The sequence below is a fragment of the Rhodopila sp. genome, from assembly GCF_965277165.1.
Taxonomy (GTDB): domain Bacteria; phylum Pseudomonadota; class Alphaproteobacteria; order Acetobacterales; family Acetobacteraceae; genus Rhodopila.
In genome coordinates, this window is record NZ_CBDICE010000005.1 from 784,145 (window position 1) to 838,712 (window position 54,568).

The 54,568-nt window shown below is 66.2% G+C and carries 55 protein-coding genes and 1 other RNA gene (2 of these 56 cut by a window edge); 29 read left to right on the forward strand and 27 right to left on the reverse strand.

The genetic code is table 11. The annotated features are described in order from the left end of the window. From murD to ACQY4Y_RS04335, 14 genes are all read right to left on the reverse strand, one after another. Window positions 1–552, reverse strand: the 5' end (the start) of a protein-coding gene (gene murD / locus ACQY4Y_RS04270; protein ID WP_428489317.1) for a UDP-N-acetylmuramoyl-L-alanine--D-glutamate ligase. 840 nt of this gene lie to the left of the window's left edge; only the first 552 of its 1,392 coding nucleotides appear in the window; it begins with the start codon at window positions 550–552; its stop codon lies off the left edge, out of view. Next, on the reverse strand, window positions 549–1,640 hold the full coding sequence (gene mraY / locus ACQY4Y_RS04275) for a phospho-N-acetylmuramoyl-pentapeptide-transferase (RefSeq protein ID WP_428490730.1): 1,092 nt from the start codon (window positions 1,638–1,640) through the stop codon (window positions 549–551). Before mraY ends, murD begins: the two co-directional genes overlap by 4 nt. After that, window positions 1,637–3,037, reverse strand: a complete 1,401-nt coding sequence (locus tag ACQY4Y_RS04280; RefSeq protein ID WP_428489318.1) for a UDP-N-acetylmuramoyl-tripeptide--D-alanyl-D-alanine ligase — start codon at window positions 3,035–3,037, stop codon at window positions 1,637–1,639. The genes mraY and ACQY4Y_RS04280 overlap by 4 nt, the downstream gene beginning before the upstream one ends. Beyond that, window positions 3,034–4,521, reverse strand: coding sequence for a UDP-N-acetylmuramoyl-L-alanyl-D-glutamate--2,6-diaminopimelate ligase (locus ACQY4Y_RS04285; RefSeq protein WP_428489319.1), 1,488 nt, complete (start codon window positions 4,519–4,521; stop codon window positions 3,034–3,036). The genes ACQY4Y_RS04280 and ACQY4Y_RS04285 overlap by 4 nt, the downstream gene beginning before the upstream one ends. A gap of 4 nt (window positions 4,522–4,525) precedes the next feature. Then, window positions 4,526–6,586, reverse strand: a complete 2,061-nt coding sequence (locus ACQY4Y_RS04290; protein WP_428489320.1) for a peptidoglycan D,D-transpeptidase FtsI family protein — start codon at window positions 6,584–6,586, stop codon at window positions 4,526–4,528. Between the two features lie 9 nt (window positions 6,587–6,595). Continuing rightward, a complete protein-coding gene (gene ftsL / locus ACQY4Y_RS04295) occupies window positions 6,596–7,672 on the reverse strand; it encodes a cell division protein FtsL (protein WP_428489321.1) in 1,077 nt (358 codons plus the stop codon). Beyond that, entirely contained in the window at window positions 7,669–8,655 is a 987-nt protein-coding gene (gene rsmH, locus ACQY4Y_RS04300) for a 16S rRNA (cytosine(1402)-N(4))-methyltransferase RsmH (protein WP_428489322.1), read from the reverse strand. The genes ftsL and rsmH overlap by 4 nt, the downstream gene beginning before the upstream one ends. Further along, a complete protein-coding gene (mraZ, locus tag ACQY4Y_RS04305) occupies window positions 8,652–9,176 on the reverse strand; it encodes a division/cell wall cluster transcriptional repressor MraZ (protein ID WP_428489323.1) in 525 nt (174 codons plus the stop codon). The genes rsmH and mraZ overlap by 4 nt, the downstream gene beginning before the upstream one ends. A 411-nt stretch (window positions 9,177–9,587) precedes the next feature. After that, an RNA gene (rnpB, locus tag ACQY4Y_RS04310) (RNase P RNA component class A) lies at window positions 9,588–10,014 on the reverse strand. A gap of 32 nt (window positions 10,015–10,046) precedes the next feature. Further along, window positions 10,047–11,147, reverse strand: a complete 1,101-nt coding sequence (mnmA, locus tag ACQY4Y_RS04315; RefSeq protein WP_428489324.1) for a tRNA 2-thiouridine(34) synthase MnmA — start codon at window positions 11,145–11,147, stop codon at window positions 10,047–10,049. An 86-nt stretch (window positions 11,148–11,233) separates the two neighbouring features. After that, entirely contained in the window at window positions 11,234–11,563 is a 330-nt protein-coding gene (locus tag ACQY4Y_RS04320) for a ferredoxin family 2Fe-2S iron-sulfur cluster binding protein (protein ID WP_428489325.1), read from the reverse strand. 24 nt (window positions 11,564–11,587) lie between these two features. Beyond that, window positions 11,588–12,787: a cysteine desulfurase family protein gene (locus tag ACQY4Y_RS04325; protein ID WP_428489326.1), complete on the reverse strand. Its 1,200-nt coding sequence runs from the start codon at window positions 12,785–12,787 to the stop codon at window positions 11,588–11,590. A gap of 15 nt (window positions 12,788–12,802) precedes the next feature. Further along, window positions 12,803–13,915 (reverse strand): cysteine desulfurase family protein, encoded by a 1,113-nt coding sequence (locus tag ACQY4Y_RS04330; RefSeq protein ID WP_428489327.1) that lies wholly within the window; start codon window positions 13,913–13,915, stop codon window positions 12,803–12,805. After that, the gene (locus ACQY4Y_RS04335; RefSeq protein WP_428489328.1) at window positions 13,912–14,412 is read right to left on the reverse strand and encodes an Rrf2 family transcriptional regulator; all 501 of its coding nucleotides are present in this window, start codon (window positions 14,410–14,412) and stop codon (window positions 13,912–13,914) included. The genes ACQY4Y_RS04330 and ACQY4Y_RS04335 overlap by 4 nt, the downstream gene beginning before the upstream one ends. A 582-nt stretch (window positions 14,413–14,994) precedes the next feature. On the opposite strand from ACQY4Y_RS04335, the gene ACQY4Y_RS04340 reads away from it, so the two are divergent. Then, window positions 14,995–15,660: an alpha/beta hydrolase gene (locus ACQY4Y_RS04340; protein WP_428489329.1), complete on the forward strand. Its 666-nt coding sequence runs from the start codon at window positions 14,995–14,997 to the stop codon at window positions 15,658–15,660. An 80-nt stretch (window positions 15,661–15,740) separates the two neighbouring features. Here ACQY4Y_RS04340 and ACQY4Y_RS04345 read toward each other — a convergent pair whose 3' ends face one another. Beyond that, entirely contained in the window at window positions 15,741–16,811 is a 1,071-nt protein-coding gene (locus ACQY4Y_RS04345; RefSeq protein WP_428489330.1) for an anhydro-N-acetylmuramic acid kinase, read from the reverse strand. A 58-nt stretch (window positions 16,812–16,869) separates the two neighbouring features. Here ACQY4Y_RS04345 and tyrS point away from each other — a divergent pair, with 58 nt between their 5' ends. The 7 genes from tyrS to pal all read left to right on the forward strand — a co-directional run bounded on the left by tyrS (window position 16,870) and on the right by pal (window position 23,642). Then, complete coding sequence (gene tyrS / locus ACQY4Y_RS04350) at window positions 16,870–18,114, forward strand: tyrosine--tRNA ligase (RefSeq protein WP_428489331.1); 1,245 nt, start codon at window positions 16,870–16,872, stop codon at window positions 18,112–18,114. A 35-nt stretch (window positions 18,115–18,149) separates the two neighbouring features. After that, window positions 18,150–18,689, forward strand: a complete 540-nt coding sequence (gene ybgC, locus ACQY4Y_RS04355) for a tol-pal system-associated acyl-CoA thioesterase (protein ID WP_428489332.1) — start codon at window positions 18,150–18,152, stop codon at window positions 18,687–18,689. Window positions 18,690–18,867: 178 nt separating this feature from the next. Continuing rightward, on the forward strand, window positions 18,868–19,584 hold the full coding sequence (gene tolQ / locus ACQY4Y_RS04360) for a protein TolQ (RefSeq protein WP_428489333.1): 717 nt from the start codon (window positions 18,868–18,870) through the stop codon (window positions 19,582–19,584). Between the two features lie 3 nt (window positions 19,585–19,587). Next, on the forward strand, window positions 19,588–20,148 hold the full coding sequence (tolR, locus tag ACQY4Y_RS04365; RefSeq protein ID WP_428489334.1) for a protein TolR: 561 nt from the start codon (window positions 19,588–19,590) through the stop codon (window positions 20,146–20,148). Between the two features lie 252 nt (window positions 20,149–20,400). After that, on the forward strand, window positions 20,401–21,375 hold the full coding sequence (locus ACQY4Y_RS04370; protein WP_428489335.1) for a hypothetical protein: 975 nt from the start codon (window positions 20,401–20,403) through the stop codon (window positions 21,373–21,375). 202 nt (window positions 21,376–21,577) lie between these two features. Next, the gene (tolB, locus tag ACQY4Y_RS04375) at window positions 21,578–22,927 is read left to right on the forward strand and encodes a Tol-Pal system beta propeller repeat protein TolB (RefSeq protein WP_428490731.1); all 1,350 of its coding nucleotides are present in this window, start codon (window positions 21,578–21,580) and stop codon (window positions 22,925–22,927) included. A 247-nt stretch (window positions 22,928–23,174) separates the two neighbouring features. Then, window positions 23,175–23,642 (forward strand): peptidoglycan-associated lipoprotein Pal, encoded by a 468-nt coding sequence (gene pal / locus ACQY4Y_RS04380; RefSeq protein ID WP_428489336.1) that lies wholly within the window; start codon window positions 23,175–23,177, stop codon window positions 23,640–23,642. A 114-nt stretch (window positions 23,643–23,756) separates the two neighbouring features. Here pal and ACQY4Y_RS04385 read toward each other — a convergent pair whose 3' ends face one another. Beyond that, complete coding sequence (locus ACQY4Y_RS04385; RefSeq protein WP_428489337.1) at window positions 23,757–24,578, reverse strand: MBL fold metallo-hydrolase; 822 nt, start codon at window positions 24,576–24,578, stop codon at window positions 23,757–23,759. A 56-nt stretch (window positions 24,579–24,634) separates the two neighbouring features. After that, entirely contained in the window at window positions 24,635–25,645 is a 1,011-nt protein-coding gene (locus ACQY4Y_RS04390) for an enoyl-CoA hydratase/isomerase family protein (RefSeq protein WP_428489338.1), read from the reverse strand. Between the two features lie 139 nt (window positions 25,646–25,784). Between ACQY4Y_RS04390 and ACQY4Y_RS04395 the strand changes: the two genes are divergently transcribed. The 13 genes from ACQY4Y_RS04395 (at window position 25,785) to ACQY4Y_RS04455 (ending at window position 36,238) form a co-directional block, all read left to right on the forward strand. Next, the gene (locus ACQY4Y_RS04395; RefSeq protein ID WP_428489339.1) at window positions 25,785–26,702 is read left to right on the forward strand and encodes a methionyl-tRNA formyltransferase; all 918 of its coding nucleotides are present in this window, start codon (window positions 25,785–25,787) and stop codon (window positions 26,700–26,702) included. 893 nt (window positions 26,703–27,595) lie between these two features. After that, window positions 27,596–28,657: an extracellular solute-binding protein gene (locus ACQY4Y_RS04400; protein WP_428489340.1), complete on the forward strand. Its 1,062-nt coding sequence runs from the start codon at window positions 27,596–27,598 to the stop codon at window positions 28,655–28,657. A gap of 153 nt (window positions 28,658–28,810) precedes the next feature. Next, the gene (locus tag ACQY4Y_RS04405; RefSeq protein WP_428489341.1) at window positions 28,811–29,479 is read left to right on the forward strand and encodes a glutathione S-transferase family protein; all 669 of its coding nucleotides are present in this window, start codon (window positions 28,811–28,813) and stop codon (window positions 29,477–29,479) included. Window positions 29,480–29,605: 126 nt separating this feature from the next. After that, window positions 29,606–29,728, forward strand: a complete 123-nt coding sequence (locus tag ACQY4Y_RS04410; protein ID WP_428489342.1) for a hypothetical protein — start codon at window positions 29,606–29,608, stop codon at window positions 29,726–29,728. A 4-nt stretch (window positions 29,729–29,732) separates the two neighbouring features. After that, complete coding sequence (locus tag ACQY4Y_RS04415; protein WP_428489343.1) at window positions 29,733–30,368, forward strand: TetR/AcrR family transcriptional regulator; 636 nt, start codon at window positions 29,733–29,735, stop codon at window positions 30,366–30,368. Between the two features lie 67 nt (window positions 30,369–30,435). Then, on the forward strand, window positions 30,436–31,563 hold the full coding sequence (gene rfbB / locus ACQY4Y_RS04420) for a dTDP-glucose 4,6-dehydratase (RefSeq protein WP_428489344.1): 1,128 nt from the start codon (window positions 30,436–30,438) through the stop codon (window positions 31,561–31,563). Next, window positions 31,560–32,435 (forward strand): glucose-1-phosphate thymidylyltransferase RfbA, encoded by an 876-nt coding sequence (gene rfbA, locus ACQY4Y_RS04425; protein WP_428489345.1) that lies wholly within the window; start codon window positions 31,560–31,562, stop codon window positions 32,433–32,435. Before rfbB ends, rfbA begins: the two co-directional genes overlap by 4 nt. After that, the gene (rfbC, locus tag ACQY4Y_RS04430; protein WP_428489346.1) at window positions 32,432–32,989 is read left to right on the forward strand and encodes a dTDP-4-dehydrorhamnose 3,5-epimerase; all 558 of its coding nucleotides are present in this window, start codon (window positions 32,432–32,434) and stop codon (window positions 32,987–32,989) included. Before rfbA ends, rfbC begins: the two co-directional genes overlap by 4 nt. Then, window positions 32,982–33,884: a dTDP-4-dehydrorhamnose reductase gene (gene rfbD, locus ACQY4Y_RS04435; protein WP_428489347.1), complete on the forward strand. Its 903-nt coding sequence runs from the start codon at window positions 32,982–32,984 to the stop codon at window positions 33,882–33,884. Before rfbC ends, rfbD begins: the two co-directional genes overlap by 8 nt. Before the next feature lie 137 nt (window positions 33,885–34,021). Then, entirely contained in the window at window positions 34,022–34,270 is a 249-nt protein-coding gene (locus tag ACQY4Y_RS04440) for a DUF6111 family protein (protein ID WP_428489348.1), read from the forward strand. Beyond that, window positions 34,267–35,418, forward strand: coding sequence for a CCA tRNA nucleotidyltransferase (locus ACQY4Y_RS04445; protein ID WP_428489349.1), 1,152 nt, complete (start codon window positions 34,267–34,269; stop codon window positions 35,416–35,418). The genes ACQY4Y_RS04440 and ACQY4Y_RS04445 overlap by 4 nt, the downstream gene beginning before the upstream one ends. A gap of 5 nt (window positions 35,419–35,423) precedes the next feature. Then, entirely contained in the window at window positions 35,424–35,684 is a 261-nt protein-coding gene (gene grxC, locus ACQY4Y_RS04450) for a glutaredoxin 3 (protein ID WP_428489350.1), read from the forward strand. Between the two features lie 77 nt (window positions 35,685–35,761). After that, complete coding sequence (locus tag ACQY4Y_RS04455) at window positions 35,762–36,238, forward strand: DUF1178 family protein (protein ID WP_428489351.1); 477 nt, start codon at window positions 35,762–35,764, stop codon at window positions 36,236–36,238. An 8-nt stretch (window positions 36,239–36,246) separates the two neighbouring features. Here ACQY4Y_RS04455 and ACQY4Y_RS04460 read toward each other — a convergent pair whose 3' ends face one another. Next, a complete protein-coding gene (locus ACQY4Y_RS04460; protein ID WP_428489352.1) occupies window positions 36,247–36,690 on the reverse strand; it encodes a type II toxin-antitoxin system VapC family toxin in 444 nt (147 codons plus the stop codon). Continuing rightward, on the reverse strand, window positions 36,684–36,923 hold the full coding sequence (locus tag ACQY4Y_RS04465) for a type II toxin-antitoxin system Phd/YefM family antitoxin (protein ID WP_428489353.1): 240 nt from the start codon (window positions 36,921–36,923) through the stop codon (window positions 36,684–36,686). Before ACQY4Y_RS04465 ends, ACQY4Y_RS04460 begins: the two co-directional genes overlap by 7 nt. Window positions 36,924–37,129: 206 nt before the next feature. On the opposite strand from ACQY4Y_RS04465, the gene ACQY4Y_RS04470 reads away from it, so the two are divergent. Then, complete coding sequence (locus ACQY4Y_RS04470; RefSeq protein WP_428489354.1) at window positions 37,130–38,227, forward strand: NAD(P)/FAD-dependent oxidoreductase; 1,098 nt, start codon at window positions 37,130–37,132, stop codon at window positions 38,225–38,227. 3 nt (window positions 38,228–38,230) lie between these two features. On the opposite strand, the gene ACQY4Y_RS04475 is transcribed toward ACQY4Y_RS04470, so the two are convergent. Next, window positions 38,231–39,523 carry a YcaO-like family protein gene (locus ACQY4Y_RS04475; RefSeq protein ID WP_428489355.1) on the reverse strand — a complete coding sequence of 431 codons (1,293 nt, stop codon included), beginning with the start codon at window positions 39,521–39,523 and terminating at the stop codon, window positions 38,231–38,233. A gap of 129 nt (window positions 39,524–39,652) precedes the next feature. Between ACQY4Y_RS04475 and ACQY4Y_RS04480 the strand changes: the two genes are divergently transcribed. Beyond that, the gene (locus ACQY4Y_RS04480; RefSeq protein ID WP_428489356.1) at window positions 39,653–40,060 is read left to right on the forward strand and encodes a hypothetical protein; all 408 of its coding nucleotides are present in this window, start codon (window positions 39,653–39,655) and stop codon (window positions 40,058–40,060) included. A gap of 212 nt (window positions 40,061–40,272) precedes the next feature. Continuing rightward, window positions 40,273–40,677: a hypothetical protein gene (locus ACQY4Y_RS04485; protein WP_428489357.1), complete on the forward strand. Its 405-nt coding sequence runs from the start codon at window positions 40,273–40,275 to the stop codon at window positions 40,675–40,677. A gap of 16 nt (window positions 40,678–40,693) precedes the next feature. On the opposite strand, the gene ACQY4Y_RS04490 is transcribed toward ACQY4Y_RS04485, so the two are convergent. The 3 genes from ACQY4Y_RS04490 to ACQY4Y_RS04500 all read right to left on the reverse strand — a co-directional run bounded on the left by ACQY4Y_RS04490 (window position 40,694) and on the right by ACQY4Y_RS04500 (window position 43,949). Beyond that, window positions 40,694–42,721, reverse strand: a complete 2,028-nt coding sequence (locus ACQY4Y_RS04490) for a BTAD domain-containing putative transcriptional regulator (RefSeq protein WP_428489358.1) — start codon at window positions 42,719–42,721, stop codon at window positions 40,694–40,696. Between the two features lie 206 nt (window positions 42,722–42,927). After that, window positions 42,928–43,413, reverse strand: a complete 486-nt coding sequence (locus ACQY4Y_RS04495) for a YceD family protein (RefSeq protein ID WP_428489359.1) — start codon at window positions 43,411–43,413, stop codon at window positions 42,928–42,930. Beyond that, complete coding sequence (locus tag ACQY4Y_RS04500; protein ID WP_428489360.1) at window positions 43,410–43,949, reverse strand: ubiquinol-cytochrome C chaperone family protein; 540 nt, start codon at window positions 43,947–43,949, stop codon at window positions 43,410–43,412. The genes ACQY4Y_RS04495 and ACQY4Y_RS04500 overlap by 4 nt, the downstream gene beginning before the upstream one ends. 172 nt (window positions 43,950–44,121) lie before the next feature. On the opposite strand from ACQY4Y_RS04500, the gene ACQY4Y_RS04505 reads away from it, so the two are divergent. Continuing rightward, window positions 44,122–44,670, forward strand: coding sequence for an outer membrane protein assembly factor BamE (locus ACQY4Y_RS04505; protein WP_428489361.1), 549 nt, complete (start codon window positions 44,122–44,124; stop codon window positions 44,668–44,670). Window positions 44,671–44,726: 56 nt separating this feature from the next. Here the strand turns inward: ACQY4Y_RS04505 and ACQY4Y_RS04510 are convergent, their stop codons facing one another. The 3 genes from ACQY4Y_RS04510 to ACQY4Y_RS04520 all read right to left on the reverse strand — a co-directional run bounded on the left by ACQY4Y_RS04510 (window position 44,727) and on the right by ACQY4Y_RS04520 (window position 47,874). Continuing rightward, on the reverse strand, window positions 44,727–45,509 hold the full coding sequence (locus ACQY4Y_RS04510; protein ID WP_428489362.1) for a 2-keto-4-pentenoate hydratase: 783 nt from the start codon (window positions 45,507–45,509) through the stop codon (window positions 44,727–44,729). A gap of 2 nt (window positions 45,510–45,511) precedes the next feature. Continuing rightward, on the reverse strand, window positions 45,512–46,354 hold the full coding sequence (locus tag ACQY4Y_RS04515) for a TrmH family RNA methyltransferase (RefSeq protein WP_428490732.1): 843 nt from the start codon (window positions 46,352–46,354) through the stop codon (window positions 45,512–45,514). A 446-nt stretch (window positions 46,355–46,800) separates the two neighbouring features. Continuing rightward, on the reverse strand, window positions 46,801–47,874 hold the full coding sequence (locus tag ACQY4Y_RS04520) for an LLM class flavin-dependent oxidoreductase (protein WP_428489363.1): 1,074 nt from the start codon (window positions 47,872–47,874) through the stop codon (window positions 46,801–46,803). A 406-nt stretch (window positions 47,875–48,280) separates the two neighbouring features. Between ACQY4Y_RS04520 and ACQY4Y_RS04525 the strand changes: the two genes are divergently transcribed. From ACQY4Y_RS04525 to ACQY4Y_RS04535, 3 genes are all read left to right on the forward strand, one after another. Further along, window positions 48,281–48,871 (forward strand): hypothetical protein, encoded by a 591-nt coding sequence (locus ACQY4Y_RS04525; protein ID WP_428489364.1) that lies wholly within the window; start codon window positions 48,281–48,283, stop codon window positions 48,869–48,871. 194 nt (window positions 48,872–49,065) lie between these two features. Then, complete coding sequence (locus ACQY4Y_RS04530; RefSeq protein ID WP_428489365.1) at window positions 49,066–50,298, forward strand: DUF3300 domain-containing protein; 1,233 nt, start codon at window positions 49,066–49,068, stop codon at window positions 50,296–50,298. A 2-nt stretch (window positions 50,299–50,300) separates the two neighbouring features. Then, window positions 50,301–51,266, forward strand: coding sequence for a DUF2950 domain-containing protein (locus tag ACQY4Y_RS04535; RefSeq protein ID WP_428490733.1), 966 nt, complete (start codon window positions 50,301–50,303; stop codon window positions 51,264–51,266). A gap of 104 nt (window positions 51,267–51,370) precedes the next feature. Here the strand turns inward: ACQY4Y_RS04535 and ACQY4Y_RS04540 are convergent, their stop codons facing one another. After that, a complete protein-coding gene (locus ACQY4Y_RS04540; protein ID WP_428489366.1) occupies window positions 51,371–53,686 on the reverse strand; it encodes a TonB-dependent receptor in 2,316 nt (771 codons plus the stop codon). A 482-nt stretch (window positions 53,687–54,168) separates the two neighbouring features. Between ACQY4Y_RS04540 and ACQY4Y_RS04545 the strand changes: the two genes are divergently transcribed. Continuing rightward, a protein-coding gene (locus ACQY4Y_RS04545; protein WP_428489367.1) for a HAMP domain-containing protein crosses the window boundary here: on the forward strand, window positions 54,169–54,568 show its 5' end (the start). 659 nt of this gene lie beyond the right edge of the window; only the first 400 of its 1,059 coding nucleotides appear in the window; its start codon is at window positions 54,169–54,171; its stop codon lies beyond the right edge, outside the window.

Sequence of the window (54,568 nt, forward strand, 5' to 3'; positions counted from 1 at the left end):
CGCGGCATCAAACCGCATCTCCGCGAGTCGCTCCAACATATAGGAGGACATTTCGAGCACGTACACTCCATGATGTGGTAGCAGGGGCAGTGACAAGGCGGCTGGGCCGAGGTTGGCGCCGGCCTCGGCTGGGATGCCGGCGCGGTCCAGGATGTGGTGCAGCAGTGCGGTGGTGGTGGATTTGCCGTTGGTTCCGGTGATCCCGACGAAGCGGGCGCGCGAGCCGGAGGCGCGGACCGCATGGAACAGCAATTCGACGTCGCAGAGGATCGGCACGCCGGCGGCGATCGCGCGTTCGGCGGCGGGGTGCGGCTTGGGCAGGCGGTGCGGGATGCCGGGGGACAGGACCAGGGCGTCGTAGTCGAACGGGTATTGTGTAGGATCGGCCAGTTCGAGGCCTTGGGCGGCTGCTCGGACAGCGGGGTTGTCGTCCCAGGCGACGACCTGGGCGCCCATCGAACGCAGGAAGCGGGCGGCCGGCAGGCCGTTACTGCCGAGGCCGACGACGGCGTAGCGCTTGGCGCTGAACAGGGTGGGGGAGAATGTGGTCATCGGATCTTCAGCGTGGCCAGGCCGAGCAGGGCGAGGATCATCGAGATGATCCAGAAGCGGATGACGATGGTCGGTTCGGCCCAGCCTTTCTTCTCGAAGTGATGATGCAGCGGGGCCATCAGGAAGACGCGGTGGCCGGTCCGCTTGTACCAGAACACCTGGATGACGACTGACAGCGTCTCGACCACGAACAGTCCGCCGACGATCATCAGGACGATTTCGTGCTTGGTGACCATCGCCACCGCGCCCAACGCGCCGCCGAGGCCGAGCGCGCCGATATCGCCCATGAAGACGGCGGCGGGCGGTGCGTTGAACCACAGGAAACCCAGGCCGGCGCCGACCAGGGCGGCGCAGAACACCGCCAGTTCGCCGGCGCCGACCACCGGGTTGAGCTGCAGGTAATCGGCGAAGATGCGGTTGCCGACCAGATAGGCGATCAGGGTGAAGACGGCGGCCGCGATCATGGTGGGCACGATCGCCAGGCCGTCGAGCCCGTCGGTCAGGTTGACCGCGTTGGAGGCACCCATCATCACCAACGTGCCGAACACCGGAAACAGGGCGCCCAACGGAATGACGACTTCCTTGAACACCGGAACGGTGAGCGCGGTGGCGAGCGGGCCTCGGGCCAACGAGGTAATCCAGATCGCGGTGGCGAGGCCGATCGCGGCTTGCACGATCAGCTTGATGCGGCCGGGAACGCCGCGAGTGTTGCGCCTGGTCACCTTGAGGTAATCATCCCAGAAGCCGAGCGCGCCGTAGCCCAGGGTGACGAACAGGACGGCCCAGACGTAGCCGTTCCTGAGGTCGGCCCATAGCAGGGTGGAGATCGTCAGGCTGCCCAGGATCAGCAAACCGCCCATGGTGGGCGTGCCTTTTTTCTCGACCAGGTGGCGCTCTGGCCCATCCGAACGGATCGGCTGGCCTTGCTTCTGCACCGACTTGAGCCAGCGGATCACCGCCGGCCCCAGCACGAAGCTGACGATCAAGGCGGTGAGGCAGGCGGCGCCGGCGCGGAAGGTGATGTAGCGGAACAGGTTGAACAGAAAGAAGTGGTCCGCGAACGGCCGGGAGATCACGGACAGCATCAGACGGCTCCGGCGGGCGCGGGTTGCTCGATGGCTTCGATGACGCGCTGCATGCCGCTGCCGAGGCTGCCTTTGACCAGGATGGCATCGCCTCGGGCCAGGGCGGCGGCGACCAGGGGGGCGAGTTCGGCGGCGTTGGCGGCGTGGGCGGCGCGCAGGGGTTGCGGGACGGCGTCGAACAGGTGGCGCATCAGCGGCCCGCAGGTGAACAGGCAATCGGCGGAATTGATCACCGCGTCGGCCAGGGCGGCATGCTCCGCCGGCCCCTGGTCGCCGAGTTCCAGCATGTCGCCGAGTACCGCGATCCGGCGGCGCGCCGGCTGCAGGCGCAGCACGTCGAGCGCGGCGCGTATCGAGGCACCGTTGCCGTTGTAGCTTTCGTCGAGCAACCGGACGGCGCCGCAACCGACCCGGATGTCACGCCGCGCGCCCCGGCCGGCGAGGGGAACGAATGCCTCCAGAGCGTCGATCGCTCGGGTGGGGTCGAGGCCAAGCGCGGCGACGACGGCGAGGGTGGCGAGAGCGTTCATTGCCATGTGGCGGCCGGGTGCGGCGAGTCGCAGCGAGGCGGTGCGGCTGGCGATGTCGACGTGGATCAGCGAGCCGGCGTCGTCGGCCTCGGTGTGGACGAGCCGGACGTCGGCCGTCGGGTCGGCGCCGAAGGTCACCACGGTAGCGTTGCCGGCGCGCGCCCTGAGGCGGGCGAATTGCGGCGAATCGGCGGGCAGTACGGCGGTGCCGCCGGGTTCCAGGCCGACCATGATGGTGGCCTTCTCGTCGGCGATGGCCTCGATGCTGCCGAGGTAGCCGATATGGGCGCTGGCGATGCTGGTGATGACGGCGACATGGGGGCGTGCGAGACGGACGAGCGGGGCGATCTCGCCGGCGTGGTTCATGCCGATCTCGGCGATGCAGAACCTGGCATCGCGGGGTGTGCGGGCCAGGGTGAGCGGCAGGCCCCAGTGGTTGTTGTGAGACGCGGCGGCGGCGTGGGTAGGGCCGAAGGCGGCGAGCACACCGCGCAGCATTTCCTTGGTGGTGGTCTTGCCGACGCTGCCGGTGACGGCGATCACGCGGAAATCGCTGGCGTCGGAGCGCGCCCGGGCATAGGCGCCGAGGTGCGAAAGGCCGGCCAGAGTGTTGTTGACGCGCAGCACCGGTTCGGCCGGCGCGGTGTCGGCGTGCACCATTGCACCGGCGGCGCCGCGGGCCAGGGCGTCGGCTACGAAGGCATGGCCGTCGCGGCCGTCGCCGAGCAGGGCCACGAATAGATCGCCGGGTGCCAGCGATCGGGTGTCGATCGAGACACCTTTTGCGTCGAACGGTTGCGACAGGACGCCGCCGGTCGCTTCGGCCAGTTCGGCCGCGGTCCATAGTGGTAGGGGCTGGGGCTGGGTCACGGGCTGGGGTCCTGGCAGCCGGCCAGGCGGCGGATGACCGTGGCGTCGTCGAACGGCAGCACGGTGGCGCCGACGATCTGGCCATGCTCATGGCCCTTGCCGGCGACCACCAGGACGTCTCCGGCCGAGAGGCTGTTGAGCGCGGTTTCGATCGCTTTTGCGCGGTCGCCGATTTCGCGGGCGTTCGGGCAGGCGGCGATGATGGCGGCGCGGATCGTTGCGGGGTCCTCGCCGCGCGGGTTGTCGTCGGTTACGATCACACTGTCGGCGAGGCGCGAGGCGGCCTGACCCATCAGCGGACGCTTGCCGCGGTCGCGGTCGCCGCCGGCGCCGAACACCACGTGCAGACGCCCGGCGGTGTGCGGGCGAAGCGCGGTCAGCAGCCGTTCGAGTGCGTCCGGGGTGTGGGCGTAGTCGACGTAGGCGGTGGCGCTATTGGGCAGCCTGGCGGCACATTCCAGGCGGCCGCGCACGCCGCGCAGCGCCGGCAGGCGATCGAGCACGTCGGGCAGCCCCAGCGCTTCGGCGAGGGCGGCGGCGAGCAGCGCGTTGTCGGCCTGGAATCGGCCGGGGAGATTAAGCGTGACGGTGCGCTGCCTGCCGGCGGAGGCAATCGTCAGGTCCTGGCCGTCGGGGCGCGGCTGGGCGCGGAGCAATCGCAGCCGGCTGCCGTTTTCGCCCACCGTGTGGAACTCGAGGCGGCGGCGGCGGGCGAGGTCGCGCAACGCGTCCAGGGTCGCGGCGTCCATTTCGGCATGGGCGATTGCCGGGGCGCCGGCGGGCAGCAGCGTGTCGAACAGGCGCAACTTGGCGCTACGGTAGGCGTCGAGCGTGCCGTGGTAATCCAGGTGATCGCGCGTCAGGTTGGTGAACGCCGCCGCGGCCAGCCTGACACCGTCCAGCCGGAATTGATCGAGGCCGTGGGATGACGCCTCCATCGCCGCCTTGGTGACGCCGTGACGCGCCAGGCCGGCCAGGGTCTCGGCGAGGCTGACCGGGTCGGGCGTGGTCAAACCGGGGCCGGGATCGAAGCCCGGCGCGATCACCCCCAGGGTGCCCAGGCTGGCGGCTTTGGCGCCGGCGGATGCCCAGAGTTGGCGGGTGAACTCGACGGTGCTGGTCTTGCCGTTGGTGCCGGTGACCGCGACCACGGTCTCGGGCTGGGGGCCGGCCAGGACGGCGGCGATCTGGGCGAGGCATTGGCGCGGCTCCGGATCGGTGATGACCGGGCGCGGCGGCACGCCGGGCGGCCAGGGTGTTCCGGGCGGGGCCAGGACCGCGATCGCGCCGCGCTCCACCGCGTCGGCGATGAAGGCGCGGCCGTCGGCGCGCGATCCGGGCAGGGCGGCGAACAGATCGCCCGGCACGACAGTGCGGCTGTCGGCAGTAACGCCTGCAATGTCGAGGCGGGAGATGTCGAGGCGGGCGAGGGTATCCCGGCCTCGGGCACGCGGCGCGCCGGGGAAGGTGGAAAGGCGCGGCATGAGATCAGCGAGCAGCAACGGGGGCGGCCGTGGAGACGGCCACGACGGGTGCGGCGACCGGTGCTGCCACGGGGCGGTCACGTTCGGTTCGCTGCTGCCGGGGTTCGGGCGCCGGGCGGCTGATCGCCGGCGGCAGGGCAACGGCAGGGACGGTGAGTTCGGGGCGATTGGTGGGGTGCGTCTTGGCGACCGGGATCGATGCGCCAAGGTGATGGGCGGGCACACCGGCTGGACGCGCCGGTTGCAGCGGGATGGCGAGCTCCTGGTTGATTTCCGGCATGTCCTTGATATCGGGCAGCAAGCCCAGCATCGGCCCGATGCGCGCGATCACCTTGCCGGCGGCGGGGGCGACGACCCAGCCGGCGGTGGCGTAGCCGTGGGTCGCCTTGGTGGCGTGCGGTTCGTCCAGCATCATGTAAACCGCGTATCGCGGGGCGTTCATCGGGAATACGCTCATGAAAGCGGCGACGTTCGAGTGTTTCTTGTAGCCGCCGTGCGGCTTGACCTTTTCCGCCGTGCCGGTCTTGCCGCCCGGGTAGTAGCCGGGCACTTCGGCGGCCTTGCCGAACCCGTTGGTGACCACCAGCCGCATCAGCTTGCGCAAGATGTCCGACGTGGACTTCTGCATCACCCGCCGGCCATTGACCGGAGCGTCCGGGTCACGCGCGAGGATGGTCGGACGGACCAGAATGCCGCCGTTGGAGACCGCCGCCGTGCCGCGCACGACGTGCAACGGGGTCAGCGAGATACCGTGACCGAATCCCACGGTCATGGTGACGACTTCCTTCCAGGCTGACGCGGGCTGGATGATCGGAAGCGCGGACTCCGGCAGTTCGATGCCGGTGCGACCGAACATGCCCATGTTCTTGAGCCAGGCCCGTTGGCGCTCGGCCCCGACCGTGAGGGCGATATGGGCAGCCCCGAGGTTGGAGGAATACGCCAGGACCTCGGGCAGATACAACCAGCGATGCTTGCCCTCGAAATCCGAGATCGTGAAGCGGCCGATGTGGATGTTGCGGGAGGCGTCGAACTCGTCCCAGATGTGCACCAAGCCGCTGTCCAGCGCCATCGAAGCGGTCTGCAGCTTGAACGTGCTGCCCGGTTCGTAGGTGCCCTCGACCGCCCGGTTGAAACGGTCATCGGCCGGCGCGGTGCGGACGTTGTTGGCATCGTAGTCCGGCAGGCTGACCATGGCCAGCACCTCACCGGTGTTGACGTCCATCACGATGCCGCAGCCGCCGATCGCATCGAAGGTCTGCATCGCGTTGGCGAGTTCCTCGCGCACCGCGGCCTGCACCTGCAGGTCGATCGACAGACGCAGCGGATCGGTGTTGGTGCGCAAGCGCTTGTCGAAATAGCGCTCGACCCCGGCGAAGCCGTTTTCGTCGACATCGACACCGCCGAGAACCTGCGCGGCGGTGCGTCCCAGCGGATATTCGCGGTGCTGGGTCGGCTCGAAATTGACGCCCGGAATGCCGAGGTTGTTGATCGCCTGCTCTTCGCGGGGGGTAATTTCGCGCGCCAGGTAGATGAACTTCTTGTTGTCGCGTTTCAGCCGGTCCTCGGTTTCGGCCAGATCGAGCCGGGGCAGGATCTGCTTCAACTTCCTCGCGGCATCGTCGGCATCGCCGATTTGCCTTGGATCGGCTGACAGCGAAACCGTGTTGAGCGAGATCGCCATCGGCTGTCCGTTGCGATCTGTGATCATCGCCCGCTGGCCGGGCAGCGAGGCCTCGACTGAATTGTGCGGGATCGAATCGACGATCTCGGTGACCGAGCGCTGGACGCGGTGCGGCGTCAGTGGGGTGACGATGGTGGCCAGCGCCAGCTTGGTCAGTACCGCGGCGAACAGCACGGCGAAGCCACCGGCGGTGATCACCAGTCGCGAGCGGGTCTTTTCCAGTGCGATCCGGCGCGCGAGGTCGGGAGCGGTGACCCGCACATTCTCCATTCGCGGCACCGCGTCCGACCGGCTGGCGCCCTGGCGCGGCGCGGGCCTGCCGAAGCGGGCTCCGTTTCGCGGCGGCGGGCCAGACGGTGGAACGGGGTCGCGTGGGTCGCTCATGCTGGCGGGTCAGTTGGCATTATAGGCGGAGGTCACCGGCGTTGGGCGGGGCGCGGGAGGCATCGAGCCGCGCGCCATGCCGAGCAGGGACCCATTGAACGGCGCCGAGGTCGCGACCATTGCCGGACGCGACTCTGGGGCCGGACGCGACTCGGGCGCCGGACGCGACGGGGGGGACCGAGGCGAGGCGGACCGAGACGGGGGAGCCTGGCTGAAGGGCGCAACGGGCGGCGGCGGCCGCGTTACGCCAGCCATGACGGTCCGGGGCGGCGGGGCGGCCGGTGTCCGGATATCGGGGCGGTTATCGGCGAGACGCGAAGCCGTGCGCTGGATGGGGCCGCGCTGATCGGCCAGGCGTTGATCGGATGGCCGTGGGTCGAAGCTGTGCTGATCGGGCGATCTGGTTTCCCCTGCGACGATAGGGCGGGGCTGATTGTCTGTCGGCGGGCGTGATATTGACGCGCGATCCGCGGTTCTGGTGTCGGCCGGCCGTGCGTCGGCGGCGCGCGCGGCGGGCGCGTCGGCGACACGCGCGGCGGGTGCTTCAGCCGGGTGCGCGGCGGGTGCTTCAGTCGCATGCGAGGCGGTTGGGATGACCGGGCGCGTCGCGGGAACCGGGGGGATCGGAAGCTCCTGGTCGGCAATGGCGTCGGGGTCGGCGGCGGGGACCGGAGCGGCGGTCTCGGCGTCTGCGGCCGCTGCGTCAGGGTCGATCGCGGCGGGCGGGTTGGTCGGGTCGGTCTGGCCGGCGACCAGCAAGGGGTCCGGCGCGCCGGTGCCGTGCGGCGGCAGTTCCGGCTGTGGCGGCGGCAACCGGTTGTCGAGGTCGGCGAGACTGGTGAATTGAGCCGGCGCGATAGGTTTGAGATTGAGATATTCGCTGGAGAACTTACGCAGCCGCTCCGGATCGTTAAGCATGGTCCAGTCCGTCGCCAAAAGCCGGCTCTGGTCGCGCAAGGCGTTGGTGTTGCGCACGATTCGCTCGATGGTGCGATCGAGCAACTGCACCTCGTGCTTCGACTGGTAAAGATAGAGCCCGGAACCGCAGGCGAGCATGCAGGTGACGATGGTGAGCGGGCGGATCATGGCGCGGGACTTTCGTCGAGGCGTTCGAGCGCACGCAGCCTGGCGCTGCGGGATCTGGGATTTTGGTCGGTTTCGCCGGATGCGGGACGCAGCGCCCGGGCGGTCAGCAGGCGGAAGGCGGGAGCGTGGCGGTGCGTCAGTCCGGCCGGGTCATGGCGCGACGGTGCGCCGGTTCGTCCGCTCAGCTGGTGCATGAACTGCTTCACGATGCGGTCTTCCAGGCTGTGGAAGGCGACCACCACCAGCCGACCGTTCGGTCCGAGCAGACGGGCGGCCTGGGCCAGGGCCGTCTGGATTTGTTGCAGCTCGTCGTTGACCTTGATGCGCAGGGCCTGGAAGCTACGGGTGGCCGGATGGTTGCCGGAGCGGTCGGGCGGCAGCACGGACCGGATGATGCTGGCGAGCCGGGCAGTGGTCTCGATCGGCGCCTGCTGACGGGCGGCGACGATCGCCTGGGCGATCCGGCGGGACGCTCGCTCCTCACCGAATTGATAGAGGATGTCGGCCATGGCGCGTTCGGGCAGCGTGTTCACCAGGTCGGCGGCGCTGGTCCCATGTTTTCCCATGCGCATATCGAGCGGGCCGTCGTGGCGGAAAGAGAAGCCGCGATCAGGGTCGTCGAGCTGGAATGACGAGACGCCGAGATCGAGCACGATGCCGTCGAGCCTGGAGACGCCGGCCTGAGCCAGCAGGGCGACCATGTCGGCGAAGTGGCCGTGCAGCAGGTGCAGCCGGCCGGCGTAGCGGGCGACCAGGCTGGCACCACGCTGGATCGCGTCGGGGTCGCGATCGATCGCCCACAGGGTGCAGCGGGCGTGGTCCAGGATGGCGCTGGCATAGGCTCCGCCGCCGAACGTGCCGTCGAGGTAGGTGCCGCCGTCGTGCGGGACGAGGGTGGCGAGCACCTCGGGAAGCATGACCGGGATATGGCCGGTTTGGACGAGGCCGGTTTGGGCGGGGCCGGATTGGGCGGGGCCGGTCATGACGATGCCGCGCTGGTGGTTGGGCCATTGGCCGGCGGCGCTGGGACGGTCGCCGGGGCGCGCACGCTGAAGCCGGCGGCCTTGGTGTTTTCGCGCGCCTCGGCCTGCCGCAGGACGGCGGCCGCCGGCTCCCAGATCTGGAACGTGTTGCGGGTGCCCATGAAGGTCACGTTCTCGGTCAGCCCGGCATGCGCGACGAGGTTGGCCGGCAGCATGATCCGCCCTTCCTTATCGGTTTCGGTGACGCAGGCGTCGGCGAACAGCGCCACCACGAGATCGTCGTGTTCCGAGCTGAACAGGTCGTAGCCTTGCTCCACCGGGGCGCTGAGCGCTTCGAAGCCGAACTCGGTCCAGCCCTCGATACAGGGATACTGGTGCGACGGACGCAGGTAGATCGTTGCGATCGGGGCGGTCTCGCCGGCATGGCTCATCTTCTTGAGGATGGAACGAAAATGCGCAGGTATCGACACGCGCCCTTTGGAGTCCAGCTTGTTCTGATGGGTACCGATGAAAAACGCCATTCGGACCCGTTTGCCTTTCCTGCCGAGCGGTTCTGTCGTGGGTGAGCAAGGCGACGCTGCGACGACAAGGTTCGGCGTTTGGAGTGGCTGACCGGATCCCGAGGCGCCTCCCTGTGGATGGTGGTCCACGGTGGGTGATCATGGGATAACATGGGATGAACTGGGAAGTCAAAGAAGATTGGCCCTTTACTGGCCGATTTGACGGAAAATTTCCGGGCTTCGTCAGATACTTACCGACAGTGGCCCGAGTCACCTCAAGCCAATTCAAGATCACGAAAATATTCGTGTTTCGTTCTTGTGGAAAACCCTGTGGGGTACGATTGAGACGGGATATCGAGACGCCGTATCGAGGCGAGGCCTGGTGCATGGTGCAGGGTCAAATCGGCGGCGCGGAGCGATGCTGCGAGAGAGGATGCCAGACAGCCGGTAAGCCGGGTTCTGTGCGCCCCTGACGGGACGCGACGACCATTCGTCTGGGACGCATCTCGCGATACGCCTCGTGCGACCAACCCGGGCGGCGGGACAGGAACGTCCTTGTGATCATCTCGGTTTTGAAACCGGGATATCACAGCCACCCCTATTCGGTCTTGCTCCCGGTGGGGTTTGCCGTGCCGCCCTTGTTGCCAAGGGCGCGGTGCGCTCTTGCCGCACCGTTTCGCCCTTGCCCGCGGGGCCGGACCGCTTGCGCGGCGCGGCCTTGCGCGGGCGGTTTGTTTTCTGTGGCACTTTCCCTGGGGTCGCCCCCGCCGGCGGTTAGCCGGCACCGTTTTCCCGTGGAGCCCGGACTTTCCTCCGCATGCGTAATTGCTACGCAGGCGGCGGTCGTCTAGCTGTCTGGCGTGGTGGATGTGCGCCTCGGCGCCGGGTGGGTCAAGCGGTGTGAGGTGTCGGCTGGTGATCACCCCGTGGCGGCCGGATTATGGTGCCGCCGCCCAGAATGCGTTCGCCGTCGTAGAACACGCAGGCCTGGCCCGGCGCCGGCAGGGCGGGTTCGTCGAGCGTGACGGTGGTGGCACCGCCAATGTGGTGCACGGTGGCCGGACGGGGGGTTTCCCGAGCCCGCAGCTTGACCGCGCAGCGCAGGGCGGCGGCTGGTGCGGGAATCAGCCAGTTCAGTTGGCGCAGCGGCACGCAGCGGGTGCCGTTTCCGCGCGGTCCGACGACGATGCGGCGGCGGCCGGGTTCGGTGGCGATCACCACCTGGCGCCGTCCGTCCAGCAACGCGGCGTCGCCGAGGCGTCTGGCCTGGCCCACCGTGTAGCGGGCTATGCCATCATGGCGGCCGACGACCTGGCCGGCCTCGGTGACGATCGGGCCGGGTTCGAGCGCGTCGGGACGGAGCTTTGTTATGACGTCGGTATAGGCGCCGGAGGGGACGAAGCAGATGTCCTGGCTGTCCGGTTTTTGTGCCACGCCAAGCCCGAGTCGTTGAGCGATGTCGCGGACCGCGCGCTTGTCCTGCATGCCGCCGAGGGGAAACAGGCAGAGATCGAGCTGGTCTTGGGTGGTGGCGTAGAGGAACCAGCTTTGATCCCGGGCCGGATCGGCCGCGCGGTGGAGTTCAGCGCCACCCGGACCGTCGATGCGGCGAACATAATGGCCGGTGGCCAGCCGTTCGGCGCCGAGATCGCGGGCCAGGACGGAAAGGTCGGCGAATTTCACCGTCTGGTTGCAGCGGATGCAGGGCACCGGCGTTTCGCCGTTGGCATAGCTGTCGGCGAAGTCGGCGATCACCGAGCGGGCAAACCGCTGCTCGGCGTCGATCACGTAGTGCGCAATGCCCAATCGGTCGGCCACCCGGCGCGCGTCGTGGATGTCCTGGCCGGCGCAGCAGGCACCTTTGCGTCCGGTCGCCGCGCCATGGTCGTAGAGTTGCAAGGTGACGCCGATCACCTCATGCCCGGCCTCGCGCAGCAAGGCGGCGACGACGCTGCTATCGACGCCGCCGGACATGGCGACCAAGACGCGCATGATCGGGGCTCCTTTCAGGGTCAGTGTCGGCCTGGGTCAGTGTCGGCCTGGGTCAGTCTTGCGGCTGGGTCAGTCTTGCGGCTGGGTCAGCCTTGGGCGTTGCGGGTGGCGGCCGGCAGCTTGACCACCAACCCGTCGAGTTCGGGGGTGATAACGATCTGGCAGCCCAGCCGCGAGGTGCGGGTCAATCCGAACGCCAGATCGAGCATATCCTCCTCGTCCTCGGTCGGCCGCGCCAGTTTGGTGAACCAGGCGGGGTCGACGACGACGTGGCAGGTCGAGCAGGCGAGCGAGCCCTCGCAGGCACCCTCGATATCGATCCCGTGCTTGTGGGCGATCTCGAGCACCGAGAGACCGTTCGGCGCGTCGACTTCGCGACGGGTGCCATCTTTCTCGATGAAGGTCATTTTCGGCATGCGGATCGGGCCCTATTCGGCGGATCAGGACTGAGTGGCGACCGGATGGCCCGCGGCGCAAGCCGCATGCGCTGCCGACAGCGCCGCGGCGGCATAATCGATCTCGGCGGCGGAGGTAAAGCGTCCGATCCCGATACGCAAGCTGCGCTGGGCCTGCTGGTCGGACAGACCCATCGCGCGCAGCACGTAGGACGGCTCGACCGCGGCCGAGGAGCAGGCTGACCCGGTGGAGACGCAGAGGTCCGGCAGCGCCGCCATCAGGTCCAGGGCGGTCGCTGTGGGGAAGGTCAGGTTGAGATTGCCGGCGATGCGTGCCCCGACGCTGCCGTTGACCCGCAGGCCGGGAACGTCGCGGCGCAGGCGGTCTAACAGGTCGGCCCGAAGGCGGCCGATGCGATCGGCGTCGGGCGTCATTTCGGTGCCGGCCAGGCGTGCGGCCTCGCCGAAGCCGACGATCAGCGGGGTCGGCAAGGTGCCGGACCGCAGCCCCCTTTCCTGGCCGCCGCCGGAAAACAGCGGCGCCAGGCGGACGCGGGGCCGGCGCCGGAGGTAGAGCGCGCCGACGCCTTTCGGGCCATAGATCTTGTGACCGCTGATCGAGGCCAGGTCGAGCTCCCAGCCGGCGACGTCGAGGCGAATCTTGCCCGCCGCCTGTGCCAGGTCGGAGTGCAGCAGGGCGCCGGCATGCTTGATGATCGGCGCCAGTGCCGCGATGTCCTGGATCACGCCGGTCTCGTTGTTCACCGCCATGATGCTGACCAACAGGGTCGGCGTGAGCAGCGCCTGGCGAAGCGTTTCCGGGTCGAGCAGCCCGTCGGGCCGGACCGGCAGGACGACCGGGTCGAACCCCTCGGCCGCCAGGTCGGCGACCGCTTCGAGGACGCATTTGTGTTCGCTGGCCGAGGTGATGACGCGGCGGCGCGGGTTGCCCATGGCGGCGGCGAAGCGCGCGGCGCCCTTGATGGCGATGTTGTTGGCCTCGGTGGCGCCTGAGGTGAAGATGATTTCGCGGAGCTCGGCGCCGACCAGGGCGGCGACTTCGCCGCGCGCGGCCTCGACGGCGGCTTCGGCGGTTCGGCCCATGGCGTGCTCGACGCTGTGGGGGTTGCCGTAGTGCTCCGAGAAGAACGGCAGCATCGCCTGGAGCACGCGCGGATCGCATCGGGTGGTCGCCTGGTTGTCCAGGTAGACGGGCTGGTTCGGGGGGGGCGGTATCTCAGTCATGGTGATCAGGTGGGATCACGCGGCGTGCGGGGCCAGGGTGGGACGGAGCCGGGCAGCCACGCGCCGGTAGGCGGCGGCGAAGGCATCGATATCGGATTGGGCCGCGTTCCACGGCAGCGAGACCCGGATCGCTTCCCCGGCGAGGCTGCCGAGGTCCATCGCCCGTAGCACATGGCTGGTCTGCACCTTGCCGGAACTGCAGGCGGCGCCGGCGCTGACCGCGACGCCCTCGAGATCGAGCGCGATCACCTGCACGCCGGCGGCGGCGCCGGGCAGGGCGATGCAGGTGGTGTTCGCCAGGCGCCGGTCGCGGTTGCCGCAGACCACGGCGCCGCGGGCCAGCGCGGCGGCCTCGGCGGCGTCGCGCAGGCGGCCGAGGTGGGCCAGGTCGTCGCCCGAGGACGCCTCGGCCGCGGCGGCGAAACCGGCGATCAGCGCGACCGCCGGGGTGCCGCCGCGACGGCCACGTTCCTGGCCGCCGCCGCCGATCAGCGGCGCGGTGAACGCCACGTCGGGTGCCAGCAGCAAGGCGCCGACGCCGGCCGGTCCGCCCAACTTGTGGGAGGAGATCGCCAGGCTTTGGGCGCCGAGCGCGCCGCACTGGACCGGCATGCGGCCGGCGGCCTGGACCGCATCGACGTGCAGCCAGGCGCCATGGCGGCGGCAGATCGCGGCGGCCTGCGCCACCGGCTGGATCACGCCGGTCTCGTTGTTGGCCAGCATGAGACAGAGCATCGACGCCACGCCATCGCTCAACTGACGGTCCAGCGCCGCCAGATCGACGATGCCGTCGGGATGCACCGGCACGATGTGCGCGTCGGCGGCGGCGGATCGCACGGCGTCGTGCTCGATCGCGCTGAGCATCAGGCGGCGGCCAGGCGACATCGCATGGATCGCGGTTGCGTTGGCCTCGGTGCCGCCGGAGGTGAACACCAGATCCTGTGGGGCGGCGCCGAAGCACTGGGCGATCGTCTCGCGGGCGTCCTCCATGATGCGCCGGACGCCGCGCCCCTGGCGGTGCACCGAGGACGGGTTGCCGACGCTTTCCAGGGCTGCGAGCACGGCGTCGCGTGCCACCGGACGCAGCGGCTGGGTGGCATTGGCGTCGAGATAATGGGTCTGGTTCATGGCGGACCGCTTCCGGCTTCGGCGGGATGGCGCTGCAGCGCGCCCTTGGCGCGGCCGCTAACCCGCCCGAGGGCCACGTCGGCCAGGCTGATGCCGCGCAGGAACAATGTGATATGGCGGCCGAGTTCGAGCCACAGGTCGTGGGTCTCGCACATCTCGCCGCCGATCGGCGAGCCGGGACCGAGAAGGCAGCCGCCGCTGCCGATCTCGCATCGCGTGGCTTTCATCGGCTCATCCACGGCGGCGACGATTTCGGCGATGGCGATGGCGGCGGCGGGGCGGGCGAGCCGATAGCCGCCGCGCGGGCCGCGGGCGGCATGCACCAGATCGGCCCGCCGCAGCTTGGCGAAGAGCTGCTCCAGGTAGGACTGGCTGAGCTGCTGGCGGCCGGCGATGGCGGCCAGGCAGACGAGCTCCGCGGCGCGATCGGCGGTTTCCCGGCGGGCCAGGTCGACCATCGCCATCACGGCATATCGGCCTTTGGTGGAGAGCTGCACGGCGGATCAGCTCACGCCGCGTCGGCGGCCGATCGCGGTAACCCACGGTTTCGACCGCGGGAACAGCCGGGCCGCGGTGGAAAGCATGTAATAGTTTATCACAGAAAGTTTTATACACGCAAAGGTAGTGAATAATAGCATCGACACCGTGTCGCGTGGCAGAACGCGGGCTGGATCGACGTTTTTCGTCTCACGCAAGAACATGAAAGCCATGCGACATTTCCATTATGAAAGATCGCTTCACTTGTCCTATAACGGTGGCCGGCCGCGAGGAACTGAGATTTCCCCATGCGTGTCCTGTGACCGGCAGGCGTATAAGGAGGCGAAACCGAAGTCACGATCGGAATTCGGCACGAACGTGTGTGTCGAAGCTAAAATTCCCGACCAGTCAGGTCAAGAATTGATGGTTTAACCGGGTGACATGGAACTGAAATCTGGAGATTGCGTTCCTATTTATATGGGAGCGCGGTTCGGGATGAAGGTCCGGCCCGTGGGATTCAATATGGCCGGCAGGATGACCGAAACCGCGGTGGTATCGGGGCATATTCTGCTGGCGGGACAGGAACAGGGTTACGAATCGCCATGCCCGAGGTAATGTTCGCCGGTCCGGATGGACGGCTTGAAGGTCGTTATCACCATTCCAAGGAACCGGGCGCGCCTGTCGCCCTGATCCTGCATCCGCATCCGCTGCACGGCGGAACCATGAACAACCGGATCACGTATTCCATTTATCAAGCTTTTCAGAAGCTTGGGTGTTCGGTCATGCGCTTCAACTTCCGTGGCGTCGGTCGCAGCCAGGGCCGCTACGACGGCGGCATCGGCGAAATCGGCGACGCGGCCTCGGCGTTGGACTGGATGCAGGCGGTCAATCCGGGACATGGCGGGCTGTGGATCGCCGGCTACTCGTTCGGCGCCTTTATCGGTATGCAGTTGCTGATGCGCCGGCCGGAGATTTCCGGCTGGGTCAGCGTTGCCCCCCCGGCCAATCATTACGATTTTGGCTTCCTGGCGCCGTGTCCGTGTGGCGGTCTGATGCTGCATGGCGATGCGGACGAACTGGTTCCCGAACCTGCGGTGCGTAAACTTGTCGACAAGCTCAATACGCAGAAGAACGTGCACGTGGATTACCGTGTCGTCACGGGAGCCGATCACGTGTTTGCGAGCCAGGCTGAGACCGTTGCCGATGCGGTGGAAGATTTCTGCGGCAAGGCGATCGCTCGGAAGCAGATGGCGCTCGCCGCGGATTGATTGCCGGGCGTTCTGCAATTTCGGGTTGTGGCGGAGTGATCAAGTTCGCCGACTTGGACGGACAGCGACTCGGTCGCTGATCACGCGGGGTTGGCGATGCTGCCACCCAGCGTCGGGTTCGGAACACCGGTGGTCGCGGGGTAACTCAACGGCAAGCCGGCGACAATCCTGGCCGCCAGGAAGCCGAAGCACTGGGCTTCTAGCGCGTCGCCATTCCAGCCGACGGACTCGACGGGGTCGACCGGGACTTCCAGCGCCTGGCGCAGGCCATCGAGCAATGCGGGGTTATGGCGTCCGCCGCCGGTGACGAGCCAGCGTCGTGGCGGGTCGGGGAACTGAGCGGCGGTGATCGTGGCGACGGTGAACTGCGTCAACGTGGCGGCGCCATCGGCCGGCGAAAGGCCCGAGATGCCGCTTTCGGCGAGGCAGTGATCGAAGTCCAGCCGATCGAGCGACTTCGGGCCGGGAAGCGCGAAATAGCGCTGCGACAGCAGCCGGGACAGGATTTCGGGGTCAACCCGGCCGGAGCGGGCGAGCGCGCCTTCGGCATCGAAGGCCTGACCGGTGTGGCGAAAAACCCAATCGTCGAGCGGGCCATTGCCAGGTCCGGTGTCGAAGGCGAGCAACGCGCCGTTGGCGCCGACCCAGGTCACGTTGGCGACGCCACCGATATTCAATACGGCCAGCGGTTTAGGCAGATCGGCCGCCAATGCGTCATGATAGGCCGGGGCGAACGGGGCCCCCTGCCCTCCGGCGGCAACGTCGGCGGAACGAAAATCGTGCGCAACCGGAATACCCAGACGTCGGGACAGGGCGGCGGCGTCGCCGATCTGCCAGGTGCGGCGGCGGTGCGGCTGGTGCAGGATGGTCTGGCCGTGAAAGCCCACCAGGTCCGCCGGCCGATCGAGCGCCTCGACGGCACGAAGATGATAGTCGGTCAGACGCTCGGTCACCGCCGCCAGGCGCGGATCGTTGGTGGCCAGCGTGGGTGCCAGGTCGAGGATGGTTCGAAGATCGCGGCGCAGATCCGTATCATAAGGTATGGTCTGCGCCGGGCCGAACGCGGCGACGGTGATTCCGTCGGTATCCAGCCACGCCGCGTCCACCCCGTCGAGTGAGGTCCCGCTCATCAGACCGATCGTTCTTGGCATTTGCCGTGGCCCCACTGTGTGATAGCCCGCGCCCTCCGCAAGTTACGGTTCAGCCGCGATGACCACCAGCAGTTTTCTCGACGAAGCCACCCTGCGTGGCTTCGTGTTCCAGTGCACCGATCCGGACGGCTTGCGCGCCGCGATGGCGGGGGCGCCGATTACCGGCTATATCGGCTTCGACTGCACCGCGGACAGCCTCCATGTCGGCAGCCTCGTGCAGATCATGATTCTCCGACTCTTGCAGAAGTATGGACACAAGCCCGTGGTGCTGCTGGGTGGCGGAACCACGCGAATTGGTGACCCTTCTGGCAAGGACGAGTCGCGCCAACTGCTGACCGACGCGGTGATCGAGGCCAACATGGCCGGCATCAGGCGCTGCTTCACGCCGTTCCTGCGGTTCGGAACCGCGCCGTCCGATGCGCTGCTGACCAACAACGCGGACTGGCTGGACACGCTGGGCTACATACCGTTGCTGCGCGAGGTCGGGGTGCATTTCACCATCAACCGGATGTTGGGATTCGATTCGGTGAAATTACGGCTGGACCGGCAACAACCGCTGACCTTCCTGGAATTCAACTACATGATCCTGCAGAGCTACGATTTTCGTGAGCTCAGTCGCCGCCATGGCGTGACCCTGCAGATCGGCGGGTCCGATCAGTGGGGCAATATCGTTGCCGGAATGGAATTGACGCGACGCACCGATGCAAGGACGGTGCATGGCCTGACCACGCCGCTGATCACCACCACGTCGGGGGCGAAGATGGGCAAGACCGCGCAGGGCGCCGTCTGGCTGACCGCGGACCGGGTGTCGGCCTACGATTACTGGCAATTCTGGCGCAACACCGAGGACGGCGACGTCGGCCGATTCCTGCGCCTGTTCACCGATCTGCCGCTGGGGGACATCGGCCGGTTGGAAGCGCTGGGCGGGGCGGAGATCAACGAAGCGAAGAAGATTCTGGCGACCGAGGCGACGGCGTTGGCGCACGGACGGGCGGCGGCTGACCAGGCTGGCGAGACCGCGCGCAGTGCGTTCGAGGACGGCCAGGCAGCGGCGTCGCTGCCCAGTGTTGCCGTGGCCGCGGCGGAGCTTGCGGCGGGGATCCCGGCGTTCCGGCTGTTTGCCCTGTCCGGGCTGGCGACGAGCAACGCCGAGGCGCGACGGTTGATCCGCGGCGGCGGTGCCAGGCTGAATGATGTCTCGGTGATCGAGGAAGCAATGCTGATCGGCGCCGATTCGCTGCGCGACGGTGCGGTCAAGCTGTCGGCCGGACGAAAGCAGCATCGGCTGGTCAGGCCGGAATGATCGATCGGCCAACCGATCGATCGGCGGGGGATTAAATGATTGCTCACCGGCAATCCAGCCATCGGTATTCCTTGCGCGTCTATTATGAGGACACTGATGCCGGTGGGGTGGTGTATCACGCCAATTACCTCCGATACGCCGAACGCGCCCGTACCGAGGCGTTGCGCGACGCGGGTATTGCGCATGCCGCGCTGGTCGAACGATTCGGACTGATGTTCATGGTGCATCGCGCTGAAATCGACTATCTGCGACCCGCGCTGGTCGATGACGTGCTGGTTGTCGATACGGAAACGATGGACGTGGGCGGCGCGACTGTTCTATTGCGCCAGACGATTCTAGGCCCCAACGGAGTCTGTGCGGCGTTGCGAATCCGGCTGGCTTGCGTCCGAATCGGGGGGAACAAACCGGCTCGCATCCCGGCTGAATGGCGGGCGACGATGGCTGTGATGAACCGCGACTCGGGGCCCGCGGCTCGGGTCGCGCGGCCCGGGGCCCGCAAATCGGGACCCGCGATTGGGGCCGTGACGGGGGCGGGAATTTGTCCTGTGCCGCGAATCGATTCGGCTGGGCCATGATGCGCCGTATGCTGACCGCGATAGTGGTTTTGCGGCGTTGGCAGGCCGACGTGAGGGTGGCGTCCGGAAGCGGCGCGGGGGATCAACATGCGTGAAAACGCGAAGGACCGCGATGCGTCACCATTTCGGCGCGATGCGTCATGACGTCGGTATGACGACCGAAAGAGGGGTTTGAGCAGTGGATCGGGCAGTGGATGCGGTCAACCTGGGGGCGGCCAATGGCGATCTGTCGCTCTGGGGCTTGTTCATGCAAGCCGATATCGTCGTCAAACTTGTCATGCTGGGCTTGTTGGCGGCCAGCGTGTGGGTCTGGGCCGTGGTGTTCGAGAAGTGGAGCACGCTGCGCCGGGTCAACAAGGATGCCGACGGGTTCGAGGACAGGTTCTGGTCCGGCGGCAGCCTGGACGAATTGTTCGACCGTGAGGGTACCAACCCCAACCATCCGATGGCGTCGGTGTTTGCCGCCGCGATGGGTGAATGGCGTCGCTCGGTTCGGGTCGCCGGTGCCGATATCTCTCATACCAGCGTGCGGGAACGGATCGACCGCGCGATCACCGTGACGGTGCAGCGGGAGATGGATCGGCTGGAGCGCTGGATGGTGTTTCTCGCGAGTGTCGGGGCGACCGCCCCGTTCATCGGACTGTTCGGCACCGTGTGGGGCATCATGCATTCGTTCTCGGCGATCGCGGCGATGCACAACACCAACCTCGCGGTCGTTGCCCCCGGCATCGCCGAGGCCCTGTTCGCCACCGCGATCGGCCTGGTGGCGGCGATCCCCGCGGTGCTCGCTTATAACCAGATCAGCACGAACCTGTCGCGTTTCGCCGGACGGATGGATAATTTCGGCAGCGAATTCAGTGCCATCCTGTCCCGCCAAAGCGAGGAGCGCGGCTGAGCCATGGCGTTCACCATCAATAGTGGCGGTCGCGGCGGCCGCCACGGCCGCTATCGCCCGCTGGCTGAAATCAACGTCACCCCACTGGTGGACGTGATGCTGGTGTTGCTGATCATCTTCATGGTCACGGCCCCGCTGATGACCTCGGGCGTGTCGGTCGATCTGCCGAAGACCAACGCCCAGCAACTGAACAGCGACAGTGAGCCGCTGACTGTCACGATCAAGGCCGATGGATCGGTCTTTCTGCAGGATCAGCCGATCGATCTGTCCGACATCGTCGCCAAGCTGCAGGCGATCGCCCAGAACAAACCCGAGCGTCGTATTTTCGTGCGGGGCGACAAGGATCTGGCGTATGGCCGCATCATGGAGGTGATGGGCACGATCACCCAGGGCGGCTTTACCAAGGTTGCGCTGTTGGCCGAGCAGACCGCGGTGCCTCAAAACGGTGCGTCCCAGACGGGTGCAGCTCAGCCGGGTGCAGCTCAGCCGGGTGCAGCCCAGGGCGGCGCGTCGGCCTCGTCTTCGCCGGTGACGGCCGCGCCCGCGTCGCGGCCGCGCAAGTAAACGAGGGGCGTGTGAGCCGAGTGTTGTTCGCCATGGCCGGGGATGGGACCTGGGCTGGCCCGGCCATGATGGATGGACGCTTCCCCGACGCGCTCGCCCCATGCCCGCTCGCCCCATGCCCGCTCGCACCCTGCCCGCTCGCACCCTGCCCGCTCGCCACCCGCCCGCTCGCCCCCTGCCCATTCGCTGGGTGAGCATTCAGTGCTTCAGCAATTGTTCAGTGGGTCGCGTTCCCGCCAGCGGTGGTCCGCCATGACGCCTCGTTTGCGGGCCGGTCTGATCACCTCGGCGGTGCTGCATGTCGCGGTCCTGCTGTTGCTGCTGCTAGGTCTGCCCAGCTTCACGCCGAAGGACGAGGAAGCGCCGGAGACCGCCGTCGCGATGGTGTTTCAGGGCACTGCCCAGAGCTCGATGAAGGCTGCCGAACAGGCCCAGGTGCCGGCACCGTCGAAGGACGTGGCGCCGCCCGCGCCACCGGTGTCGACACCGCCGCTGCCGCAGCCGGTCGAGGCGCCGCCGCCGCCTCCGCCTCCACCACCGCCGCCGCCTCAGACGCATGTCGAGCCATCGCCGCCGACACCATCGCCACCGGTGCCGATGCCGCCGCCTGAACCGACGCCGGCCCCGAACGTGGTCCCGCCGCCGCCCGCGCCGGCGACTCCGCCGACGCCGCCCGCGCCTGTGAAACCGGAGCCACCACTGCCGTTGCCGCCGCCGCTGGTGCCTCGGCCGCCGGCGCCTCCGAGCACGACGTCGCAGCCGAACGCGACGAAGAATCCGGCGCCGAACAGCAGTTCGGTGGAGAACACGCTGGAGAAGCTGCGGCAGCAACTGGCGCAGAGCCAGCCGCCGAAAGCGCGCGCCAATCCGCGGTCGGGCGGCCAGCCGAACGGTGGCGGCAATCCGTTGGGGAATGATACCGCGGCGCTGACCACCGAACAGCGGGGCGCGATCGGCGATCATGTGCGCGAGTGCTGGACCAAGGATGCCGGCGCGCTGGACATCGACAAGCAGCGCGTGCTGTTGACGGTGACCACCGACGCCAACGGCGTGGCGCGGATGGCCGAGGTTGCCGGCGCGGACGTCGCCCGGATGAGCGATCCGCGGTTTCGCGCGTTCGCGGAACGGGCGATCCGGGCGATCCGGGATCCGCGCTGCGCCGACCTGCCGTTGCCGAAAAACGTGCTGGGGCGGGTTAACGTGTTGACCTTCCGGTTCAGCCCGTGACCGGGCTGGGGACGGCTTTCGCCGGAACGCGGGGAGAATTTGCGTCACCGCAATGGACTGCGGTGTTCTTGGACGGCAACAGGAGGAAGATAGCGCCATGACCGACACTGCGAACCCGCCCGATGGACTGATCCAGGATGCGTTGCCCGGACGGACGGCCCCGGTCGGGCGACGCGGCCTGATCGCGGGCACCGCCGGGCTGATGACAGTGGCCGCGGGCCTGGTCGCGCCGGTTGCGGTCGTTGCCCAAACGGTTGCACCGCCAGCCGGCGGTGGTCGTGGCCAGTCGGCGGTAATCGACGTCGATCACGCCCGCTCGGCGCCGATCCCGATCGCCATTCCCGACCTTGGCGGAGCGGACGGCGGTTCGGCGCAACTCGGCCATGAGATCGCCGGCGTGATCAGCGCCGACCTGGCGCGCAGCGGGCTATTTCGGTTGATCGATCAGTCGGCGTTCATCCAGGCCAGTGTTTCGGGCGGCGCCGCGCCCAACTTCCAGAATTGGAAACCGACCGGCGCGCAGGCACTGGTCACCGGCAGCGTGCAGATGCAGGGCGGTGGTCAGGTGCGGGTGGAGTTCCGGCTGTGGGACATCCTGCCGCAAACCCAGATCCAGGGCACCGCCTACACCACGTCGCAAAGCAACTGGCGCCGCATCGCCCACATCATGGCCGACGTGATCTACCAGCGGCTGCTGGGCGAGAAGGGCTACTTCGACACCCGCATCGTCTATATCTCGGCGACCGGTCCGCGCGACCGGCGCACCAAGCGGCTGGCGATCATGGACCAGGACAGCGAGAACAACCGGCTGCTGACCGATGGGACCTGGCTGGTACTGACCCCGCGGTTTCACCCGACCCGCGACGAGATCGCTTTCATGAGCTACGCCAACAATCGGCCTCGGGTCTATCTGTTCGACCTGACCTCCGGGCGGCAGACGCAGTTGGGCGATTTTCCCGGCATGACGTTCGCGCCGCGTTTCTCGCCCGATGGCAGCGGCGTGGTGATGGCGATATCGGATGGCGGGGGATCCGACATCATCGCGATGGACCTCGCCAGCCGGGTTACGCACCGGCTGACGGATTCCGGATCGATCGACGTCAGTCCTTGTTACAGTCCGGACGGGACGCAGATCGCCTTTGCCTCGGACCGGGGCGGTGATCAGCAGATCTACATCATGGGTTCGGGTGGCGGCGGGGCGAAGCGGATCAGCTATGGCAACGGCAAGTACGCGACACCGGTGTGGTCGCCGCGCGGCGACCTGATCGCGTTCACCCGTTACGCTGGGGATACGTCCAACTTCGCCATCGGCGTGATGCACCCGGATGGATCGGGCGAGCGCATCCTGTCCGAGGGATGGCTGGTCGAAGGTCCGACATTCGCACCGAACGGCAGAGTGCTGATGTTTTGGCGGGAGACCCGTTCCCTGGATGCGCGCGGACGAGGCTTTTCGTCGCGGCTCGTTTCGGTCGACATCACCGGGTTCAACGAGCGGCCGGTGGAGACCCCGACCGATGCATCCGATCCGGCGTGGTCACCACTGGGGGCGTAGCGCGGGGGTTTGTTTCGGGGTCGCCTGGCGGTAGCGATCGGATAGTCGGCGGCACTGTGACAAAGTCGCTACCATACTGTGCTGGATCGACAGCCAGAGACGTCCTGGGTTGGTAATTCGCTTTCAGGAACTTGACCTTCCTTGTGTCCGCACGTTAATCGCTATCGCGGACGGAACGGTTTGCCGTTGGTTCTGCTCGGGCCTGGCTCGCGCATCGGATTGCACCCCATCCAGGGATGAAGAAACGATGAACATCAAGATCCTCGGCGCCTTGGCCGCCGTCGCCCTGCTGGCGGCGTGCTCCAAGCCGGCTACCACGACGACCACGGCTTCTCCTTCGACCGCGGCCGGCATCGTGCCGGGCAGCGAGGAGGATCTGGTTGCCAATGTGGGTGATCGCGTATTCTACGCGTTCAACGCCTCGACACTGAGTGACGACGCCAGGACCACGCTGGACAAGCAGGCCACCTGGCTTGCCAAGTATGGCAGCGTGAATGCCCAGATCGCCGGCAATTGCGACGAGCGCGGGACCGAGGAATACAACCTGGCGCTTGGCCAGCGCCGCGCCAACGCCGCGGCGACGTATCTGAGGGCGAAGGGAGTTGCCGGAGCGCGTCTTGCCACGATCAGTTACGGCAAGGACCGTCCGACCGCTCAAGGCTCGACTGAGCAGGCCTGGGCGCAGAACCGCAACGCTATCACTTCGGTTCGCTGAACCCCGGTTTTGGCCTTTCGGCTGCATTGCTGACGAATGCCTCACGGTTCCGACGGATAGATCCGACGGAACCGTTGTTTTCATGGTTTGCCGGGTTCCTGGTTGCGACCTGCATCAGGCACCTGCGCCTGACCCGGTCACCGCGTCGATGTACTGCGTCACCGAGTCCGCCAGGACCTGCTTGGCGCCGGACGGGATCACTCGTTCCCACCAGCCGCCGTAGATCGTATCGAACGGCCACTCCGCCAGCGCATCGGCGATTCCGCGTACGGTCAGCGGATCCAGCGGAATGAGGTTCGGGTAGCTGTGCATGAATGTCAGCCCCTTGTCGGGGCGCACCTGCAGGCTGTCGCCGGTCAGCAGTGCACCCTGCCCGTCTGACCCTTGCGCCCAGTGCAGCACGCTGCTGCCGGGAAAGTGGCCGCCGCAGCGGATCAGGTTGACGCCCTCGGTCAGTTCCAGCCGATCGCCTTGCCAGAATGTCAGCACTGGGTCCGGCCGGGTGACAAAGTTGCAGTCCATCGCGTGCAGATAGACCGGCACACTTCCGAACGCGTGGCTCCAGTCCACCACCGAGGCCAGGAAGTGCGGATGCGAGCAGGCGATTCCGGCCAGGCCACCGAGCGCGTTGAGGATCGTTATTGTCGCGTCGTCAAGCAGGCTGATGCAGTCCCACAGGATGTTGCCGGCTGGAGAGCGCAGCACCAGGGCACGTTGCCCGATGGCGAATGCCGGGAAGGTCCCGATCCCCATCAGGCCGGGCTCGAGATCGCGGAAGGCATTGAAGTAGGTCTTTCGCATTGCCGTCTGCGTGGTCCAGGCCTGTCCGGCTGGATTGACGTATTGACGTGTGTCCTGACAGATCAGGCAACCGCCGGGGGGTGCCTCGGTATCGGGATATTGGCAGCCGCAGGTGGTGCAAATGTGGGCCGGCATGCCACGGTGTCCTGAATAAAGGTGGTTTGTCCTAAGCGGCGACGCGGCGGGGCGGTTCAGCCTGCGAACAGGGCGTCGATCACGCCGGGGTCGACATCGGCGATGCCGGGCGGCCGCCACGCCGGCTTGCGGTCCTTGTCCACCACCATGGCGCGCACGCCCTCGGCGAAATCGGGATGCGCCATGGTCGTGCGGGTCAGTGCGAACTCGGCATCCAGTGCCTGTCGCAGCGTCAGGTCGCGGCCGCGCCGCAACGCGCGCAGGGTCCAGTGCAGGGCCGACGGTGAGACGTGGCGCAGCGCTTTCAGTGCCGCCTCGGCCCACTCGGCATGGCTGGTCTGCAGCCGGCTGACGATCTCGCTGACCGAGTCGGCGGAGAAGCAATGATCGATGGCGTCGCGGTGGCCGGCCAGGGAAAACGCCGGCAGTTTCTGCTGGTGGGTCGCCAGTGCCGCGATGCCATCCCGAGCCAGCGCCGCGGACAGGTCGGCGAGGTGCTCGCGGGGGGTGAAGTGGGTGGCCAAGCCGGCATGCACGGCATCCGCCCCGCTCACCCGCAGCCCGGTCAGGCCGAGATAGGTGCCGAGTTCTCCCGGCAGGCGGGGCAGCAGGAAGGTGGCGCCGATATCGGGGAAGAAGCCGATCGCGGTCTCGGGCATCGCAAACCCGGCCTGTTCGGTGGCGACGCGATACGGGGCGTGCACCGACAAGCCGATACCGCCGCCCATGCACAGGCCGTCGATCAGGGCGACGTAGGGTTTCGGGTAGGTGGCGATGGTAAGGTTGAGCGCGTATTCCTCGGCGAAGAACTGATCTGCCGCGGCGCGGTTGCCGGACAGTTGCGCATCGCGCAGCGCTCGGATATCGCCGCCGGCGCAGAACGCCCGATCGCCGGCGCCCTCGATCACCACCGCGTGCACGTGCGGGTCTTCGCGCCAGGTCTCCAGGACAGCGGCGCAGGCGCGCAACATCGGCAGGTCGAGAGCGTTGAGCGCGCCCGGGCGGTTGAGCAGGATGCGTCCGACCCGCCCGTCGCGGCTGGTGAGGACTGTATCTTCGGTGGTCATCAGCTGGTCTCCTGGCTTGGGGGATCGTGTAACCCGGCGGTTCCGCCGGTGCCAAGACGGGGGGTATTGGGTGCCGGCAAGTCTCGACAGGGCGCCCGCCTGGGCCGCATGATCGGAGCACAAGAAACGGAGGATCCGCATGCGCATCGCCATCATCGGGCAGCAGGATTTTGGCAAGGCGGCGCTTGAGGCCTTCCTGGCGCGCGGCGATGAGGTGGTGGGGGTGTTCTGCGCGCCGGAGAAGGGCCGCCCCGATCCGCTGCGACTGGCTGGCGAGGCGGCCGGGGTGCCCACCCACCAGTTTCCCAAGCTGAGCGACCCCGAGGCGCTGGAAGCTCTGCGCGGCGCCAAGGCGGATATCGGCGTGATGGCCTATGTCACTCAGTTCGCGCCGGGGGATTTCTGCGCCTTGCCGAAGTTCGGCACCATCCAGTTCCACCCCAGCCTGCTGCCGCTGCATCGCGGTGCGTCGTCGATGAGTTGGTCGATCATCCTGGGTCGGGCGGAGACCGGCTTCAGCATCTTTCGCCCGACCGACGGATTGGACGAGGGCCCGGTGCTGCTGACCCGCGCCGTGCCGATCGAGCCCGAGGACACGCTGGGGTCAGTCTATTTCGGCAAGATTTTCCCGATGGGCGTGGCCGGCCTGATCGAGGCGGCCGACATGGTTCTCGCCGGCAAGGCCCCCGCGATCGCGCAATACGAGCCGGCGGCCGGCTATGAGGGCATCATTCGCGACGCGGAGTCGCGGATCCATTGGGCGAGCCATGTGGACCAGACATTCAACCTGATCCGTGGCCTTAATCCGGCACCCGGGGCGTGGACCACGCATGACGGCAAGAAGCTGTTCCTGTTCGAGAGCGGCAAGCGGATCGCGCGGACCTTCGCGGAGGTGAAGGGCAAGAAGATCGGCCAGGTGGCGGCGCGGTCCGGGACCGGACTGGTGATCCACGGCCAGGGCGGCTTCATCGAGGTGCATCGGGTCCGCTGGGAGGGCGGCAAGAAGATCCCTGCCATAGAGGCCGGGATGGAGGTCGGAACCTTGCTTGGGGGATGAAGCATGGTTTGCGGGCGCAAGCGGGCTTCGGTCCAGTTGGTGGGAAACCGGCCCGCACGAAACATCCGAGATGGAGGTCGGGGCGGGCGGACGCAGCGCAGGCTGCGGGCCGGGCTGACCTGGCGCCGATTCCAACCCGGCCGGCGATGTTCGACTGGAAGGCTATTGGCGCAACTACATCCTTCCATTGCATGGTTTTGCCATTGCATGGTTGTGCTCGTGATCCTTGCGCCCAAACCCGACGTCGGTTTGCCCCTCCATCCGGCAGCCGATCGACCTTGCCAGCCTCTACGTCGATGCACTGCGCGGCTTGGCACCAGGACGCCGCCGAACAGATCGGCATGGGTGTCGATCGGGTAGAGCCAGCCCCATGTGCCGCGGCAGTCCTGGGTCAGCGGTAAACTCGGCTCGACCGATCGTATATTTGATCGCAATCTGCCACAGGCCGGCTGCACTGAGACCGGGTCATTTTCGGGATCCTCGATCAAGCCGCGCGCGATGCGGATAGGCGATCTGGCCGGCCGGCGGCCTATAACGGCGGGTGAGTATTCAGCAGTAACCTCACCGAGGTGCGGCATCGAAAGGTCCTTGATCTCGTCCGCGCCGATCTAGTCGAAGTCATCCGGATTTACTTGGTTTCGTCCAATTTCGACCGTCCGCAAGGCGCCCTTTGAAGCCTGTCCGCGGGCTGCGCCATCAGGCGTCGGGTTTCGCGGGCGGTCATCCATTGCGATGGCATCCAGTGCGGTGGCATCCAGTGCGGTGGCATCCGAATACGGATCGTTCAGGCAACGGGCTACGACACGCGGATGTTTGCCCAGGGGGTCGTTGCCCAGAAAGGCAGCGGCCTGTAGCGTCGGTCCATCATCAGGAAGTCGGAACTCCGTCCGTTCATGCTCGCCCGCTCGCTCCTGGCCGCCGCGGCACTGGCTGCTACGGCACTGGCCGCTACGGCGCTGGCCCCGATTTCGGCCTTCGCCAGCCCGAACGATCTGACGATCGTGACGCGCGATCATTCATTGCAAAATGCGATGCAATCGGCCTACGTCCAGCCATTTACCGCGGTGACCGGGGTGCCGGTCCAGCAGGAAAGCTGGGCCGGCGGCATCGATACCCTGCGCAGCCATGTCAAGGCGACAGACGATCCCTGGGACCTGGTCCTGGTCGATGCCGACGAATTGTCCGCCGGGTGCGGCGACGGACTGTTCGAGAAACTTGATTGGTCGGCGATCGGCGGCAAGGAGCATTACGCCCCTCAGGCGGTCAGCGATTGCGGCCTGGGCGCGGTGATCGTCACCGTCGTCCTGGCCTGGGACAAGGACAAGCTGCCGATCGCGGCGAACTGGTCGGATTTCTGGGACGTGGCGAAATATCCCGGCAAGCGCGGCCTGCGCAAGGGCGTGCGCGGTAACCTCGAAATCGCGCTGATGGCGGACGGTGTCGCGCCGGGCGATGTCTACAAAACGCTGTCCACCACCGACGGTCAGGATCGGGCGTTCCGCAAACTCGATCAACTGAAGCCCTATATCCAGTGGTGGTCGACGGAAACCGAGGCAGCGCACATCCTGGCCTCGGGCGAGGTGCTGATGACCAGCGCGCCGAGTGGCCCGATCGTGGTCATGGCGCGTGAAGAGCACAAGAATTTCGACCTGCAGTTCGCCGCCAGCCTGTACCAGCTGCAAAGTTGGGTGATCATGAAGGGAAGTCCGTCGCTGCACGCGGCGCAGCAGTTTCTCTACTTTACCGGGATGCCGGCGGTGGAAACGCGGCTGTTGCGGCAGAGTGGTGATTCCGGGCTCGCGAAGGGCCTGAATGATGCATTGTCGCCGGAGATGGCCGCGACGTCGCCGGGCAGTGCGGCAAATCTTGACGCCGGGCTGAAACTCGACGCCGGTTTCTGGCACGACAATCTGGCCAAGCTGCGACAGCGGTTCGACGCCTGGCAGGGACACTAATCGGGACCGAGGGCGCACCGCGAACGCTGCTGGAACACAGGGGCGGCGCCCATTTATTGCAATAACGGAAAGTTGCAGCATCAGTATTTTCATCCTAGTGTGGTGCAATCGGCGCTTTGCGCGACGCGATATAGGGTGCGATAATCTTCCGCGATGCGTGTTCTGTACCATCTTCCCTTGTCGCCCTACGCTCGCAAGGTCCGCCTCGTCCTGGCTGAAAAGCGCCTTCCGTTCGAGCTGCGCCTGGAAAAGACCTGGGAACGGCGACCCGACTATCTGGAACTTAACCCGGCCGGCACCGTGCCGACGCTGATCGAGGATAATGGCCTTGTCATTCCGGATTCCGGGGTGATCTGCGAATATATCGACGAGGCCTATCCGGACACCGGCCTGATGGGCCGCACCCTGGCGGAGCGGATCGAGGTTCGCCGCCTGAGCAACTGGTTCGACGGCAAGTTCGCCTCCGAGGTGACGCACAACCTGTACGGCGAGAAATACCTCCGGCGACTGACCCAGCGGGGCAATCCCGATCCGGCGGCGATCCGCACCGGATACACCGCGCTGCGCTATCATCTCGACTATATCGGCTGGCTGGCAGAGACACGTCAGTGGCTTGCCGGCAACGCGTTGTCGATGGCCGATTTCACCGCGGCGGCGCATTTGTCGACCTTGGATTTCATCGGTGAACTGGACTGGTCGGCGTCTCCCGCGGCGCGGGATTGGTACGCCCGGATGAAGTCGCGCCCGAGTTTTCGCGGTGTGCTGTCGGATCGTGTTCCGGGATCGACGCCGCCGGCGCATTACGCCGACCTGGATTTTTAACAACCGGGCCCGGCGCATCGCCCGGGCTGCCGCTGTTACAATAAGTATTACATCGCGCCCGTTGCGTTGCGTTTTCCGCGACCTAGATCAGAGATGCGTTGTCCCACCAATCAGGAGTTCCTACCCATGCTCCATTTCAAATATCTGATCAGGACCGCGGCCGCGCTGGGATTGGCGATCATGCTGTCCGGCTGCGTCGTCTATCCGGCCTGGGGTCCGTATTACCATCCGCGTCACTGGGGCTACTGATCGGGTGAGCGGCGGCGAGCTACGCCGCTCCGGCGGTCGCCCCACCGCGAAGGCGGCGGCGGCCCTGGAGACCACCATCCTGGAGGCCGCCACCGCTTCGTTCCTGGCGGGCGGCTACGCGGCGACGACGATCGAGGCGATCGCGCGGACCTGTCGCGTGGCCAAGCGCACGATCTATGCCCGCTGGACCGGCAAGCCCGCGCTGTTTCGCGCCGTGCTGGAACTGCTGATGGCGAAGTGGTTGGCCGCCTCCGGTGACTGGCCTGAAGCGGACGGTCTTGCGGCGGCGCTGAACGAGGCGGCTGCGCGCATCCTGGCGGTGGCGTTGACGCCGGAGGCGATTGCCTTGAACCGGCTGCTGATCGCGGAAAGCGGGCGGTTTCCGGAACTGCCACTGATGATGCGCCAGGCAGGCGCGGGCGAAGGCGGGGCGCGTGTTGCCGTGCTGCTTGATGCGGCGGTGGCGCGGGGGACGCTGCCAAAGCAGGATACCGTTTTTGCCGCCGAACAGTTCTTCCACCTCGTGCTGGCTGGTCCGCAGCGTCGTGCCCTGGGGTTGGGGCGCCCGCTCGATGAGGATCAGATCCGGATATGGGGCGAATCCGCGGTCGCGCTGTTTCTGTCGGGGGTGAAAACCTGACGGTTGCGGCGAGGACAGGATTGATGATACCGCATGGCCGGCGAGAACGGCGGAGACAGGCGGGTTTATGAAGCTTTTGCTGACCGGCGGGTGCGGATTTATTGGCTCCGCCGTGGTGCGACACCTGCTGCGCCGAACCGGCCACGTGGTGGTCAACGTCGACAAGATGACCTACGCCGCGTCCGAGGATGCGCTGGAGGATGGTTTCGGACATAACCGGCATCTGCTGGTCAAGGCCGACATCGCGGACGCCGCTTCGATGCGGCAGGTGTTCGATACGCATGACCCGGACGCGGTGATGCACCTGGCGGCGGAGAGCCATGTCGACCGCTCGATCGATGGGCCGGCGGACTTCGTGCAAACCAACGTGGTCGGCACCTTCACCCTGTTGGAGGCCGCCCGGCGCCATTACGCCACCCTGGGCGCGGACAGGAAGCCGGGGTTCCGGTTCCATCACGTCTCCACCGACGAGGTGTTCGGCGCGCTGGGCCATGATGATCCGCCGTTCACCGAGACCACGGCGTATGACCCGCGCAGCCCGTACTCGGCGACCAAGGCGGCATCCGACCATTTGGTGCGTGCCTGGAGCCACACCTACGGGCTGCCGACGATCGTTTCCAATACCTGCAACAACTATGGCCCGTGGCAATTTCCCGAGAAGCTGATCCCGCTGGTCACGCTGAACGCGCTGGATGGCAAGCCATTGCCGGTCTATGGCGATGGTTCGAACATGCGGGACTGGCTGTTTGTCGAAGACCATGCCGAGGCGTTGGTTCGTGTGCTGGAAAGCGGGGTTGCGGGGCATACCTACGCGATCGGCGGTCGGCAGCCGCGCACCAACCTGCAGGTGGTGAAAGCGATCTGCGCGCACCTGGACCGCAGGGTTGCCGATCCGGCGGGGCCGCGTGAGAGGCTGATCCGGTTCGTCAGCGACCGGCCCGGTCATGATTTTCGTTATGAAATCGACCCCTCTCGCAGCGAACAGGCGTTGGACTGGAAAGCGCCGCACGATTTCGAACGCGGACTGGCCAGGACGATCGATTGGTATCTGAGCAACCGCGCCTGGTGGGAGGCCTTGCGCGCCGCGAAATATGCCGGTGAAAGGCTTGGCACATCCGACGGCGAGGCGGCCAAGGCGGTACGGGGCGCGACGAGACAGGGCGCGACGAGCGGCAAGAAGGAACCGGTGGCATGAAGGGGATCCTGCTGGCCGGCGGTTCGGGGACTCGGCTGCATCCGATGACCTTGGCGGCTTCGAAGCAGTTGTTGCCGGTCTACGACAAACCGATGGTGTATTATCCGCTGTCGACGCTGATGTTGGCGGGCATCAAGGACATCATGCTGATCTCCACGCCCGAGGATCTGCCTCAGTTCCGACGGCTGCTGGGGGATGGCTCGCGCTTTGGGGTGCGCTTCGCATACGCCCAGCAGCCGAAGCCCGAGGGAATCGCCCAGGCTTTCATGATCGGGCGCGACTGGCTGGCGGGCGATGCCTGCGCGCTGGCGCTTGGTGACAACCTGATCCATGCCGATCACCTTTCCACCCTGTTGCGGGTTGCCGCTGCCAGAGCGGTCGGCGCGACCGTGTTCGCCTATCAGGTGCGCGACCCCGAACGCTATGGCGTGGTGGCGTTCGACGCCGACGGCCGCGCTGTCGAGGTGGTGGAGAAGCCCGCCGCGCCGACCAGCAACTGGGCGATCACCGGGCTGTATTTCTACGATCGGCAGGTCGGCGACATCGCGCCGCGGATCAAGCCGTCGGCGCGCGGCGAGCTGGAGATCACCGACCTCAACCGCATCTACCTGGAGATGGGGAGCCTGCACGTCGAGAAGTTGTCGCGCGGCTGCGCCTGGCTGGATGCCGGCACCTGCGACAGCCTGCTGCAGGCGGCGACGTTCGTGCAGACGATCCAATCGCGCACCGGCATGCTGGTGGGCTGTCCGGAGGAGGTGGCGTTCCGCATGGGATTCATCGACGCCGACCAGCTTCGCCACCATGCCGCCCATCTCGGCAAGACCGAACTGGGGCGCGTGCTGATGGAGTTGGCCGAAGGGGAGATGGCGTGAACGTCGAAGCGCTGGCGATTGCCGATGTCAAGCTGATCACCCCGGCGCGATTCGGCGATCCGCGGGGGTTTTTCTCCGAGACCTGGAACCAGGGCCGGTTCGCCGAGGCGGGCATCGCGGGGCCTTTCATCCAGGACAATCACGCGGTGTCGACCACGGCTGGCGTGTTGCGGGGTCTGCACTGCCAGATCGGTCCGAATGCGCAAGGCAAGCTGGTGCGCTGCGTCAAGGGCGCGATTTACGACGTGGCGGTGGATGCCAGGGCCGGCTCGCCGAGCTTCGGGAAATATGTCGGGGCTGAGATCAGCGCCGAGAACTGGATGCAGATCTGGGTTCCGGCCGGTTTCCTGCATGCCTATTGCACGCTGACCGCGGAGACCGAGGTGATCTACAAGGTCACCGGGGCCTATGACAAAGCGGCTGAACGCGGGGTGATCTGGAACGATCCGGATATCGCCATCGCGTGGCCGGTCGCGGCCGAGGAGGTGATCCTGTCGGACAAGGACAAGATTTTGCCCCGGCTGCGCGATCTGCCGGCGCTGTTTCATGTGTGAACGGGCGCAACAGACCCGGCCGATACTCGTCACCGGGGGCAGCGGCCAGCTTGCCTCGGCGCTTGCCGCGACCGCCGGCGTCCATCGGGTTGGCCGCCCGAGCTTCGACCTGGACCGCGTGGAGACGATCGAGGCGACATTGCGGGACGCCGCCCCGCGCCTGGTGGTCAACGCGGCCGCCTATACCGCGGTGGATGCGGCGGAGACCGACTCGGACGCGGCGTATCGCGCCAACCGCGACGGACCGGCGGTGCTGGCGCGGCTGTGCGCCGAGGCGGACATTCCGCTGATCCACATCTCCACCGATTACGTGTTCGATGGTGCGAAGCCGGAGGCTTACGTCGAAACCGACCCGGTCGCACCGCAGGGGGTTTATGGTGCCAGCAAGCTGGCCGGGGAACAGGCGGTGATCGCATCCGGCGCGAAGGCCATCGTGCTGCGCACCGCTTGGGTCTACGCCGCAACCGGCAAGAACTTCGTTCGCACCATGCTGACGGTGGGCAAGACCCGTCCCCGGCTGAGCGTCGTCGCCGATCAGCATGGCTGCCCGACCACCGCCGCGGACCTTGGCGAGGCCATCCGCGCGGTCGTCGCGCGGGTAGATGCAACAGGGTGGCGGCCGGCGTATCAGGGCATCTTTCACGCCGCCGGTGGGGGTGCCACCACGTGGTTCGGTCTTGCCGTCGCCACCTTCGAGGAAGCCGCCCGGTTCGGCGCCAATGTGCCGGAAGTGGCACCGATCGTAACGTCGGACTGGCCGACGCCGGCGAAGCGTCCGGCCAATTCCCGTCTGGACTGCACCAAGCTGGATACGGTCTTCGGCGTGCGGCTGCCGCACTGGCGCGCCAGCTTGACCCGCACCGTCGAGACGATCTTCGCCACCGCGCCGCCGTGACCGAGACGCGCCGACGCTCGTCTGTTTGAGGCGATTTTGGGATATGATTTCGGGTGGGCATCGCGGCCGCCCGGCGGGCCCGTGCGCGGCGAACCTGTTTCAATTGCCGCGGCGCCGATGCTGCCTGGGGACGAGCAATGCCACGCATCATTGAGATCGTGCTCTTCCTGACGCCGCTGCTGACCTTCGCGGTTTGGCGGCTGGCGTTCCCGTCGCCGACGCCGCCGGCTTGGCTGGTGCGCGGTGCGATCGGTTTTGTCGTGCTGATGGTGGTGGCTCTGATCTGGGTTTGGCACCTCGATGCCGGCGATGCCAATCAGCCCTATGTGCCCGATCGTCTGCATGACGGCCGGGTGGTTCCCGGGCGGGCAGGCTCGGCGTCATGACACCGCCGGCCTTTCTGTCCGATCCGGGGGTTGCGAGGATCTGGGACGCGCTGGCCGGCGCGCGCGTTGTCGGCGGTGCGGTGCGGGATGCGCTGGCAGGCCGGGAAACGGCCGATGTCGATCTGGCGACGCCGGATGAACCGGAGGCCGTGATCGAGGCGCTCGGCGGAGCGGGGATCAAGGTGGTCGCGACCGGCCTGGCGCACGGCACCGTCACCGCGGTGGTGGAGGGTCGCGGATACGAGGTGACCACGCTGCGGCGCGACGTCGCAACCGATGGCCGTCATGCCATCGTCGCCTTCACCGGGGATTGGCGGCAGGACGCGGCGCGGCGGGACTTCAGCATCAACGCCATGTCGATGGCGCGCGACGGAGAGCTGTTCGATTACTTCTCCGGCGAGGCCGACCTGGCGGCCGGACGCATACGATTCGTCGGCGACCCGGCGGCCCGCATCGCGGAGGACTTTCTGCGTGTCCTGCGCTTCTTCCGGTTCTACGCGCGCTTCGGTGCGGCGGCGCCGGACCGGGCAACGCTGGACGCCTTGCGGGGCGGAATTCCGGGCCTCGGCGGATTGTCGATCGAGCGGGTGTGGAGCGAGCTGCGCCGCATCCTGGATGCACCGGACCCATCGGCCGCGCTGCTTCTGATGGATCGGCTGGGTGTATGGGCGGCGGTGGCGCCGGAAGCGGCCGCAGTTGCGCGGCTGGCTGGGCTGCCGGCCAATGCCATCCTGCGACTGGCCGCGATGCTGACCGGCGACCCGTCGGCATTGGCGACGCGGCTGAAACTGTCCAACGAGGACCGCGACCGGTTGGTCCGGTTGCTGGCAACGCCGCGGATTTCCGGTTCGGATGCGGCGCTGCGCAGCCTGCTGGCGGATCACCGAACGGAGGACCTGATCGATCGCACCTGGCTCGACGGCGACGCCGACGCGAGGCGTCGTTTGTCCAGCATGGAGCGTCCGGTGTTTCCGCTGGAGGGACGCGATGTGGTGGCGCTGGGCGTTGCGTCGGGCCCGGCGGTGGGGGCGTTGTTGCGTGACGTCAGACAGTGGTGGCTGGACGGCGGATGCATCGCCGATCGCGTCGCGTGCGGCTCCGAACTTGCGCGCAGGGTTAATCTTGCCAACATGAGCGCAAAGAGGTGACGCACATGCCGGATATCGTAGTCTATACCCAACCGTGGTGCCCGTTCTGCGAACGCGCGATGCATATCCTGTCCACCAAGGGGGTGGAGTTTCGCGAAATCGACGCCCCCAGCGGGTCGAAGGCGCGGGCGGAGGCTCGGCAGCGGTCGGGTGGGCGTAGCTCCGTGCCGCAGATCTTTATCGCCGGGGAGCACATTGGTGGCTGTGACGACATGGTGGCGCTGGATCGTGCCGGAAAACTGAACACTCTGCTGGGATTGGCATGAAAGTGCTGGCACTCCAGCAATGAGAGTGCCAGATTACGTCATGGGTTCGTCATGAGAGTGGGTGTTGGTCGCCGCGTATGATTCACTACCAGTTGCAATGCCGTCAGGCGCATGGGTTTGACGGCTGGTTCAAGGACAGCGCCAGCTTCGAGAAGCAGGCGAAACGCGGCCTGATCGAGTGCCCCGAATGTGGCGGCACCGAGATCGACCGAGCGCTGATGGCGCCGGCGCTGGCGAAGCGCGAAATGGCGCCGGTTGCGGTCGAGGCGCCGGCGGTCAAGGCGCAGCCCCAGGCGGTCGCGCCACCGGAGAAGGTTGCTGGCGGCCGACTGCCGGCGCAGATGCTGGCGGCGTTGCAGCGCATGCGGGCCGAGGTCGAGAAGAATTGCGATTACGTCGGGGCGGATTTTGCCGATCAGGCGCGGGCGATGCATCGCGGCGAGATCGAACCCAGGGGGATTTACGGCGAATCAACCGAGGAACAGGCGGAGGGGCTGGCCGAGGAGGGTGTCGCGGTTGCCAAGATCCCCTGGGTGCCACGCGCCGACGGATAGCGCCTGGGTCACGTCTGGATCAGCGTCACATTTAGCGAAGCGGCCGCTCGGCGCAGATCATTTTCGCGGGTCGCCAGGGCGATGCCTCGCCGCATGGCTAGATCGAGATAGATTGCGTCGTACACCGTAAGCCGGTGGGTCCTGGCCAACCGGATCACCGGCCCCCGGATGTGCGCGGTTTCGTCGTCCGTTTCGATCGGTAGTTCGCCGAGCAAATCGAGCAGTTCCGAACAGCTTTCGGTCGATAGGCGCCTGCGCCGTTCGGCGGTGAGCAGGAGATTGGCGCATTCGGCGTGCCACAGTAGCGGCACCACGACCTGACGATGCGGCAGGCTTCGATGCAGCGCGCGGCTTGCGTCCGTGGCTTCGTCCTGAAAGCACCAGGCGGCGGTGACGGATGCGTCCACGACCACTGGTGTGACGGCTGAGCCGACCGACGGGTGATCTACCATTTCCGCCCAGCATCGCGACTGTCCTTCCAGTCGCCGTCCAGGGTGAGACCGGCAGAGATGTCTTGCATCCGCTGGACGACTGCTTCGATCTGCTCGGGATCGCGTCGGGTCACCGGCACAAGCTGTGCCACGGGGGTGCCGTGCCGGGTGATAGTAAACCGTTCACCTTTGGCCACACGCTCCAACAATGCGGAGAGATGGGTTTTGGCGTCGAAGGCGCCGACCGTGTCCATCAACTAGTCTCCAACCAGTTGATCTCTATAGCCCGGGTTCTTAGGCGATTCAAGGCTGTGCTCGCTGGAATCTTGGCGTTAGCGCGCGATAGCTTTTGGTGGCATCAACCATAAATCACCGCCATAAACACTGACTCTCAGGGCATTATCGGTTCAACCAGAACCGAAAATGCCCTGGGGTTCGCGCGCATTTGGAGGCCGTGCCGATGCCTGGCGGATACGATCTGATCGTTATCGGCGGTGGGCTGGTGGGAGGTGCGATCGCCTGGGGGGCGAGGGCCAGGGGTGCGGCGGTGTTGTTGCTGGATGAAGGCGATATCGCCTATCGGGCGGCGCGGGGCAATTTCGGCTTGGTGTGGGTGCAGGGCAAGGGCGCCGGCATGCCGCCTTACGCACGCTGGACCCGGGAATCGGCGGCGCTGTGGCCGACCCTCGCGGCCGCGCTGGGCGATGCCACCGGCACCGACCTCGGCCTGCATCAGCCTGGCGGCCTGGCGTTCTGCCTGTCCGACCAGGAGTTCGAGGAGCGCGAATTGCTGATCCGCCGCATGCACAACGAAAGCGGCGATATCGGCACCCGCATGCTGACCCGCGAGCAGGTCCGATCCATGGTTCCGGGGCTGGGCGACGCGGTCACCGGGGCGAGCTTCTGCCCGGTCGACGGACACGCCAACCCGCTGCGGTTGCTGAAGGCGCTGCACCAGACGCTGGATTACCGGGCAAACCGCAAGGTCGCGGCCATCGAGGCGCGGCCCAACCAGTTCATCGTCCGGGCCGGGGACGAGACTTATATCGCGCCGCGCATCGTCATCTCGGCTGGTCTGGGAAGCCGGCAACTTGCCGGCATGGTCGGACTGCACATGCCGGTGTCACCAATACAAGGCCAGATCATTGTCACCGAACGGCTGAGGCGGCTGCTCGACTACCCGACCCACCTGCTGCGCCAGACCGACGAGGGCAGCGTGATGCTTGGGGATAGTCAGGAGGATGTCGGCTTCGACACCCGCACGCGGATCGCGGTGCTGAAGCAGATCGCCGATCGCAACACGCGGATTTTTCCGGCGCTGAAGGATGCCTCGATCATCCGCATGTGGGCGGCGCTGCGGGTGATGTCGCCTGACGGCTTGCCGATCTACGAACAGTCGGAGCAGTTTCCGGGGGCCTTCGCCGCGACCTGCCACAGCGGGGTGACGTTGGCGGGGGCGCATGCGCTGGCGCTGGCCCCGGCGATCCTGGATGGCGCGGTTCCGGCGTCGCTGGCGGCCTTCGGCGGCGCCCGCTTCATGCATGGCGCGGCGGCCTGAGAATCATAGCAGCTCGGTGCCGCCGTGGTGTTGCGCGCCGCCGCCGGTTTCCGCGATCGCGCGGGCCAATCGGTCGGTGAGGATTCCGCCTGGATCGGATTGCAGGCCGGGGGCGAGCACGCGGACGACCGGCACGCCGAACCGGGGCCGGGTCAGGTCGAGCGAATAGGCAACGATTCCGCGGATTGCCAGTAATCGCACGATCGCAGTGGTCGGGTCGCCGGACAGTGAAACCGCGGCGCTGGGGGCATCCCGGGGCTGCAGCAGCGGGCAGGCCAGGGGGTTCAGCGCCGCTCGGACGAGTTGGCGCCGGTCGCTGTCGTTCAGCGCCGAGTCCCCTGACTCGCGACGCTTCGCTGCGATCACGTGCAGGCTGAGTTCCGACTGGCACAGTTCGAAGATCGCCGAACCGACGGCGTCGGCCAGGGTTGGCCGGGCGCTGACGCCGAGGGCGAAGCGGTGGCCGTCGGGCGAGGTGGAAAATGCCGCCGCCACCGGAATACCGAGATCGGTGGTGATATCCAGCAGGACCGTCTGGCGGTGGTGTTGTTCGCGGCGCAGTTGCGCCAGCAGGCTGGCGGCTGCATGCCCTGCCCCGCTGTCGGCGGTTATTGCCCGCCCTCGGCGGCCGCCGCGCCACCATAGCGCCACGGCATCTCGCTCGATCAGTTCCAGCACCGCGTGCAGTGTCGCGGCGCCGGGTATGACGCCGGCGGCGCAGCCGGTGCTTAGCTTCAGTGGTGGAACGAAATCAGTGATGGCGCGGCGCAGGCAAAGATCGGCGGGGAACCAGGCCGCGGCAGCGTCGGTTATGCGGTTGACCGGCATCCAGGTGATGGGTTGATCGGCCGGGGTTCCAGCGGCGGCAAGCACGGCTTCGACATAACGGTGCGATACCGGGTCGAGCGTCGCGGCGTAGGCAGCGATCGGGCCAGTTGCCAACGGATCGTCGGGTTGGGCGAACTGGCTCAGATACTCGATGCCTTCGCCGACGCAGGATTCGAAGGCGCGGCGCGGGTCCAGTCCCGAACCGGCAAATCCGCTGACCGCGAGCCCGGCGTTATGGGGGCCGAGGCGGGCGGGATCGGCCTCGGCGCCGAAGAACACCAGACCGGGGGCGTCCGGCACCGGCAAACGGAACAACCGGCGGAACGTCGCGGCGGCGCGCAGCAGTCGAACGCGCGCCGGCGCTGCCTGGGTGTTGGCGTCGTCGTAGCCGAGGGAGGTCAGCAGACCCTGCGCGCCGGCTGGGGTTCGGGAGATACTGTCCGCCGCGGCGTTCAGTTGATCCGACAACAGATTTTCAGGATCGGCCAATGGCTGCCGGTGATTGGTTTCGGATCATGGTTGACGCCCTGTTGTTTGGTTCGGCAAGCTGGGGTCTGGTGTTTTCCGCTTAATCCAAGAATAAGGTGATTTATTACTATGCAAACTCCGATGAAGGTCAACTTCAATGACGAACAGCGGAATTGGGGCCTTTGGGGTCAGCTCGTGGAACTCTGGGTCCGCGAACTGCAACCACGGCCTGAAACGGCCGCCGCCTTGGTCGAACAAATGACCGATCATGGCATCAAAGGTGCCAGCGTCGATGGGCCGCCGGACCTGAAAGTGGCGTTCTATCCGTCGGACCCGGACGATTCGCTCGGCTTCATGCTGCCGACCCGAAGTATGCTCAAGCAAGCCAGAAATACTGTAAGCGCGGGCGAGTTCTATCCGTTGCCGGTGTTCTATGATACGGCTTACACCGGGTCGCGCAAGGCGTTCAGTGTCGATGAAGACATGCTGTTCATCGCCTGCCGCGTCGGTGAATACGTCATCAACCCTGGCCTGTAGTCGGATGGCGGAGTGTCGTGGCGGCCCGCGGTTCGTCGGCACTGTTGGTCAAAAGCCGAGATGAATGCTTGATAATTTCTGGTCGGCAAGTGCGGCGGGCCGGCAAGGGTCACGATCGAATCACGCCCGCCGCCGCAGTCTTGGTTTGGACGAGCCGATCCGGGGATCATTTTGCTGCCCCGGCGCAAATCCAACCATGAGGGAGAGCCAACGTGAGCTTGCAGATGAAAGTAGATTTCGAGGACACAACGAAAAACTGGCAGCTCTGGGGCCAGCTTGTCGAGCTTTGGATCTGCGGTCTGCAACCTCTGCCGAAAGAGGTCAAGGATCTCGTGGCGCAGGCGAAAGCGCATGGCATTCCCAGCGCGTCGGTGCCGGGCGACCAAAATCGAAACGTAAAATTCTATTGGTACGATGAGGCGAAGGAACTCGCGTTCATGCTGCCGACGGAGGCAATGCTGACCGCGGCGCGGGAAAAGATCAAGCCGGGAGAGTATCCGCTGCCGATTTTCTACGATGATGCTTACACCGGGCAACGAGCCAAACTCGACAGCGACCAGGACACGCTGTTCGCCAATTGCCGCGTCGGGGAATACACCATCAACTATTGTGGTTGATTTGGCGGCGGACCGGCTACCAAACCCCGTGTTCGAGCGACGCGGTCGGCAAACCGGCTCCTGCAAGCCCGTCGCGAAGATGCAGCCAATCCTCGCGGCGGCTCATGGGATGGATGTGCAGCTCCCATTTCAGGATCGCCTCCGGCTCGGGCGATTGCGTGCCATACCAGTTCAGCCGGATGCGTTCGAGGAACCGTGCACCCTCGGCCTGTGCCTCGGCGCTGCGCCCCAGCCTGGTCAGGGCCGCGGCGCGCCAGGCCGGTGTGTCCCAGATGACGTCCTGGGACAGATCGGCGGCCCGTATCGCAGCGGCGTAGTCACCCGCCAAGTAATCGACGACGGCCTTGTATGCCCAATGGGTGAGGCTTGGGGCGAGCGTCATATCCATCGCCGCGACGGCGAGGTCCGCGGCGCGGTCGATCCGGCCGCAAAACGCCAGCAGGCTGGCACCCGAGATGGCGTACCAGGAGTCGTTCGGATTCAGCTCATAGCCCACGTCGAGATGCATGATCGCCTGGTCGTGCTGATTGATCATGCTGTGCGACCAGGCCATGCAGCGATGCGCGCGCATGTCGGAAGGGTCGAGCCGAACCGCCTCGCGGGCGTAGGCGAACGCCGCACGATCCCGCGCCGGGATTCTAAATGCACCGGGATGAGCGATGTGTTCCATGTTGTTCAGATCGGCTAACCCTTGATAGGCCGGCGCGAAGGTCGGCGCCTGATTTATGATTTCGGTGAACTGCTGTTTCAGGCCTTGCCAGAGATGTGGGTTGAATGTGCGAACCTGGGTCTGACAGCGCAACCAGCGGTCGTAGAGGCCGAGAGAGACGTCCTGCCGGTCGGAAAAGCGTCGCAGCCGGTCGGCTGAGAGATAGACATTCAGGCCCATGGCGATGCGGCGGACGACGCGGCGCTGATTGATGAACCAGTTCTCCAGCTTCAGCTCGAAATTCTCGCTCCATACGTAGTAGTCGGATTCCAAGTCCTTCAGCGTCACCATCATCTCGAGATCGGGGCCGGCCTGATAAGCTGCCATCTGAACCTGGTAGTGACCCGCGCGTTCAGGCCCTGGCCCCGCTGCCTCCGCCGGCGCGTCGGTGACCCGCCACTCGCGGAACTTGAGCAACGATCCGACCAGGTGCTGGCGAAATTCCAGAACCAGGTGGGCCTTGGCCGGATCGATGTCGCGGATGGCGACCTTTTGCACCGCAAGCCACAACTGCATGTAGGGCGGGGTCATCGGCACAGCGGGAGCCGTTGCGGCGACCGAGGCGGGGGCATTGCTGTGCGCCGGTTCCAAAAGCCCGGTCTTGATATCCGCGACCAGCTTCTGCGTGGCCTCGGCCGGCTCCATGCCGTAGTCTTCGTCCAGCAGGTCCCACAGCGCCTTGTAGACCCGCAGCGCGCCGCCGGTATCGCCGACCATGGCCCGCGCCCGCATCAGGCGGCGGGCGGCGTCCTCGTGCGTCGGGTCCAGGTTCAGGATGGCCTGCGCCAGCTTGCCCTGGGCAGCCAGATCACCGGGCTCCAACGCCAGGGCGTTTTCCAGCGCCCGCAGCAGGCGATCGCGAACGGTATGGCGTTTCGCCAGCAGCCAGGATCGGAATGACGGGTCGAGGTCCTCCAGCCCGGCCATCAAGTCGTCGGCCAGATTTCGCCGTTCCAGCAGCAGCGGATGGACCTGCCCGGCTTCGGCGGCGTTGATCACCGCCGAGACGTCTACCTCGATCGACCGAGGGAGAAAACCGATTTCGCGGACGTCAATGTGCAGTCCGCGCTGCCCGTCCTGCATGGCGACGCGTAGTTCGCGAATATTCTGCCGCAGCGATGCCCGAGCGTGGTCTTCCCCGGACTCACTCCATAACAGGCCGACCAGTCGTTCGCGGGTTTCGGTCAGTGCTTCGTTCAGCGCGATGTAGCCGAGGATGGCCCGCAGCTTGAGGCTTTTGAATCGGAGTTCACGGCCGCCGATATTGAACGAGGTTGGGCCGAACAAGCCCATCCGCAGCACCGTGGCTCCGCCCCCCGGATCCAGACCCGACATTTGTCACCCCCGGCGATATGGAAGCGCGATGCATTCTGTCGGTCAACCCGCCGCGCGCACTGCCGCGCACGTTAAGGTAAGACCTAGTCGGTATTCGCGCAATTTTTGGCATTGCGCGCGCTGATGCGGCGTGGTCGGAAAAGAAAACGCGGCCAAACCCGGGGGCGGCGTGGGGCCTTGGGCCAGACGGCCTCAGTTGGGCGGGTTCAGTTCAGGCGGCGAAGTGCCGCGAACGGATGCGGCTGGGGGTCGTCCTCGGCCGGCGGGATCTCGACGCCCGGCATGCGGGGATAGGGGTCTAGCGCGAGGCCAAGCTGCTCCGCCGCTGCCTCGCCCAGATCGATCAGGTTGCCCTCGAACGGGATTTCGTCGTCCGCCTCGGGGTCGATATCGTCGGATTGCTGCTCTGTCGGGACGAAGCGGACCTGAAAGGTCTCCTGCAAGGGCGCGTCGAAGTCCTCCAGGCTGAGGACACAGGTCTGTGTCACCCGAGCGTGCAGCACGCCGCGGGCGAGGACGATATCGCGCCCTTGGCGGATCAGGTTGAAGGCGCAGGACAATGCCAGCACGGCGGGGAGGTGCATCCGGATGGCGAGTGCCGAACACTCAGTCGGGTTCGCCTCCACGGTCAGGTCCAGCCCGCGCGGTCCGATCTGGTCGAGCGATAGCGGGCGGTGCAGTTCAGGTTTCATCGTGCCGCTTGCTCGGCTGCCAGAAACCGGGCCTCGCCATTCAGCATCGCTTCCAGCGGCAGGGTGGCGAGGCGGGCCGCCTGGGTGGAGGCCAGCCGGACCAGCGCGTCGGCCGATCCGGCCGGAGGCTGTGCGCCGCGCCAGACGTTGCGGGCGAAGGCTGCGGCCAGCGCCGGCGGGTCCTGCCATGCGGCGGCATAGGCGGCGCTTCGGCCGTGAAACGCTTCCCACATCGCGCGGTTGCGCTTGCCGACGGATAGGTCGCCGACGCCCATTTCCCGCAGGTTGATGTCCATGTCGAGGAACATGGCGTCGAACACGCCTTGGGCCAGCGCCGGAGCCGGTTGTGGTTCACCGTCGAGGCGGCGGACGAGCAGATAGACGTACAGCACGATGGCGTCGAACCGCCCGTCGAGCGTATCGGGCACGCCCAGGGCGGCATACAGGAACGGGTCGCGGGCTGCGGCCACGGCGGTTGCGTAGAGCTGGAAGGCGGCGCGTTCCTGCTTGTCGCGTTTGCGAAGAAAACCGGCCAATCGTGCCTCTGTTTGTTGGCTTCGACGAGTGCTGGGTTATAGGTCCGGCGGCCTGTTGACCCGCCCTGGGGCGATGTGTTCATTGACACGGCGCGGGCGGTCGTGACAGGCAGCGCGGGTATAGATCAAGTCCGGCCATCGATCCAACCATCGGGTCAGCGAAAATCGCAGGATGCAGCATTTGCTTACGCCAAGCTTCCCTCGGACGCCGTCGAAGCGGCGGTTTGCTGCGCGGCGCCTGGTGCTGGTCGGTTGCCTGCTGCTGTCGTCGTGTGGCTGGTTGATGCCGTCGCCACAGGTCCGCGGCAACAAGATCGATCCGGACTCGATGAAGGAGTTGACGCCGGGGACCTCGACCAAGGCGGACGTGTCGGCGATCATCGGATCGCCCACCGCGCGCGACACCTTCGACGACGACACGTGGCTGTACATCAGCGAGCTGACCCAGCAGCGGATCGGGCGCACCCTGGGTGAGCTCAAGCAGAACGTCGTGGTGCTGAATTTCGACGACAAGGGCGTGTTGAAGACGATCAAGACGCTGGACAAGGAAGACTCGCTTCCGGTGTCAGTGATTGCTCGGACCACGGCGTCGCCGGGCACCGAGGCGTCTTTCCTGCAGCAGCTTCTAGGCAATATCGGCCGCTTCAATCCGGCGGGCGCCACGGCGCCGGGAACCGCTGCCGGCGGCGGAACGGCCGGCGGGGCGCCCGGAGCGCCGTAGTTGGTTTCTTGCTCACATGGCCCACCGTTCGGCTCTCTGAGCGGGAACTGCGCTCACTAAGGTTGCCACCTAACCGTCACCGGCGGCAGGGGCGGGAAGGCAACGGTCACCGTCGCCGGCGCGCGCAGCCAGAGCGGTGGCGTCACGCTGCCCAACATCACCACCTGACCGGCCTTGAGGCCGCCGAATGCCGCCGCCTCGGCCGACCCGGCCAGCCATGCCAAGCCATTCAGCGGATGCCCTAGCAGATCCGAGGTGATGCCTTCATCGGTGGTGCCGTCGTCGAGCCAGATGCGCCCGCACAGCGCCTCGATCGGCAGCCCGTGCCAATCGATGTCATGGCGATCGCTGATCACCGCCGCGCCATGATACATCTGATCCGCGAGCAGGGTCGGCATGCCGAGCTCGGCCAGATCGCCGTAGCGGTTGTCGACGATCTCTATACCGGCGAAGAAATCGCCGACCGCTGCCAGCGCCTGCGGCAATGAGCACGGGCCGGGCGGCACATCGCGCGCCAGCCGCACCGCGACCTCGCATTCCACGCCAGGCTTGATGAAGTCGTCGAACCGCAGCGTCGCCTGATGCCGATGCAGGTCGGCGTGGCGGATGAAGCCGGCGATCGGGGCGTTGACGCCGAGATAGGCCTGCATCCGCTTGCCGGTGGCGCCGATCTTAAAGCCGACCGGGGGCACCGCGTCCATCAGGGCGGCGAGAGCCGCCTGCACCGCCGACCCCTCGGCCGCACTGGCGGGTGCGATGGCGGCGGGCAGGCGGGTGAGCGGGGTGCGATCCTGCCGGAGCCGCTGCAACAGCCGGGCGGCCGGAAGCGGATCGAACACCGTCAACGCCGGGACAGTTCGTACAACGCCACCGATGCAGCGGCCGACACGTTCAGGCTTTCGACGGCGCCCTTGATGGTCAGCCCGGCGATCTCGTCGCAGGTCTCCCGTGTCAGCCGTCGCAGGCCCTCGCCTTCGGCGCCCAGCACCAGCGCCACGCGGCGGTCGGCGAAGGCGGGGCCGGACAGCGGCGCTCCGGCCGCATCCAGTCCGATGCACCAGACGTTGGCCGCCTTCAGCGCGATGATGGTGCGAGCGATATTGACCGCGCGCAGCAGCGGCATGGTTTCCAACGCCCCGGACGCAGCTTTTGCCAGACCGCCGGTTTCCTCAGGCGCGTTGCGATCCTGGGTGATGACCGCGGCGGCGCCGAACGCTGCCGCCGAACGCAGGATGGCCCCGACATTGCGCGGGTCGGTGACCTGATCCAGCAGGATGATCACGCCGGGTTTATCCAGCACCGATTGCAGGCTTGGGGGGGCCAGCGGATCGGCCAGCAGTGCGGCGCCCTGATGCGCCACGTCGCGACCGAGCAGATGGTCCAGTCGGGCGCGATCGACCCGTTCCGGAGAAACCGCCCAGGGCGGCGGCAAGTGCTTGCCGATCGCCGCCTCGGCTTCCTCGGTCAGTTGCAGGCGTCGCAGCCGACGGTTGGGGTTCGCCAGCGCGGCGGCGACGGCGTGATGGCCATACAGCCATAATGTCCCTTTGGGCGTCCCCTGTGAGGCATCCGGGGTGCCGCGCGGACCATCGTAGTGGCGCTGCGGCGAACGGTGAGAAGTTGCGCCGTGGGTCGCTTTGGGGGGGCGTGGTTCGAATTCGCCGCGCGGCGCGCCGCCATGCAGGCCCAGCTTGCCGGCGCCGTTCTGGTGCGGCCGGTCCCGGTATGAAGCGTCATGGCGTGGTGCGTCGCTGCGTGCCACGTCATGGCGTGGAGCGCCGTGGCGCGTCGCGTCGCGGCCGGGGTTCGCATGGTCGCGATGAACTGTTTCGACGATGTTACCGGGCTGGGTGTTGCCGGTCCTAGATTCAGGCCGGGGTCCGCCGGCGCCGCGGTGTCTGCCGCTATCCTGGGAAGCTTGGCCGCCACCCGGTTGATGGGGTCGAGGCCCATGTCCACCGCCGGGCCCGCGATAAGGGCCGCGATCGGATGGAGGGCGATTCGAGCCGCCTGGACGATTGCCATGAGGAGATTTCATCGTCGGCGTTTATAGCCTTCGATCGGAAGCCTGCACAGGCGCCCTGGCGTTGCCGGCCGAATACGACGATCGCGGCGGCGTGGCCGCACCTATCAGCGAAATGCCTTGGCGATGCGGCCCCAATCCTCGATCGCGGACTCATGGCCTGGGACGATCGGAATGACGAGCTGCGAGAGGCCGCCATCGCGCATGGCCTCGATCCGTTGCTTGATGTCCTGCTCTTGCCCGGTGAAGGTGGTCTGGCGGATCAGTTCGGCGGTGATGAAGCGGTCTTCCTCGGGTTTCACCGCGATGCAGTGTCCGGTATGGTTGAGCAGGTAGCGGGCATCGGCGGGAGCGAATGTGCGCGCCGCCTCGACGTAGCCTTGCAGCACGTCCTTGACACTGTCGGCGACGGGGGAGGTGTTGATCCAGCCCTCCATGTCGAGATCGGCGGCGCGATGCAGCAGCACGGCGGCACGTGGACCGGCTTGCGCGCGGACGCGCGGACTGTCGAGGGTTTCGCCATCGCGCAACACGCAGCCCCAGACCCATGCCGAGGCGTAGAGATCGCCAGCCGGCCGGCCGCTGTCGGTCCAGGTCTTGCGCATTCCGTTCAGAGCCGCGAGCCCGTCATCGACGCCCGACATCACGGTTTTCCATGCCGCGCCGTGGCGCGCGGTCATTTGCCTGCCTTTCGGCCCGAGCGCGGAGATGTGCAGGCGGACCGGGTCCTTTATGTTGATCAGGCCCAGTTCGGGGTTGAGGAATTTCAGCTTTTTGCGCACCCCGGGATCGACCTCGGCCTCGGTGATCTCGCCGTTCAGCAGGGCGTAGACGATGCGGATGTATTCCTCCATGTCGGCGAGCTTCATCGCCCCCAGCCCCATGGCGCGGCGGGCGGAAAATCCGGTGCCGACGCCGAAATCGATGCGTCCTGGCGCCATCGCGTTGAGCGTGGCGAAACCGCAGGCGGTGACGGCCGGGATGCGGTTGGTCGGCACCAATACTCCGGTGCCGAGGTGGATGCGGGAGGTTTTCACTGCCGCCGCGCCCATCGCCACGAACGGGTCGGCCACCAGCATCTGGGTGTCGTAGAACCAGGCATGGGAGAAGCCGAGTTCCTCGGCGCGCTGTGCCACCTTCCAGCTATCGCCGGCGGTTGGAATGCCGATACCGAATTCCATGGCGCCCATCCCACTGTTGTTTGAGCGGTAGCGTATCGTGGGCGGCGCCGGGGTCAAGGCAAGCAATCGGTGAGTGTTGGAGTTCGAGCGCAGCAACATTTTCTCTGCCCGAGCCCGGGTTGGCAAATCATAGGGGACGTCATCGGCCGTGGCAGCACTTCGGATATCAATCGGGATTTACGGGGCGACTGTTGGTCCTCCTCCTCAATGGCTTGTAGCCTTTGCTGATCTCCGATAGTATTGCGCTCAACTTGCGTTGAGCTTCCGGCAAACAAACACCGCATCTATCAGCGGATTTTCCAAGCCTTCAGAGGCGGGGTCTGTAGTACCGGCGATCCCTATCAGCCAGCGAAATAGGCTAGGACTTCAACCGAGAGGTCATCGTTCGAGTGTACGCCTCGGAGGCTTGATCAAAAAGGTCACAGTAGACATGAAGCACTTAGCGACAGCGGCCTTGTTCGCCCTTGCCTCGATTCTCTGGCTGCCCGGTTTGGCCCAAGCGAAGGGCGCCGCCATTGGCGCGCAGATCGATGCAAAGGCAGTGGTCGAGAGCATCGATCAGTCCACCCGGACCGTTCTGTTGCGTGAAGAGAACGGGGATCTCGAAACGATAACGGTCAGCCCAGAGGTGCGGAACCTTGCCCAGGTCAAGGCTGGTGATCGCGTCTTGACGCGCATCCGATTGGGTGTCGTGGCCGAGATGGCGCCGTCAGACGGATCGGGGGAGCCGGTGGCAAAGACCGATGTCGCCGGACGCGCGCAACCGGGTGAAAAACCCGGCACGTTTGTCAGGTCGGCAGTACGCGTCCGCGTCACCTTCGACAGCTACGATCCCAAGACCAGGACCGTTGACTTCACCTTGCCATCGGGCGATCAGCGGACCACCGTGCTGCGGACCAAGCCGATGCAAGACTTCGCGGCCGATCTAAAGAACGGAGACAAAGTCGACGTGACGTTTCGACGCTCGGTCGCCGTAGCGGTTCTCCCCGCAGGGTAACGCCCTCAACAAAGGGCCGGATCCATCAGCATTTCGATGCTGTCTGCGCACGGTTCCACACAATGGAATCCGACCCACGGTGCAGCAAGAATAACCCGACCAGGCGGACTGTCATCAGGGGTGGCGCTGTGAGAAAATGGACCTGTTTGCTGGCGGTGCCGCTTGCGATAATGCCCCTTCCAGCCGAGTTCGCGATGGCGCAAGCGCCGCCGTCGGCGCAGGCGGCCGCCACGGCGCAGGTTTACTCGCAGGCGGAACTTGAACAAATCCTGGCGCCGATCGCGCTCTATCCCGACGAACTGCTGACCCAGGTCCTGGTGGCGTCAACCTACCCACTGGAAGTCGTGACCGCCAGCCGTTGGGTTCAGCAACCAGCGAACAAGGCGCTCAAAGGCGATGCTCTGCTCAAGGCGCTCGATGCACAGGATTGGGATGCCAGCGTGAAATCGCTGATCCCCTTTCCAGAGCTATTGAAAATGATGAGCGACCAACTCGATTGGACGCAAAAACTTGGCGACGCATTTCTGGCTCAGCAGGCAGATGTGCTGGCCGCCACGCAATCACTTCGCGCCCGAGCGACAGCCGCCGGGAAGCTGCAAAGCAATACACAGCAGACCGTCACGCACGACGCCTCTGCCATCGTGATCCAGCCGGCCAAGCCGGAAACCGTCTACGTGCCGGTCTACAATCCAACCGTGGTCTATGGTCCGTGGCCATACCCCGCCAGTCCGCCGGTCTATTACCCACCACCGCCTGGGTACAATTTGGGTGGGGCACTGGCCACGGGGCTGGCGTTCGGGACCGGCATAGCCATCTCACACGCCCTTTGGGGATGGGGACGGCCGAACTGGGGTGGTGGTAACGTCAACGTCAATGTCAATCGGTTCAACAGTATCAACTCGAATCGCTATAATAACTTTAGCTCGAATCGCTCGGCCATCAACTCGAACACGTGGCAGCATAACCCGGCTCATCGCCGCGGCGTCGCCTACAACAACAATCAGGTGAGGCAACAATTCCGTCCGAACCAAGCAGCCAACACCGCGCAGCGCGACGCCTTTCGTGGTCGCGCGAGCCCCGACCAGCCCCGCTCACGGCAAGCTAGTACAGGGCTCGGCGGGGGCAACGCCGGCAATGCGCCGGGCCGGGTGCAAAACCGGCAGCAACCCAATGGGGCCAGGGGCGGACAGGCCGCCCCGCAGGGCGCCCATCGGCCGGGAGGCCAAGGTGGCGCCAGTCCGCCGCGACAGATCGCGCAAAGACCAAGCAGTGATAGCGCGTTCAAGGGCGTGGGCCAGGGCTCGGCGACACGGGCGCAGGCGGCGCAAGGCCGCTCAAGCCGCGCCACCATGGCCCAAAATGGCGGCAGACACGCGGGTCATGCCGGCAGCGGCAGGTCTGGCCGCGGCAACAGGGGAGGCCGTTGAAGATGTTACCCGGTTGGCTTCGGTCGCAACGCAATGTCGCCGTGCTCGCGCTGCCACTTCTCGCCGCGGCGCCCGCGGATGTCGCTCAGCACTTTGCCTCACCCGACGCGGCGACGCTGGCGCTGGTTGCGGCGGTGAAGAGTGACGACAACGCGCGGCTGACCAGGATATTCGGCGCGGCCGGAATGCAGATCGTGGACGCGGGCGACCCGGTCGCCAATCGGACAAACCGCGAAAAATTCCTCGCCGCCTACAATGCGAAGCACCAACTCGATACCAAGAACGGCTCTGCGGAATTATCCATCGGAAACGATGACTGGCGCTTCCCCATTCCGTTGAGACACGACGCGAGCGGATGGTCATTCGATGTGGCGGCTGGGCGCGAGGAGATCCTCGATCGGCGGGTCGGCGCAAACGAATTATTTATCCAGCAAGCCGTGCTGGCCTACGCGGACGCACAGAACGAATACGTTCAGACCCTGCACGATGGTTTGAAAGTTCATGTCTACGCACAACGTCTGCTCAGCAACCCGGGCAAACAGGACGGGCTCTATTGGCCGACAGAGCCGGGGCAGCCGCAGAGCCCGCTCGGCCCGCTCGTCGCCGATGCACAGACCAGCGGTTACCATCCAGGGGAAAACGTCGAACCGCAAGCCTTCCACGGCTATTTTTTCCACATCCTCAGAGCACAGGGACCGCACGCGCCTGGAGGCGCCTATGACTACGTCGTGAATGGCGTGATGCTCGGGGGTTATGCGCTCGTTGCCTGGCCGGCGCATTGGGGAAACACCGGAGTCATGACCTACATCATCAACCAAGATGGCGATCTGTATCAAACGGACCTCGGTCCGCGCACGGCAGAAATCGCCAGAGCGATGATGCGGTTCGACCCGGACCAGGCTTGGCAGAAGGTCGGCGCGCCGACCCCTTCCGCCGGAGCCGCGGCGGAGAACAACAGCGGCGGCTGAGCCGTATCCGACGCTTACTGAGATATGCCGGTGTCAGCCGGAGCGCGCCCCACTCCAGTGATCTCCTATGAGGCATCACCTCGCGCTGCCCCGGCGTGCCACGTTCAGAACGTGATTCGCACCCCGCCAAAGCCACCGACCGGCGCCGCCGGGCTGTAGGCCCGTGGGTTGGTGGCATTCGGCGCCTGGGACAGAAACACCGCCGTGGTCGGCGAGAACGTGCCGAACGTGTAGTATTTCTGGTCGGTGACGTTCTCCGCCGCGGCGAACAACTGGATATGCGGTGTCAGTTGATAGCTTGTGCTCAGGTTCAGCGTGTAGAACGCCGGCAACTGCGGCGTCAGATTGGCCTCGTCGCCAAACAGATACGTCCCGCTCTGCGCGATGCCGACGGCGCTGACCGTCCATTTGTCGGTCAGCCGATAGGTCAGTCCGAGCTTGCCTTGGTGGGCAGGAACGCCGGGCAGCCGGTTGCCCGAATTGATGGTGATGTTGCCGTTGGCGTCGGCCGCCGGGTTGCTGCCGGCGGCCTCGACGAAGCCGCTTTGAAACGTCGCGTCGGTGTAGGTGTAGGCCAGATAGGCCGACCAGCGAGGCGCTTTGTACTGGATCGAGGCATCGACCCCCTGGCGCCGTGTCTGTCCGACATTGGTGAAGAAGGCCCGGTTCAGCGTCACGCTGTTGACGAACAGGATGTCGTCGTCGAGGTTGCTGCGATAGAAGCCCAGATTATAGTTCACGCGACCCGCCTCGCCGGCTGGCGCCGAGCCGCGCAGCCCGGCCTCCACGGTATGCGCAACGACTTGCTTCAGGTCGGGGTCGCCGACGAAGAAATTGGCCAGGCTGCAGGCATCACTTGGGCCAGCGCAGGAAAGTTCGGCCGGCGTCGGCGCGCGGTTGGCTTCCGCATAGCCGGCATAGGCGGTCAGCCAGGGCGTCAGCTTGTAGGTCACGCCGCCTGCCGGGTTGAAGCGCTGGTAATAATGATCGCCGGTCAGGTCGCCGCCATTCTGGTCGTTCAGGTTGATCTGTGCGGCATTGAACCGGCCCGAGGCGGTCAGCGCCAGCCGGTCGGTGATGTTGAATGTGTCGGCGACGAAGGCCCCGTAATACGCATCGCTGATCCCCACCCGCACCGGCGAATTGCTGCCCGGCTCGTCGATGGTCTCGCCGGGTCCGATGAATTCGCGGGTATCGGGCGTGATCCCGCCAATCAAGGAGGCCGCCGTGAACTCGGTCTGCGAGCCGTCAAAACTCAAGCCGGCGACCAGATGATTGGCGAAGCCGAACACGGACTGCTTATCGGTGAGCTGGGCCGACGCACCGTAGCCGTTGGTGTTTGTCGTCTGGTTGTCCAGTTCCGAATAGGCCAGCGGGTTGGCCCCCAGGAAGGCCGGAATCGTGGCACCCGCGGTCGTTGTGCTAGGCCCGGAACCGCTGCACAGCAGGCCTGAGCCATCGTCGCACGGCAGGTCGTTCGGGGCGTTGCCGTTTATTACGCGCTGCAGGAAATAGTTGTAGTAGGTGACCGCCTGCAGCGACACCGTGTCGCTGAGCTCCAGATCGCCCGACAGGCTGATCTGCGCGAAACGGTTGCTGATCCGGTTGGGTGCGGTGAACTGGCCGGCGGGATCGACGGCCAGCAGTTCGATCGGCGAAGTGCCTGGTCCGTTCAAGACGGAGTTCGCCACCAAGGCGTTGAAATGCAGCTCGCCCTTGTTGCCGCGCCAGCCGATATCGCCGTAGAAATTTTCCAGGTCGGAGGATTGCAGGTCGCGCCAGCCGCCCTGGTGCAAACCGCTTGCCGCGACATAGACCGCCGAGTTGCCGCTGCGGCGGCCGTATTGGAGGTTGGCCCCATAGGTGTCGAACGACCCGCCGGATAGTTCAATCTCGGCGCCTTGATAGGTGAAGCCGTTCTTCAGTTGCACGTTCAGCGCGCCGCCGAGCGCGTTCAGCCCGAACACCGGGTTCGAGCCTTCCAGGTTCAATTGGTCGATCGCCAGGCTGGGCAGCAGGTCGAAGTCGACGGTGTCGCCGAACGCCTGATTGAAACGAACACCGTTGACATAGACAGCGATTCCTTGCGGCGTACCCTGCAGCGCCGACGCTTGAAAGCCATGATAGAACAGGCTCGGCTGAAAAGGATTGCCCGAAGCCGAATCGAGATTGACGCCACCCACCTGCTCATTCAGGGAGCGCACCGCATCGGGCGTGGTGGTTCCGCCGCGGGTGAGATCGTCGCGTTTCAGCACGTTACTTTCAGCCGGTACCGTGTCGCGATCGACGCCGGAGCCGAGCAATGGCGAGGCTCCGATAATGTTGACCGGCGGCAGTGTCAGCGACAGCGGTTGGGCCGCACCAGCCGGCGCTTGCTGCGCCTGAGCGGGCACGCGGGCCAGCCCCAGGACAGCGGCCATGCACGCGAGCCGAGTGGCGATGTGGCCCCGATCATGTGCCAAGCGAAGTATCATGGCGGCATCCCCCCAGTCTTTTCGTTCTTGGATGAGGAGCCTCGGCGATCGGGTGCGGTTCGTCGATGGCGTGTCTTCCCGATATCGGCGGGAAAAATTCCCGATCTTCGCGCCACGCCAAACATCCGGTAACATCGGCGCGTGGGGGAACAGTCTCGGTCATGTCGCTCCGCGTTCGGCTGATCACGTCGATGATAATCGTGCTGCTCATCAGTCTTTGCGCTATCGGGGCAGTCGCGGGCTTGCACGCTGTCAGGTCGGTGCGAACCGAGCTGCGGGCGGCGCTCGCGGTCGGGGCGCAGACACTGCGCAATGGGATCGACGAATTACCGCGCGCGCGGAACCCCGAGACCGAAGTCATGCGGCTTGTCCGAAGTTTCGACGGCGATCGCCATATCCGCGCCGAACTACGCGATGGCACCGGGCGGTTGCTTGCCGCCTCCACCTTATCGACCTTGGCTCCTGACGTGCCAGCGTGGTTCGTTGCGTTTTTCGCACCTTCGATCGCGCCGGTGCGCTTCGAGTTGGACGCGGGAAACACCCTCATCGTCGATCCTGATCCTCGCAATGAGATCGGCGAGGTGTGGACCCAATTCAGGGATGCGCTCGTCGCGATTGGATTATCTTGCGTCTTGAGCATCACGCTGATCACTTGGATCGTGGGACGGGCCTTGCGGCCGCTGAACCAACTTTCGGCCGCGCTCGCCTCGGTCAGCTCGGGCGAGTTTGCGGTGCGCGTGCCGCAGGCTGGGCCTCCCGAGGTCGGGCGCCTCGCCCAGGGGTTCAACGTCATGATGGAGCGGCTGGACGCGGCGCAGTTGCGGAATC

Excerpts from the sequence above, each read along its gene's own strand:
- ACQY4Y_RS04445 (WP_428489349.1), top strand. The coding sequence starts at position 34,267 with ATGACACCGCCGGCCTTTCTGTCCGATCCGGGGGTTGCGAGGATCTGG.
- rfbD (WP_428489347.1), top strand. The coding sequence starts at position 32,982 with ATGTGTGAACGGGCGCAACAGACCCGGCCGATACTCGTCACCGGGGGC.
- ACQY4Y_RS04400 (WP_428489340.1), top strand. The coding sequence starts at position 27,596 with ATGCTCGCCCGCTCGCTCCTGGCCGCCGCGGCACTGGCTGCTACGGCA.
- ACQY4Y_RS04480 (WP_428489356.1), top strand. The coding sequence starts at position 39,653 with ATGCAAACTCCGATGAAGGTCAACTTCAATGACGAACAGCGGAATTGG.
- pal (WP_428489336.1), top strand. The coding sequence starts at position 23,175 with ATGAACATCAAGATCCTCGGCGCCTTGGCCGCCGTCGCCCTGCTGGCG.
- ACQY4Y_RS04440 (WP_428489348.1), top strand. The coding sequence starts at position 34,022 with ATGCCACGCATCATTGAGATCGTGCTCTTCCTGACGCCGCTGCTGACC.
- ACQY4Y_RS04370 (WP_428489335.1), top strand. The coding sequence starts at position 20,401 with ATGACGCCTCGTTTGCGGGCCGGTCTGATCACCTCGGCGGTGCTGCAT.
- tolR (WP_428489334.1), top strand. The coding sequence starts at position 19,588 with ATGGCGTTCACCATCAATAGTGGCGGTCGCGGCGGCCGCCACGGCCGC.
- ACQY4Y_RS04465 (WP_428489353.1), bottom strand. The coding sequence starts at position 36,923 with ATGGACACGGTCGGCGCCTTCGACGCCAAAACCCATCTCTCCGCATTG.
- ACQY4Y_RS04330 (WP_428489327.1), bottom strand. The coding sequence starts at position 13,915 with ATGAACCAGACCCATTATCTCGACGCCAATGCCACCCAGCCGCTGCGT.
- ybgC (WP_428489332.1), top strand. The coding sequence starts at position 18,150 with ATGATTGCTCACCGGCAATCCAGCCATCGGTATTCCTTGCGCGTCTAT.
- ACQY4Y_RS04320 (WP_428489325.1), bottom strand. The coding sequence starts at position 11,563 with ATGCCGAAAATGACCTTCATCGAGAAAGATGGCACCCGTCGCGAAGTC.
- tolB (WP_428490731.1), top strand. The coding sequence starts at position 21,578 with ATGACAGTGGCCGCGGGCCTGGTCGCGCCGGTTGCGGTCGTTGCCCAA.
- rsmH (WP_428489322.1), bottom strand. The coding sequence starts at position 8,655 with ATGACCGGCCCCGCCCAATCCGGCCCCGCCCAAACCGGCCTCGTCCAA.
- ACQY4Y_RS04530 (WP_428489365.1), top strand. The coding sequence starts at position 49,066 with ATGGCGCAAGCGCCGCCGTCGGCGCAGGCGGCCGCCACGGCGCAGGTT.
- rfbB (WP_428489344.1), top strand. The coding sequence starts at position 30,436 with ATGAAGCTTTTGCTGACCGGCGGGTGCGGATTTATTGGCTCCGCCGTG.
- tyrS (WP_428489331.1), top strand. The coding sequence starts at position 16,870 with ATGACCACCAGCAGTTTTCTCGACGAAGCCACCCTGCGTGGCTTCGTG.
- ftsL (WP_428489321.1), bottom strand. The coding sequence starts at position 7,672 with ATGATCCGCCCGCTCACCATCGTCACCTGCATGCTCGCCTGCGGTTCC.
- ACQY4Y_RS04345 (WP_428489330.1), bottom strand. The coding sequence starts at position 16,811 with ATGCCAAGAACGATCGGTCTGATGAGCGGGACCTCACTCGACGGGGTG.
- mnmA (WP_428489324.1), bottom strand. The coding sequence starts at position 11,147 with ATGCGCGTCTTGGTCGCCATGTCCGGCGGCGTCGATAGCAGCGTCGTC.
- ACQY4Y_RS04385 (WP_428489337.1), bottom strand. The coding sequence starts at position 24,578 with ATGCCGGCCCACATTTGCACCACCTGCGGCTGCCAATATCCCGATACC.
- ACQY4Y_RS04290 (WP_428489320.1), bottom strand. The coding sequence starts at position 6,586 with ATGAGCGACCCACGCGACCCCGTTCCACCGTCTGGCCCGCCGCCGCGA.
- ACQY4Y_RS04410 (WP_428489342.1), top strand. The coding sequence starts at position 29,606 with ATGCTCCATTTCAAATATCTGATCAGGACCGCGGCCGCGCTGGGATTG.
- mraZ (WP_428489323.1), bottom strand. The coding sequence starts at position 9,176 with ATGGCGTTTTTCATCGGTACCCATCAGAACAAGCTGGACTCCAAAGGG.
- ACQY4Y_RS04490 (WP_428489358.1), bottom strand. The coding sequence starts at position 42,721 with ATGTCGGGTCTGGATCCGGGGGGCGGAGCCACGGTGCTGCGGATGGGC.
- ACQY4Y_RS04495 (WP_428489359.1), bottom strand. The coding sequence starts at position 43,413 with ATGAAACCTGAACTGCACCGCCCGCTATCGCTCGACCAGATCGGACCG.
- ACQY4Y_RS04505 (WP_428489361.1), top strand. The coding sequence starts at position 44,122 with ATGCAGCATTTGCTTACGCCAAGCTTCCCTCGGACGCCGTCGAAGCGG.
- ACQY4Y_RS04405 (WP_428489341.1), top strand. The coding sequence starts at position 28,811 with ATGCGTGTTCTGTACCATCTTCCCTTGTCGCCCTACGCTCGCAAGGTC.
- ACQY4Y_RS04540 (WP_428489366.1), bottom strand. The coding sequence starts at position 53,686 with ATGGCCGCTGTCCTGGGGCTGGCCCGCGTGCCCGCTCAGGCGCAGCAA.
- grxC (WP_428489350.1), top strand. The coding sequence starts at position 35,424 with ATGCCGGATATCGTAGTCTATACCCAACCGTGGTGCCCGTTCTGCGAA.
- ACQY4Y_RS04340 (WP_428489329.1), top strand. The coding sequence starts at position 14,995 with ATGCCCGAGGTAATGTTCGCCGGTCCGGATGGACGGCTTGAAGGTCGT.
- ACQY4Y_RS04535 (WP_428490733.1), top strand. The coding sequence starts at position 50,301 with ATGTTACCCGGTTGGCTTCGGTCGCAACGCAATGTCGCCGTGCTCGCG.
- ACQY4Y_RS04520 (WP_428489363.1), bottom strand. The coding sequence starts at position 47,874 with ATGGAATTCGGTATCGGCATTCCAACCGCCGGCGATAGCTGGAAGGTG.
- ACQY4Y_RS04325 (WP_428489326.1), bottom strand. The coding sequence starts at position 12,787 with ATGACTGAGATACCGCCCCCCCCGAACCAGCCCGTCTACCTGGACAAC.
- ACQY4Y_RS04470 (WP_428489354.1), top strand. The coding sequence starts at position 37,130 with ATGCCTGGCGGATACGATCTGATCGTTATCGGCGGTGGGCTGGTGGGA.
- rfbA (WP_428489345.1), top strand. The coding sequence starts at position 31,560 with ATGAAGGGGATCCTGCTGGCCGGCGGTTCGGGGACTCGGCTGCATCCG.
- ACQY4Y_RS04390 (WP_428489338.1), bottom strand. The coding sequence starts at position 25,645 with ATGACCACCGAAGATACAGTCCTCACCAGCCGCGACGGGCGGGTCGGA.
- ACQY4Y_RS04455 (WP_428489351.1), top strand. The coding sequence starts at position 35,762 with ATGATTCACTACCAGTTGCAATGCCGTCAGGCGCATGGGTTTGACGGC.
- ACQY4Y_RS04460 (WP_428489352.1), bottom strand. The coding sequence starts at position 36,690 with ATGGTAGATCACCCGTCGGTCGGCTCAGCCGTCACACCAGTGGTCGTG.
- ACQY4Y_RS04395 (WP_428489339.1), top strand. The coding sequence starts at position 25,785 with ATGCGCATCGCCATCATCGGGCAGCAGGATTTTGGCAAGGCGGCGCTT.
- ACQY4Y_RS04285 (WP_428489319.1), bottom strand. The coding sequence starts at position 4,521 with ATGCCGCGCCTTTCCACCTTCCCCGGCGCGCCGCGTGCCCGAGGCCGG.